This is a genomic window from Kitasatospora sp. NPDC089797, assembly GCF_040684795.1.
Lineage (GTDB): Bacteria > Actinomycetota > Actinomycetes > Streptomycetales > Streptomycetaceae > Kitasatospora.
Genome location: NZ_JBFBGS010000038.1, coordinates 55,343 through 97,021 on the forward strand (window position 1 = coordinate 55,343; position 41,679 = coordinate 97,021).

The window sequence follows — 41,679 nt, forward strand, 5'->3', positions numbered from 1 at the left end:
GGCTGCCCGCACCCACCGCGACCCCGTCCAGCACCACGACCGTGAACGGCTCCTCCCGGCCCGGCTGCACGTCCGGCTCCCACGGCCCGCGCCCCGCGAACTCCGCCCCCAGCACCTGCTCCAGTTCCGCCACCGACCCGGCCACCAGCCGCACCGGCCCCAACGCGTCGCTCTCCACCGGGTGCAGCGCGTGCGGCAGCCACTTCGCCCACTCCCACTGCCCCCGCTGCTCCGCCCCGCACACCACCGCGATCCGCAGCTCGTCCGGCGCGTGGAACAGCGCCAGCTGCGCCAGCATCGCCCGCGCCAGCGCCCGCCCGGCCTCCGGCTCGTCGGGGCGCACCAGCACCTGCGCGTACCCGCGCACGTACACCGCGATCGGCTGGTCCGCCACCGTCCCGTAGGCGTGGATGAACCGGCGCAACGCGTGCGCGCACAACGGCTCCAGATCCTCCACCGGCTTGGTCGACAACGGCGCCAGCCGCACCGCGAGACGCTGGTGCCCCAGCCCGATCCGCACGTCCCCGAAGTCCGGGTGCGCGCTGCGCCGCTCCCACAGCCGCGAGGTGCGCACCAGCGACACCAGCGACCCCGGCGCCGGATGCCGCCACGCCAACGCCTCCTGCTGGCGCACGATGTGCCCGCGCACCTGCCGGCGCATCTGCGCCAGATAGCGCAGGTAGTCCCGCCGCTCGGCCCGCAACTCCCGCTTGCGGTCACTGGATCCGCGGATCAGCGAGGTCACCAGCATGCCCACCGCCGACAGGCCCATCATGCCCATCGCCACGTACGACATCAGCCCGCCCTCACCGGGGCGCAGGAACATGAACACCATCGACAGCGAACTCAACGCCATCGGCGCCATCGTGATCATGCTCGACATGCCGCCCTGCGACTCCGGCAGCACCGGCGGCTCCTGCAACTGGATCTCGCCGTCCGGCATCGCCGGCCCGGGACGCCGCGGCGGACGGTCGACCAGCACCACACTCAACGAACGCGCTCCTCGGACCCGGGGGACGGCCAGCGGCGCCCGGCCGTCCGGGCCACCGTCCTCCAGGACCACGGACGGCGCCCCGCGCCGGGTTCAACCGGCCGACGGAAAAAGCCGCCCGACGGTGAACCCGGCAGCCGCCGCGGCCCGTCGCCCAGGGTGGGGACCGCCCCGCACGGGCCACCGCCCGGGCCGGGCAGCGGCCCCGCGCGGGCGCCGACGGCCCGGGCCGCACGGGATGTTGAGGAGAACCTTGAACGGGAGCGCCACCGCAACCGCCGCCACCGGCACCGCGGGCACCACCACCGGACTGTGCCGGCTCAGGTTCCACGCACCCGGTACGGTCTTCGAACTCGTCATCCCCGCCGACGTCCCGCTCGCCGATCTGCTGCCCGCCGTCCTCGACCACGCCGGCGACGACCTCGACGAACAGGGCGCCGAACACGACGGCTGGACCCTCCAACGCCTCGGCCAGGCCCCCCTCGACGAGGAACTCGGCGCCGACGCCCTCGACCTGCGCGACGGCGAGGACCTCTACCTGCGCCCCCGCCGCGACCCCCTGCCCGAAGTCCACTACGACGACCTCCCCGACGGCCTCGCCACCGGCATGCGCGAACGCCCCGACACCTGGCGCCCCGCCCTCACCCACCACACCGCCCTCGCCCTGGCCGTCACCGCCCTCACCGGCGGCCTCGCCCTCCTCCTGCTGCCCGGCCCGCCCCACCTGCGCGCCGGCGCCGCCGCCGTCACCGGCCTGCTCCTGCTCCTCGGCGCCCTCAGCGCCTCCCGCGCCGTCGGCGACGCCGGCGCCGGCACCGCCCTGGGCGCCACCGCCGTGCCCTACCTCGCCCTGGCCGGCGCCCTGCTCACCACCGCCGCCGGCCCCTCCGCCACCGGAGCCCGCCTGCTCGCCGGCGGCTGCGCCGGCGCCGGAGCCGCCGCCCTCGCCCTGGCCGCCGTCGGCTGCGCCGCCCCCCTCTACCTCGGCCTGCTCCTGCTCGCCCTGCACGCCACCGCCGCCGGCGTCCTGCTGCTCGCCGGCCTCACCGTGCCCGCCACCGCCGCCGCCCTCGCCGTCCTCCCGGTCGCCACCGCCGCCTTCCTGCCCGGCCTGTGCTTCCGCCTGTCCGGACTGCGCCTGCCCGCCCTGCCCCGCAACGCCGAGGAACTCCAGGAAGGCATCGAAGCCGTCCCCGCCACCACCGTGCGCGCCCGCAGCACCGTCGCCGACGGCTTCCTGACGGCCTTCCACCTCGCCCTCGCCCCCGTCATCGCCCTCGCCCTGGCCACCCTCACCGACCGCGACGACTGGGCCCCCACCGCCCTGACCTGCGCCCTGTCCCTGCTCCTGCTGCTGCACGCCCGCGGCATCGGCTCCGTCCCGCAGCGCCTGGCCGTCCTCGTCCCCGGTGTCCTGGGCCCCGTCCTGCTCACCGCCCACCTCGCCGCCGGCCAGAGCCCCGCCGCCCGCCTCGGCCTGCTCGCCGCGCTGCTCGCCACCGCCACCCTGCTGGCCGCCGCCTCCTGGACCGTCCCCGGCCGCCGGCTGCTGCCCTACTGGGGACGCGCCGCCGACCTGCTGCACACCCTGGCCGCCGTCGCCGTCCTGCCGCTGGCCCTCGCCGCGGCCGGCACCTTCCACGCGCTGCGCGCCCTGGGCGGCTGACCACCCGTCACCCGCCGCCCCCGCATCCCGTATCCCGCATCCCGTTCCGACCCCCCTGCCCCGAGCCCCGCCCCCGAGGAGAACCACCGCCATGCAGTCGAAGCGCGACCAGGTGCAGGCCCACCTGTTCGTGATGGGCCGCCTCGCCACCGGCATGCTCCGCGGCGAACCCGACGCCCCCGACGCCCCCACCGGGCGCACCTCCCGCGGCATCGCCACCGGCCTGGTCATCGCCGCCCTCGCCGGCCTGATCGCCGCCGTCTACGGCATCCTCGTCCCCGGCGGCGCCACCGGCTGGAAGAAACCCGGCACCCTCGTCCTGGTCAAGGAGAGCGGCGCCCGCTACCTCTACCTCGACGGCACCCTCCACCCCGTCCTCAACGAGGCCACCGCCCGCCTGCTCGCCGGCGACCAGCTCACCGTCGACCAGGTCAGCACCCGCTCCCTCGACGGCACCCCGCGCGGCACCCCCCTCGGCATCCCCGGCGCCCCCGACGGCCTGCCCGCACCCGAGCGCCTCACCGCCGCCCCCTGGCTCGCCTGCGCCACCCAGCAGCCCGACCCCTCCGGCACCCGCCGCCCCCACCTCGCCCTCGCCCTCGACCCGCCCGACCACGGCACCCCCCTCACCGACGACCAGGCCCTGCTGGTCGCCGCCCCCGACGACACCCAGTACCTGCTGTGGCACGGGCGCCGGCTGCGCCTGGACACCCGCAACGGAGCCCGCCAGGCCCTCGGCCAGGCCGCCACCGCCGCCCGGCCCGTCACCCAGGCCTTCCTCAACGCCCTGCCCGCCGGCCCCGACCTCACCGCCCCCGACCTCGACCAGCGCGGCACCCCCGGCCCCGACCTCGCCACCCGGCCCACCCGGATCGGACAGCTCTTCACCGGCCCCGGCAGCGACCCCTACCTGCTCACCGGCGCCGGACTCACCCCGCTCACCCCGATGGCCCGGCAACTCCTGCTCGCCGACCCCCGCACCCAGCACAGCGCCTACCAGGACGCCGCGGTCACCCCCGCCCCGATCGGCGCCGCCGACCTCGCCGCCCACAGCGCACCCCCCGCCCCCGCCCAGAGCGCCGCCGGCCTGCCCGCCACCGTGCCCGAACTCCTCACCGCCCCCCAGGGCCGCGACGTCTGCGCCGAACTCCACCCCGGCGACCCCGGGCCCACCACCACCCTCGCCCTCGTCGACGACAGCGCCGTCCAGGGCCCCGCCCCCACCGCCCAGCCCGGCATCGGGGCCGCCTGCACCCCCGCCGACACCATCGCGGTGCGCCCCGGCGGCGGCGCCCTGGTGCGCGCCCTGTCCACCGCCGGCACCGGCGCCACCCTCTACCTGGTCACCGACGCCGGGGTGAAGTACCCGCTCGCCGCCCCGGCCGTCGCCAAACAGCTCGGCTACGGCGCCGCCGCCCCGGCGGGCGTGCCGGCCGCCCTGCTGGCCCTGCTGCCCACCGGCCCCAGCCTCGACCCGGCCGCCCTCACCGGCGCCGGCCCCACCGCTCCGGCGGCCGCCGCGGATCCGCCGTGCACCCGGTGAACCCCCGCACCCCGAAGTGACGTTGACCTGAAATGAACCCGGCCGAGCCACGGCCCGGACCCGACGGAGAGGAGCCCTCGCATGGCCCCCAACCTGAAGATCAACGATCCCGACGTCCAGAACCTCCTGGCGACCCTGGAGAGCCACATCGACTCGATGATGCGCGCCGGCGCCCAGGTCGAGGACATCGACGGCGAGATCCAGCAGCACTTCCAGGCCGCCTGCAGCGACGCCTACCGGGGCAAGATCGCCGAATGGCAGGCGAACTACCAGAAGCTCAAGGACGCCTACCGCACCTTCCACACCACCTTCGGCGACGGCCACCGCCAGATCAGCAACGCCCACAACCAGGCCGTGGAGGCCGGCACCCACTGGGGCTCCGGCTCCGACGAGGTCTACAAGGGCCTCAACCCCTGAACACCGCACCGCCCCTGACGAACCGACACCCCGGAGGAGAGCACCCCCGATGGCCGACATCCTGCTCAACCACGCCAACATCGACGACGCCGCCGACGCCCTGACCCAGGCCAGCCAGGCCATGCACAACGCCACGGACGACTGCAGGGCGGCCGTCACCAGCCTCAGCGCCAAACTCGACGGCGACCTCAAGGGCGCCGCCGACGCCTTCTACACGGCGCTCTCCGCCCACAACGACGACATGAACAAGGAGATCAGCCAGGGCGCCGACGTCCTGCGCACCATGCACGGCCTGCTGCGCGACGCCGACAAGCGCGGCGCCGCGGGCATCGGCTGATGGCGGCGCCGGGGGAGCCCGACTACAGCCACACCCTCAGTGTCAACAAGGACGATCTCACGTACTTCGCGGACCAGGAGATCACCGGCTTCATCGCCGACATGACGGGGAACCCGGGCTACCAGGCGATGCAGCGCTACAGCGGAGCGACGGGCGGATCGGGCGACACGCTGCTGGTGGGCAACCAGTACTTCGCGGCGGACTCCATCGTGCTCGAGTTCAAGAGGTGGGCCACGGGCGTGGCCACCGACCTCTCGACCCTCAACGCGCAGATGTCCACCGCCAGGATCAAGCTCAAGCTGGCGCTGGACATCATGGAGACGGCCCACGAGGAGGCCATGACGGCGGCCGAGATGATGGCGGTCCTCACCAAGGTGTCGACCGCGACGGCGCCCAAGAGCAGCTGACCGCACAAGAGTTGACCGTACGAGGCGGAGTGGGGAACTGATGCCCGATCCCAAGCCCGATCCCAAGTCCGATGCCGTGACCTGGGAGCAGGTGCTCGCGTTCTTCGGGGGCGCGGGCCAGAAGCTCGTCGACCGGAAGTCGGTCGCGGAGCTGCCCACGGGGGCGAAGTCCTGGATTCTGCTGGACAAGGTCTCGAAGTGCACGTCGGCACCCGACTTCTACTTCGGCGACAAGGCCGACACCGGGAAGACGGACAGGGCCGCGGAGGGCGAGGACAAGCCCGACGTGTGGTGGGCGTGGAACTACGTGAGCAGCGGCAGCCAGAACCGCCACATCCTGATCGGTGTCCCGGTCAACTACACGGACTGGGGCAACGACGCGGACAAGCCGCTGTCCCAGTTCATCCACCAGCACGAGGCGATCTTCGCCCCGCTGGCGGACGGGGTCGGCAACGCCACGATCGACCCCCAGAGCCTGAGGGACGCCGCGGACCACGTCGAGGAGGTGGGTACCTGGCTGGACACCTGGCTGCCGCGGATGAAGAAGTGGGTCGACCTGATCGACGGCCCGGACAGCAACTGGCAGGGCGACGCGGCCGGCGAATTCAAGTTCCTGCTCAAGCAGTACGCGACGGAGATGACGAGCATCAGGCTCCAGCTCGACACGACGACCTACCCGCGGGACCTCCGGGACGCCGCGAGCAAGATCGCCCCCACGGTCCGGGCCCTCCAGACCGTCCACCGAGGGTGGTGGGACTCCCAGACCCTGTGGCCCTCCTACGCGATCTACCAGGTGCTGTACGACACGCTGCTGAACGTCACCCCGACGGTGGACATCTACACCGACGCCGTGACGTCGATCAGCACCGCCCTCGGCGACCCCAGGGAGAACGCCTTCTACATCGCCCTGGAGGCGGCGGCCAAGCAGAAGTGGCTGGACAACGTCAAAGCGTTCCTCGACGTCCGCAAGGGCCCGGACGGGAGGGACGTGACGACCGACCTGAGCACCGCCTACCACCAGCTGGCCGTGGACTTCGGCGCCATGTACATCAACGCCAGCATGGACCTGCCCACCGCGCCGCCACCCGGCCCGGGGACGGACGACGGCACCGGCGGCAACAAGGACGGCAACAAGGACGGGAACAAGGACGGGAACAAGGACGTCCCCGACCTCGGCGGCGGGGGTGGGGGCGGCGGGGGCAACGGCAAGTTCGACCTGGGCGGCGGCGCCGGAGGAGGCGGCGACGGCAAGGGCGGCGACTCCAAGACCCACCTGCCGCCGCCGCCCCCGGTCATCGGGCCCGGCGGAGGGGGCGGCGGCCTCGGGGGCGGCGGCGAGGGCACGCCGATCCTCGACAAGGACCACAAGCCCGTCCTGGGCGCCGACCACAAGCCGGTGCTGCTGCCGCCCGGCGGCTACATCGGCAAGGACGGCCAGGTGTACGACGCCAACGGCCAGAAGGTGATCGGCAAGGACGGCAAGCCCGTCGTCGTCCCGCCGGGCTCGGACGTGCCGCCCGGCACCGGCGGCGGCATCTACGGGCAGAACGCCAAGGTGCCCCGGGGCTCCAAGGTCCGCGACGACGGGACGGTGATCGGCCCCGACGGCAAGGAGGTGCTGGACCGCGACGGCAACACGGTGGTGCTGCCCAAGGGCGGCTCCATCGCCGACGACGGGACCCTGCTGGACTCCACCGGCCGCCCGATCTCCGACATCTCCCAGCGCTACACCGACCGCCAGCACGCGATCGACGCGATGGTCGGCAGCGGCAGCGGCGGCGGGGGGACGGGCAGCGGAGGCGGCATCCGCCCGCCGTCCACCGGCTCGGACTGGAAGCTGGACCTCGGCTCCTCCCTCGGCGACCACGGCGGCGGCTCCGACTGGCTGTCCGGCTCCGGGTCGGGCTCCGGCATCGGGGTCCTGCCCTCGTACCCGGGCCTGGGCGGCGGCGCGGGCGGCTCGGGCGCCTCCGGCTCCCTGCCCCGGATGGTCAGCTCCGGCGGAGGGATGAGCGCACAGGCCATCGAGAACAGCGGCGGGCTGGGCCCCGGCGGGAAGACGGCCGCCACCGTGGCCGCCGAGAGCGCCGCCGCGGAGAAGGCCGCGGCGCAGAAGGCCGCCTCGCTGGCCGCCGAGGAGGAGGCGGCCGCGATGCGCGGCCGCTCGGTGTCCACCAGCGGCGGGATGCCGATGATGCCGCCGATGGGCGGCGGCATGGGCGCCGGCGGCCAGGGCGAGAAGGCCCGCCAGCGCACCACCTGGCTGGCCGAGGACGAAGAGGTGTGGGGCACCGAGACCGGTGCCGTCAGCGGCGTCATCGGCCGCTGACCCGACGAGGCCCGCAGACCGGAAACAGGAGAGGCATGTCGTACGCGTTCGAGGACCAACTGAACCAGGCCCTGGCCGACTTGGAGGACCAGAAGGCCAAGCTGGCCGAGTCCACCCGCCGGATGCAGGCGATGACCGCCGAGGCCACCAGCAAGGACCGGATGGTCACCGCGAAGGTCGGCCCGCAGGGCGAGCTGCTCGCGCTCAACTTCCACACCACCGCCTACCAGTCCATGGCCCCGGCGGAGTTGAGCAACCTGCTGAAGGACGTCCTCAACGAGGCCAAGGCCCGGATGGGCGAGCGGATCACCGCCGAGATGCGCAGCTTCGAGGGCGTCGGCCAGAGCCTGCGGATGAACTTCACCGGCGAGCGCGGTGACGAGGACCCGTTCGCGGCCGGCGCCGGGCTGGACCTGGACACGCTGCTCGCCCCGCTCACCGCGATGCGCCCCGGCGCCGACCGGAAGGCCAAGTCCCGTAAGCAGGAGGAGTTCAATGGGTGACACGCTGCGGGTGCAGGGCGACCTGACCAAGGCGTTCAGCAACTTCGAGGACGTCTCCGCCCTGGTCAAGAAGGTCGCCGGGGAGATGAACGACATCTACGAGAAGAACGTCAGGGCCGGCGGCGGCGACGACATCGGCAAGCAGTACCACGAGAAGATCGACAAGCCGACCGAGGACCTGCACACGCTGACGACGGACATCAGCGCCAAGATCGACGCGATGGCCGCGCACGGCAAGGCCACCGTCAAGCTCTTCCACGACACCGACCAGCACAACGTGGACCTGACGACGTAGCACCCGCCCCGGTCCGTCGCCCCTTCCGCACCGTCCACCCCCGCCTGCCGCCAGTCCCGCCCCCGGAGGCCCCGCGCCGTGTCCCACTCCTCGATCCACGTCTCCCCGGGCCTGGCGCAGTTCTTCCACATCATCAGCGGCATGCCCTGGCCGGAGTCCGACGAGGGGCTGCTGCGCGACGTCCGGGACGACTACCTCGCCCTGGCCGACGACCTGCCGCAGCTGAACAGCTACATCCAGGACGCGGTGAGGAACTGCGACCAGCGGCTCGACGGCCTGACCGCCCAGGCCTTCCGCAAGGAGTGGGGCAAGTTCGTCGGCACGGACAGCGAGCCGGGCCCCCTCGACCAGTCCCATGAACTCTGCACCCAGCTGGCCGAGTTGGCCAACAAGGTCGCCCTCAGTGTCGAGTACACCAAGTGGATGGCGATCGCCCAGCTCGTCCAGTTGCTCGTGGAGATCGCCTTCGCCATCGCCTGGTCCGTCTTCACCGGCGGCGCCTCGCTCATCGAGCTGGAGTGGCAGAAGATCCTGACCCGGCAGTTCCTCATCCAACTGCTGAAGAAGCTCGGCCAGTTGATCGCTATGCACACCATCGGCGGCGTCATCGGCGGCCTGGTCCTGGACGCGGTCCTGCAGGCCATCCAGTTCGGGCGCGGCGACCGCCACGAGTGGGACACCGACCTCACCAAGCAGGCCGCGATCTTCGGCGCGATCAGCGGCGCCATCGGCGGCCCGCTCAGCATCCTGGGCGAGGGCCTGGGCAAGCTGCTCGGCGCCGGGCTGAGCAAGCTGTTCGTGAAGACCACGCTCGACGACCTCATCAAGGGGCTGGCCGGTGGCGTGGGCAAGGACCTCGCCGGGGATGTGGGCAAGGACCTGGCCGGTGGCGTCGGCAAGGACCTCGCCGGGGGGCTGAGCAAGGAGCTGAGCAAGGACCTGGCCGCAGGCCTCGGCAAGGGCCTGGGGGAGGGGGCCGCGGGCGGCGCGGCCAAGGGGGCGGGCAAGGAGGCGGGCGAGGGCTTCGGCCGGCTGCTCGGGGACGAGGCGGCCGAACGGTTCGCCGGCGGCATCGCCAAGCTCCTGAAGGACAACGCCCAGTACCTGGCCAAGGGGTTCAAGGCCGGACGCAAGGTGGGCGCCGCGACCGGCCGGGAGTTCGTGCACGATTTCGGCAAGCTCTTCGAGCAGGAACTCGGCAAGGAACTGGGCGCCGACCTCGCCCGGGAGATGGGCGAGCACCTCGCCCGGCAGTTCGCCGAGCACTCGCTCAAGACGGTCGCCAAGGAGAGCAGCCGGGAAGCGCTCGTGGAGACCCTGGAGAACCTCGCCAAGGACGGCGGCGCGGTCGCGCTCACCCCCGAGCTCAAGCTGCTCGTCGAGAAGGTGCCCGAACTCGCGGGCGGCATCAACAAGATGAACAAGATGTTCCACCTCGGGACCGTGCTGGGCGGTCAGTTCGAGTCGGGCATCAACCAGTACCTCACCGAGGGCATCTACAACACCATCTACAACGGTGAGTGGCAGGCCAGCGGGATGAGCTTCCTCGGCGGCTTCATGATGGCCGGCATGCGGCACATGATCATGGGCCTGGCCTCGCCGCTGACCATCCGGTACACCGACTGGGTCCGCAGCCAGGAGTGGTCCCGGATCCCCGAGGACGGCGACAAGTACTACGGCCCGCTCCACCCGATCACCATCCTCGCGGTGATCAGCCACATGGGCGGCCAGTCGGCGGCCCCGTTCCCGGTGCCCCGGCCCGGGCACATCGACCAGATCGGCGGGACGCGGCTGTCGGGCGGCGACGGCGCACCGCTCAGGGGCGACGGCGCCTCGCTGTCCGGTTCGAGCCTGCTCGGCTCCGTCACCGGCACCACCGGCCGCCCGCGGGGCGAGGGCGAGGGCGTCCTCGCCGACCCCGAGGGCAGGACCAGCCACGGCTCCTCGATCGACGGGGAACGGGACCCGAAGGCCGACCCGAAGAAGGTCCCGACCGAGTCCCGGAGCAGGAAGCCCGACCCCGAGGAGCCCGGCCCGCAGAAGAGCGGCAAGGACACCGGCAGCACGGGCACCACCGGCAAGCGGGGCACCACCGTCCCCGGCCCCCCGTCCAGGGTCCCCACAGAGGCGGGCAGCGGCGCAGGGAACGCGCCGAAGACCCCGGGACGCGGCGGCACCGAGGAAGCGACCGCCTCCGCCGACAGCCAGGGCGGCACCCCGAAGCCGTCCCGGTCCTCCGCCAGGCCCGACCCGGAGCGCCGCTCCACCGTCCGCGCGGAACAGGACGAACCGCCGCTGCACAGCGCGGAGCACACGACCCAGGGCGGCCCGGCGGGCCCGGCCGACGGGCCGGGGACGGGCCGCACCCCCGCGCACCCGAACCCCGGCGACGGCTCCGCGCCGCTCACACCGACCGGCTCCGGCCACGCGGACCGCAACCAGCCCGACCCGCAGCGGCCGTCGGACCACCCGGACCCGAACCGCCCCGGCCCGAACCAGCCCGACCCGCAGGGGCCGCCCAAGCGCCCCGGCCCGAACCAGCCCGTCGCCGACCACCCCGACCGCCCGGACCCGCGGAACCCGGACCCGCGCAACCCCGAGCCACCCGCCGCCCCGCCGCGCGACCCGAAGCCGGAGGGCCCGGGCCCCGACCCGCAGGCGCCCTTCACCGCCGTCCCCGGCCCCCGCCGCCGGGCGACCACACCCGAACCCGCCGCCCCGCCCGCCGCCGACGCCCGCAGCGCCGCCTGGCACGAGAAGCAGCAGGCCCTCGCCGACCGGCACGACGCCGTGTTCACCGAGGCCGAGACCCGCCAGAGCCTGCACGAGGCCGTCGAGGACCACCTGATCGAGGCCCACGCCGACCTGCCCCGGGACCTGCGCACCCTGACCGCCCCCGGCACGGAAGCATGGCGCCGCACCACCGCCGACCTGCGGCGCGACATCGAGGCCCGCCCGCACGAGCGGGAGGACCTGCTGGCCGGCGCCGCCGACCGCCTGCGCCTGGCCGGCGCCCGCGAACTCGCCCTGCGGATCGCCGTGGACCGCTTCGACCACCTGCTGACCGAACGGGGCCTGGGCCGGGACACGGCCGCCGGCGACCACCTGCGCGCGGAGATCCGCCGCGAGGCCGCCGAGCGCTTCCGCACCGACGCCGCACGCGACCTCGACCAGGTCTACGCCACCCCCGAGGACCTCACCCCCGAACGCAACACCCTGGCCCTCCAGGGCCTGGAACGCCGGCTGCGCCACGCGGCCGGGGACCTGGACGTCCGGCAGGCGCGCGCCGCGCAGACCGGGCGGATCGAGGAGGCGCTGGACCGGGCCCACCGCGACTGGAGGCGCGAGGACCTCTCCGAGGCCGACCGCGCCCTGCTGGACGCGGCCGGGGTGCCGCACGACGCCCGGGTGTCCTCGGAGGCCCGCGACCAGCTCGCCGAGGAGATGCGCCGGCGCCTCGACGACGTCCACGGCCGCTACCAGGAACGCACCGCCCTGCACGCCGACGAGGACGAGGCGGGCGGCGGCCACCGGGAGGAGGACGGGGCCCGCTTCCTGGAGATCACCGACGAGCACGGCGAGGACCTCGCCGCCCTCGACTCCGCCGCCCTGGGCCGGGAGCGGCTCGACGCCGACTTCCAGGAGGCCTTCGAGGACCACCGCGCCGGGCTGGCCCACGAGTTCACCGTCCAGGCGGTCCGCGAGGCCGTGCTCAAGCGCGCCACCGGCGCGGTGGACGACGCGGCCGCGGGCTGGAAGGACGGCGCCGCCGAGCAGTTCGGCGCCGATGTGCTGCGCGAACTCGGCCTGGCCGAGGGCCCGTCCCCGCGCGCGGTCGCCGAGGCCCGCGCCCACCTCGCCCGCCTGGCCGACCGCCTGATCGCCGAGCACACCGCGGCCGGAAGCGACCCGGCCCGGCTCAAGGAGCGCCTGGACGCCCTGATCTCCCCGGCCGGCGCCAACCGCCTGCTCGCCCTGCACGGCGGCCGCGAGGAGGCGGTGCGCGCCGCCGCGGAGAGCGCCCGCACCGCGGTCCCGCACGACCTCGGCGGCCCGGACGACCCCGACCACGGCGGCGACGCCGCCGCCTCGATCGAGACGGCCCTGGGCCGGCCCGTGCGCGGCAGCCGCACCGACGGCTCCGAGCCGCCCGCCTCCAGCGCCGCCCGCCGGGTGCGCGAGGGCTACACCGAGCGCATCCGCACCGCCTTCGACGAGGCCTTCCGCCCCCTGCTGCGCGACCCGGCCGCCGACCACCGGGCCGACCTGCCCGGGCGGTTGGAGCAGTGGCGCCGCGAGCGCGAGCGCCTGACCGAGGGCCTGGCCGAGCACGTCGCCTTCGAGAGCGCCGTGCTGCCCGCCCGCGAACGCGCCGCCGCCGACCACGACCGCCGCGCCCAGGGCAGCGGACTGCGCACCGAGGAGGCCCAGGAGCTCAAGGTCCGCTACGGCGGCGAGTTCTTCGACGCCTACAAGGACCACTGGGGCCCCGAGGACCTGGACCGCGTCCACTGGCTCGGCCACGAGGCCGCCCACGAGAACGTCTTCGGCCCCCGCCCCGAACCCGACCCGAAGCCCGAACCCCGGCCGCAGGAGCACCCCGAGCCCACCCCCGACACCCCGTCCGGCCCGCTCACGACCCCCGCCCCGGACACGGTGCTGCCCGCCTCCGCCTGGGCCGACATCCGCGCCCTCGCCCTGCCCGCCCGGATGGACACCGTGCGCTTCGACCCCCGGGTGCGCGGCCAGTACGGCTCGGGCGCCGTCGCCGGGCCCGGGGTGCGCGAGCAGTTCGAGAACCGGCGCCCGGACCTCGGCGGGCTGCAGGGCACCGACACCACGATCAGCTACGACGTACGGCGCTTCGAGGCCCGACCCGGCCACTGGGTCACCGAGTTCACCCTGAACCTGCACCTGCAGGGGCCGGACGGCCGCCCGCTGCCCGGCCACGAGGCCACCGCCCTGCTCGACCGGGCCCGGGCGGTGGTCGCCGAACGGTTCAACGAGCGCTTCCACCTGCCCGGCGGCGACCAGGACCAGGTCCACCTGCGGGTGGACGGCACCCAGGACCCGGCCCTGGCGCACCACACCGTCACCGTCAGCCCCGGCCTCGAACGCAACGACCAGTCCACCTGGTCCCCCGAGAGCCCGCCCGGCGTGCTGCTGCACGAACTACTGCACTTCCTCGGCCTGCCCGACGAGTACGTCGAACCGGCCAAGGAGCCGGGCGACGCCTTCGCGCTGCGCCGCCGCGACCGCTGGGCGGGCGAGAACGGGGCGATGGGCACCGCCGCCCTGCGGGACGACTTCACGCTGCTGCCCCGCCACCTGCAGCGCATCGAGGACGTCCTGCGCTCGGGCCCGGTCCTGCACGACCTGACCTTCGAGCGCTACCGCTCCGACCCGCCGGCCCCGCCGGCGCGCCCCGCCCCGGGGCCCGGCACCGTCGCCCCGGGACCGCTGCACCCCCCGGCCGCCGCACCGGCGCACCACTCCGAGGACTCCGACAGCGACGGCGGCGGAGGCTACCTCGACACGAGCGAGGACGAGTCGGACGGCGGCGGAGGCTACCTCGACACGAGCGACGACGAGTCGGACGGCGGCGGAGGCTACCTCGACACGAGCGACGACGAGTCGGACGGCGGCGGCGACGTCGGCCAACTGGCCGACCACTTCGACGATCTGACGGTCCAGCAGAACGTCGAGCAGCCCGCCGAACAACCGGTCCCGCAGGGGTACTACATCTCCGGGCAGGCGATCGCGGAGCTGCAGCACCGCAACGTCACGGTCGACGAGAACTCCGTGATGCTCTTCCCCTACCTCCCCCCGCACGACGAGGCCGAGGCGTTCGCCGGGCCCTGGGAGAGCGAGGAGAACCCCGACCTGACCTGGGCGATCACCCTCTACGACCGCGACGCCATCGACGCCGGCGGCGAACGGCTGCTCTGGCGCCACGACTTCGGCCCGCTGTACCGCTGGGAGAACGGCAGCCGGGACCCGGAGGAGGTGTTCCTGAACGGCTTCCGGCCGCAGAACCCGGACCACGCCCCGAACCTGCACGCCTACGTCACCGACAACGAGCCCTCGGTGTACGTCAGTACCACGCGCCTGGCGAGTGCCCAGCACGACGAGTGGGGCACCGCCTACCGCTACCTGATCGACGCCCCTGGTGGCATCGACGTCGACCGCTCGCTCCCGCACGGGGGCCTGGCCGGGTACGAGGGCGAGGTCGCCTTCCCCGGCGGGATCCGCCGGGAGTACATCGTCGGCGTCGAGTACGTCAGCGGCGTCCGGCTGGGCGCGGACGGCCGGTACGTCACGCAGGTGGAGTTCGTCCCCAACCCCTTCTACTGGCCCGCCCACCGCAACCCCGCGCAGATCCTGCACGACCTCTTCCACGCCCCCACCGTGTTCGAGGCCACGCACGGCTCCGGCCTGCCGTTCGTGCCGGGACACGACCAACCGGTCCAGCGCACCCTCCTCGGCCACGACGGCGGCCTCCTCGGCTCCTCCTTCCACACCGAGGCCAACCGCAGGCTGCGCGAGGAGGCCCTCGCCGGGCTGGCCGCCCTCGCCACGGCCGAGCACCAGGTGGCCAACCGGGGCCACGACCGCCAGGCGGCGGTGCGCGCCGACGGCGGCTTCGACTGGGAGGCCTACCACGAGGGCCGCAACCGGCCCGGCCACACCGACGGCGAGGACGCCGAGGTCCCGCTCCCGTGGGACCCGGCGTCGAAGCCGTACTTCACGAGCCTGCACGCCAACGGGGAGACGCTGCAGGTCGCCGTGCCCGACCACGACGGCCGGGAGAGCTACCGGGACATCTCCTACCAGGACTTCGCCGACATCCTGCGGGGGCTGCCCGGCCTGTCGGCCCGGCCCGGGAACGCGCCGCTCGTGCTGCTGGCCTGCAAGGCGGGCCTGTCGATCGAGGGCCTCAAGCGGATCGCGGACGCCACCGGGCGCACCGTGCACGCGGTCACCGGCCTGATGTACGTCGCCCGGGACGGCGAGGGTGGCACCCGGCTGGTCCTGGTCCACGAACCGGACCGCCCCCGGGTGGAGTTCGTCACCGTGCGTCCCACCCCCGGGAACACCCCCGCCCCGCACCAGGAGGCCCCGCCGCAGGCCGCCCCCGCGCACCTGCCGGGCACCCCCATGCCGCTGGTGCGCCACCCGCTCGACCCGCCCGACCGCCCCGCCGGGGACCCGGCGGGCCCCAGGCCCGCCGCCCACCAGGACATGGTGCCCAGCGCGCGGGACCTGGAGATGGTGGAGCACCTGCGCCGCCCCGTCGTCGAGCGCGCCGACCGGCCGCAGGAGTGGACCGAACAGCAGCACGCGCTGTACGACCAGCTCGCCGGGCCCGGCGGCGCCGGCCGCTCCTTCGACTTCTGGCGCAAGCTGGGCGAGGACCAGGCGGCGGCCCTGGTGATGATCGAGCGCAAGGGCCGGGAGTTCGCCGGGCGCGAGCGCGCCCTGCTCAAGGCCAACCTCCGTGCCGCCGAGGGCGAGTGGGCTTGGGCGGCGGGCTACCCCCGCGACAGCGAGGAGGCCCTGGACCGGCTGGTCGACCGGGTCCAGGACCACCTGCACCAGGGCATGTTCGTCGCCACCAACCTCTTCCTCGACAGGCCCCCGGGCGGGATCCACCGCGCCCCCTCGCTGGGGACGCCGGGACCGCAGTCCGCACCGGGCGCCCAGCCGCCCCGCCGGACCCTGCTGGACCTGCTCATCGACGACCCCTCGCAGCTGTTCAAGAACTTCTGGCAGACCGGGGACTCCCAGGGCGACGTCGACAGGTCCGCGCGCGGCGCGAACGAGGAGCACATGGGCTACGCCGCGACCCTGAACCGCGCCCCCGACACCTGGCAGGACTTCCAGCAGACCCACTCCGAGCAGAACGCCTTCGCCCCCGGCAAGGACGGCGCGGCCAGCCTGCCGAAGTACGGCGCACTGGTCTCCGAACTCCAGCCGCGCGGTGTGTCGGTGCGCTACGGCGGCGCGGTCCTGCGCTGGAAGAACGAGGTCCGCGACCGCGTCACCCACACCCCGAAGGACTCCTTTGCCGCGGGCGCGGCGGGCTCCCGCTCCGTCACCTCCGACTCCCACCCGCTGCCGCTGCTCAACTACGGCACCCCCTCCATGGTCCGGCGGGTGTTCGGCGAGGCCACCGGCTTCGAGCACGATGTCGATGAGGGCCGCCGGCTCCTGCGCGAGGGCGGGGAGACCCTCGGCTACTTCGAGTCGCAGATCCACGGCGACCTGCACTGGCGGGACCTGCACAGCGTCACCATCGTGCACCTGCCCGAAGGCCGCGCCGCCGACCGCAGCGCGGGGCCGGTGCCCACCCTGGAGACCGCCCGGGCCCTGCGCGACCGGCTCCTCGCCCACCGCCGCACGTCCGGCGACTACACCTTCACCGTCCACCTGCGTCCGCACGACCAGGCGCCCGTGCTCGACCGGCTCACCCTCCACCCCTCCGTCACCGGGCACCCCGCGCACGACGCGGACGAGGGCACCGGCCCCTCCATCTTCGACATCGGGGACACCGAAGGCCACGGGAACGACGCCGGGCAGGGCGGCGGACAGGTCACCGCCGCGCACCAGCAGCACGACGAGATCACCCCCGCCGACGACCAGCCCCACACCGCCGCCACCATCCCCGCCGACCGCCAGCACGACGCTTCGGCGCCGCCCCCCGGCGCCACGATGAGCCTGGTCGGCCACCCCCTGGACGCACCGCTGGCCCTGCCCGGCCGCAGGACCGAGGACCCGTTCCCGGCCGAGGAGGAGTGGAGCGCCATCGCCGCGCTCCGGGAGGAAGCGGCCGCCCTGCCGTCCGGCGACCCCGGGCGCGTGCAGTTGGGGAAGGACATCCGGCGCGCCGAGGACAATCTCCGGAGGAGCTTCAACAGCCACCTCGGCCACGTGGACAGCGACCTCGCCCACGCGCTCCGGCAGCGCGAGGACGCCCTCGCCCGGATCCGGACGGAGCAGCCCGGCCCCCTGGCGGACTGGGCGGTCGAGCACCGCCAACGACGCCTGGACGTGCTGGAGTTCGAAACCCGGGAGCTGCAGGCCGAGCTCCACCGCTCCGCACAGGCGGCCGAGGCCAGGCAGGAGATGGTCCCCAGCGCGCGCGACCTCGAACTGGTCGCCCACCTCCGCAGCGACCGGAACCCCGACGCCCACGCGCCGTGGACGCACCAGGAGCAGGACCTCCTGAACCGGCTCACCCGCCCCGGCCTGGACTGGAAGACGCTCGACCCGGTCCAGGCGGCCGCCCTGGTCATGGTCGAACGCAAGGCGATGCTCTTCGAGGAGCGCGACCGCGACCTGCTCACCGAGAAGTTCACCGCCGCCACCGGCGACTGGGACTGGGCGCAGCACTACCCGCGCGGGCCCGAGCAGGTCCGGCAGCTCATCGACGACGTCGAACGGCACATGAACACGACCATGTTCATCGCCACCAACTTCCACTTCGACAAGCCGCTCAACGCCAACCGCCAGACCGCCTTCGGTGCCTCCGGCGGGTTCCTGGGCAAGCTGGCGTCGAAGCCGAAGACCCTGCTGGACAGGGTGGTGGCCGACAAGCAGGGGCAGTTCCGCAACGTCTGGGAGACCGGCGCCTCCCAGGCCGCCGTCCAGCCCTCGCGCCGCGGCGGCGTCGAGGAGCACTTCGGCTACGCGCCGGCCCTGGGCCGTACGCACGAGAGCCGCGCGCTCTTCCAGGACACCGTCACCGACGACAGCGGCTTCGCCCCGAAGAAGAAGGACCGGGGCCTGATGCCGAAGTACGGCGCGCTGGTCTCGGAGCTCCAGCCCTTCGGCGTGGCCCCCCGCTACGGCGCGTTCGCCCTGCACTGGTCCGACGACGTCCGGGCCCGCGCCACCCACACCCCGCGCGACTCGTGGTCCCTGCGGGAGAAGGGCGCCAGCGCCGTCACCTCCGACACCCACCTGCTGCCGCTGCTCCTGTGGGGCGACCCGCACATGGTCCGGCGGGTCTTCGGCGAGGCGACCGGGTTCCGGCACGACGCGGATTTCGGCGAGGGCATGCTGGCCCGCGGCATGATCACCGACGGCTACTTCGAGACCCAGATCCACGGACCGCTGACCTGGTCCGACCTGCAGCACATCGTCATCAGCCACGAATCCCCGCAGGCCCAGGCCCAGGCCCAGGCGCCCGCCGCCGGCAGCCGCTCCGCCAAGAAGGACGACACCCTGCCGACCCGGGAGCGGGCCGAGGAGATCCGCACCCGGCTGGAGGAGTTCCGGGACAAGAAGGGCTACACCTTCACGGTGCAACTGCGCGGCGCCGACGACCCGCCGGTGCTCAACCGCCTGTCCGACCTCCTGGCCCCCGTCGCCACCACTCCCGCCACCGTCCCGGCGCCCCAGCCGCACCCGCAGCCGCACGACGACGGCGCGGGCGTCGGCACCGGCACGGACACCACCCCGCACCCCGACGCCACCACCCAGGAGCCGCCCGCCCCGGACATCGTCGAGGGCGGCCACGACCGCTTCCTCGCGGACGGCGGCGACGTCGTCCACCGCGTCCTCCGCGACGACGACCGGGCGATCTGCTCCTCCTTCCACACCGCGGCGGACCACGCGCTGCGCCAGGAAGCCCTCCTCAAGCTGGCCGCCCTCGCCACCGCCGAGCACCAGGTCGTCAACCCGCACTACGAGCCCCACAAGGCCGTTCGCCCCGACGGCGGCTACGACTGGGAGGCCTACCACCGGGGCGAGAACCGGCCCGGCCACACCGACGGCGAGGACGCCGAGGTCCCGCTCCCGTGGGACCCGGCCTCGAAGCCGCACTTCGTGAACCTGCACGCCACCGACGAGGGCTTCCAGGTCGCGGTGCACACCCCGGAGGGCGAACGCCACCGGCTCCTCACCCACGCGGAGTTCGGCGAACTGCTGAAGCGCATGGCCGAGCTGCCCGAGGACGCGCCGATCGTGCTGCTGGCCTGCAAGGCGGGCCAGTCGCTCGAGGGCCTCAAGCAGATCGCCGACGCCACCGGGCGCACCGTGCACGCGGTCACCGGCCGGGCGCACATCGCCGAGGACGGCGCGGGCGGCACCAAGCTGGTCCTGCTGCACGAACCCGGCGCCCCCCGCGTGGAGTTCGTCACCGCCCACCCCACCCCCAAGCAGCCGACCGCCGCCCCCACCGCCGGGCCCCCGGCCCCCACCACGGGGCACCACGCGGCCCCCACCATCGTGGAGGGCACCAAGCACTCCAAGCCCGCCACCGCCCCGGAACCCCTCCCCGGGCAGCCGATGCGGCTGGTGGACCACCCGCTGGACCGTCCGCTGCGCGCGCCCGGCCCGACGGCCGAGGACCCGTACCCGAGCGCGAAGAAGACCTGGTCCGAGCTGGCCGGGCTGCGCGAGAGGGCGGCGGCCCTGCCGCGGGGCGGCCCCCAGCGCGCCGACCTCGAACGGCAGATCACCAAGGGCGAGGAGAGGATCAAGCGGGAGTTCGGCTACTTCCTCGGCGGCCAGGACGCGAAACTCGCCGCCGGCCGTGACACGAGGAACAAGGAGATCCGGCGCCTCGGGACCGCCCTCGGCAAGCTCCCCCGGACGCCGGCCGCACAGTGGCGGGTCGAGCAGCACCAGGCGCACCTGGAGCGGCTGCGCAGCGAGGTCTCGGACCTGACGACCGAGATCGACAGGCGCGCCGCGGCGGACGAGTCCAAGCAGCTGATGGTCGCCAGTGCGCGCGACCTCCAGTTGGTCGCCCACCTCCAGGGCACGGACGCGCCCCCGCTCACCGAGGAGGAGCGGCAGCTCCTCGACGTGCTCCGGGGCGTCGAGCCCGGGCAGCAGACCGCCCGGGAAGGGGCCGGGCCGCGGCTGGACTGGAACTCCCTGGACCCGGGACAGGCCGCCGTCCTGGTCATGGTCGAGCGCAAGGCGATGCTCTTCGCCGAGCGCGACCGCACCCTGCTCGCCGAGAAGTTCGCCGCCGCCACCGGCGACTGGGACTGGGCGCAGCACTACCCGCGCGACGCCGGGCAGATCCAGGACCTGCTCACCGTCGTCGAGCGGCACATGCGCCGGAACATGGGCGTCGCCACCAACTTCCACCTCGACAAGCCGCTCAACGCCAACCGCCAGACCCTCGCCGACCCCTCCGCCGGCGGGGACCGCGAACCGGTGCGCACCCTCCTGGACGTGCTGCTCGCGGACGCGGCCCGGCGGTTCCGCAACGCCTGGGAGACCGGCGCCTCCCAGGCCGCCGTCGTGCCCTCACGGCGCGGCGGCGTGGAGGAGCTCTTCGGCTACGCCTTCGCCCTGGGACGCCTGTTCGGCACCCGCGAGTACTACCAGAACACCGAGACCGACCGCAGCGCGTTCGATCCCACGGACGGGAACCGCGCCCTGCTCCCCAAGTACGGCGCGCTGGTCTCGAACCTGCAGCCCTACGGCGTGGCCCGGCGCTACGGCGCGTTCGCCCTGCACTGGTCCGACGCCGTCCGCGCCCGCGTCACCCACACCCCGCGCGACTCCTGGACCGCCGGGCCCGCCGGCGCCCTGTCCGTGACCTCCGACCGGCACCCGCTGCCGCTGCTCCTGTGGGGCGACCAGGACCTGGTCCGGCTGGCCTTCGGCGAGGCGACCGACTTCCGGTACGACCCGGAGTTCGGCGCGCAGATGCGCTCCGAGGGCATGACCACGCAGAGCTACTTCGAGACGCAGATCCACGGCCCGCTGACCTGGTCCGACCTCGACCACGTCGTCATCAGCCACGAGCCCGACTCCGTGACGACGCCCCAGGGCGACGACCCGCTGCCCACCCGGCAGCAGGCCGAGGAGTTCCGCGACCGGCTGCAGGCCTTCGGGCAGGAGCACGGCCTCACCTTCCGGGTGGAGCTGCGGCAGGCGGACACGCCGCTGGCACCGGCCGGCGCCGCCGACCACCCCGTCCCCGTCCGCACGCCGTCGCCGCCCCCGCACGAGGACGACGGCGCGGGCGTCGGCACCGGCACGTCCACGGGCCTGCACGTCCCGAGCATCATCGACAGCGGCGACCCGGACGCCGGCTGGCACCAGCACCTCGACGAGGAGCAGCACGTCGTCCAGCAGGTCCTGCTGGACGACTGGCTGGTCGCGGACCTGTGGGAACACAACATCGTGGTCGACTACTTCCACGGCGCGGCCGGCCAGTCGTTCATCCCGCCCCGGGAGCAGCCCCGGCAGCTGGCCGCGCCCGGAGGCGACGCGTCCTTCGAGGGGTTCGACCGCGACCGGATCTTCGCCGACGTCGAATCGGCCGTGGCCGCGGAGGCCGCCGGCTACGACAGCGACTCCGACAGCGACGCCGGCAACGGGCAGGCCCCGATCAGCTGGCGCGGTGACCACAGCCTGCTCTACCGCTGGGAGAATGACCACCGCCACCCGGACGAGGTGTTCGCGAACGGCTTCGCCCCGCGGGACGCGGGAAGCTACCCGCCGCTGGAGACCTACCTCGACAGCAACCCCGCCTCCGCGTACGTGAGCACCACCCGCTCGGCGACCCACCAGAGTGTCGGCTGGGGCACCGCCTACCGCTACCTGATCGACGCCCCCGGCGGCATCGACATCCGCGCGACGTTCCCGAACCGCCAACTGGCCGACGCCGAGCAGGAAGTGGCCTTCCCCGGCGGCATCCACCCCCGGTACATCGTCGGCGTCGAGTACGTCAACGACGTCGCCCTGCTGCACGGCGGGCAGCACCCGGACGACTGGCGCTACGAGCAGCAGATCGCCTTCGTCCCCAACCCCGGCTACTACCCGGACCACCGCGCCGTCGAACAACCCGGCCACGACTTCGACGACTGGCAGGACGGGAACCCGGGCGGGGCGGGCGGCGGCCTCATGGTGACCAACGACGCCGACAGCGACGCCGACGGCGGGGTCGGCATCTACGACAGCGGCCACACCCGGTTCCTCCCGGACGGCGGCGAACTCATCCGCCACGCCATCCTCGGCGAGGACGACACCACGGTCGTCGGGCACTCCTTCCACACCACGGCGGACTTCGCCCTGCGCAAGGAGACCCACGACCGCTTCTCGGCCAACGCCCCGACGGCCGAGCACCAGGTGGCCAACCCGGGCCACGACCGCGCGGCGGCGGTGCGCGCCGACGGCGGCTTCAACTGGGAGGCCTACCACCAGGGCGGGAACCGGCCCGGCCACACCGACGGCGAGGACGCCGAGGTCCAGGTCCCGTGGAACCCGGCCGTCACGCCGTACTTCGCGAACCTGCACGGCACCGAGGCGGGACTGCACCTCGCGGTGCGCGCCCGGGACGGCCGGGAGGGCCACCGGCCCGTCACCCACGAGGAGTTCGGCCGCCTGCTGGCCCGCACCGACACCGTGGCCGCGCTGCCGGAGAACGCGCCGATCGTGCTGCTGGCCTGCAAGGCGGGCCTGTCGCTCGAGGGCCTCAAGCAGATCGCCGACGCCACCGGGCGCACCGTGCACGCGGTCACCGGCCGGGCGTACGTCGCCCAGGACGGCGCGGGCGGCACCAGACTGGTCCTGCTGCACGAACCCGGCGCCCCCCGCGCGGAGTTCGTCACCGCCCACCCCACCCCCCGGGAGATCGCCACCACCACCACCGGCGGGACCGTCGAACAGCCGCCGCCCGGCGGGCCGACCCGACTGGTGGACCACCCGCTGGACTTCCCGCTGCGCATCCCCGGCGAGAAGGTCAAGGACCCGTTCAAGGCCGCGGGCAAGGCCTGGGGCAGGCTGGCCGAACTGCGCAAGAAGGCGGCGGATCCGACAGCCGACGACGCGCAGCGCGCGCAGACGAACAGGCAGATCGGCAGGGAAGAGGGCCAGATCAGGACGCGCTTCACCACCTTCCTCGACCGCGAGGGCAGCGACCTGGCCACCGCCCTGCGCAGGAGGAACGAGAAGATCGCCCGGCTGCAGGCCAAAACACCCGCCCCCGAGGGGAGTTGGAAGGCCGAGCAGCAGCAGAGCCGCCTGGCGGCGCTGCAGTCCGAGGCCAGGGACCTGGAGGCCTCGATCCATCTCGGCGCCCTCCACGACGAGTTCAAGCAGCGCATGATCCCCGGCCCGCGCGACCTCGAACTGGTCGCGCACCTGATGGACCTGGACACGGCCCCCGCGGCCCGCGCGCCGTGGTCGGAGCAGGAGGAGGAACTCCTGGACCGACTCACCGGCACCGGCCTGGACTGGAAGACGCTCGACCCGGTCCAGGTGACCGCCCTGCTCCTGATCGAACGCAAGTCGATGCTCTTCGAGGACCGCGACCGCGCCCTGCTCGTGGAGAAGCTGACCACCGCCGGCAAGGACTGGGAGTGGGCCGCGGCGTACCAGCGCGCCCCCGAACGGATGCAGGAGCTGATCACCGACGTCGAGCGGCACATGCGCACCAAGCTGTCCGTCGTCACCAACTTCCAACTCGACCGGGCGCCCAACGCGACCCGCCGGACCGTCCTCGGCACGTCCGACGGGACCCCGGAGGCGCCGGAGTCGAAGACCCTGCTGGACATGCTGCGGGCCGACCCGCTGGAGCTGATCCGCAACGCCTGGGAGACCGGCTCCTCGCAGGCCGCCGTCCTGCCCTCACGCCGGGGCGGCGTGGAGGAGAACCTCGGCTACGCGTGGGCCCTGCGCCGCCTGTTCCGGACCCGCAGGCTCTTCCAGGACACCGCCACCGGCGACAGCGAGTTCGACCCCAGGGACGAGCACCTCGGCCTGATGCCGAAGTACGGCGCGCTGGTCTCGGAGTTCCAGCCCTTCGGCGTGGCCCGCCGCTACGGCGCGTTCGCCCTGCACTGGTCCGACGACATCCGGGCCCGCGTCACCCACACCCCGCGCGACTCCTGGACACAGGGGGAGCAGGGCGCCCGCGCCGTGACCTCCGACCGGCACCTGGTGCCGCTGCTCCTGTGGGGGGACGTGCACCAGGTGCGCCTCGCCTTCGCGGAGGCGACCGGGTTCCGGCACGACCCGGACTGGGCCGAGGAGATGCGCTCCCGGGGCATGGACACGGAGAGCTACTTCGAGACGCAGATCCACGGCCCGCTGGCCCTGTCCGATCTGCGGCACGTCGTCATCAGCCACGCCCCCGCCCCGCCGGAGCCGGGGCCCGCGACGCCGCCGCCGGGGGGCCTCAAGCCCAAGGACCCCCTGCCCACCCCCGAGCGGGCCCGGGAGATCCGGGACATCCTGGAGGCCCTCGCCGCGGAGCGCGGCTACGGGTTCACGGTGGAACTGCGCGAGGCCGCCCCCGCGGTGGAACAGCAGCGCCTGGCAGGCCTGTTCACCCCCGCCGACCCCGCCCCCGACCCCGGCCACCAGCCCGACCCGCCGAGCATCATCGACAGCGCCCCCGGCGGCCGGCCCGCCGGCCCGGGCGGCTCCGCCCACGGCCTCACGGACGACGGCGGCGACCTGGCCCAGCAGATCATGCAGCAGCTCAACGTGACCGTGCCGGCCCCGCCCACGCACGTCGGCGAGGAGGTCGTCGGGGCCGTGCGCGAGCGCTACGACCGGGCGCGGCTCGACGGGGACACGGAGGCCGCCGAGGTGATCGGCGGGCGGATGGCCGACGCCCCGGGAGGGCAGGCGCTGCTCGACGCCTGGCAGCACACCGGCCCCGGCGCCCCGGCGCTCAGGGAGGTGCCCAGGACGATCCACTTCATCTGGATCGGCGCCCACATCAACGACGCCGCCAGGAACAACATCCAGGACTGGATCACACGGACCCAGGGCACCGACTGGGAGGTCGCCGTCTGGACGGACCAGCTCAACGCATGGGGCGCCGACGAGTTCCCGGGCGCGACGCAGCACGACATCGCCGGCGTGCTGCACCCGGACCTGAGGCGCTACTACAACATCGCCGTCGACCGCAGCGGGGCCGGCGCCGCCGCCGGACTCCGCCCGGCCTACGCGGCGGCCTCCGACCTGGCCCGCTACAGCATCCTGAGCAGCCACGGCGGCGTCTACGCCGACGTCGACCTGGGCCCCGGCGAGCACCTGGACCTCGGGCAGGCCGCCCTCGCCCTGCCGGCCGGCGGCCTGCCGGTCCTCGGCCCCCTGATCCGCAACCAGACACACTTCAACGGGCTCCTGCAGAGCGACGGCGCTCCCGCCGGGGCGGGACTCCCGTGGGCGGTGGACCACCTGCTCGGCGAGGGCCAGTACGGCAACCACTTCATCGCCGTCCATCAGGACTCCACGTTCATGACCCGAGTGCTGGACCAGGTCGTGGCGAGGCTGCGGCGCCTGGACACCCCGGGGCTGACAGGGGCGTTGAACGAGCTGCAAGCCGTGAACGAGCTCCTTGCGGGGTTCCAGAACCAGGAGAACGTCCCGGAGGAGGCGATGGCGATGTTCCTCGCGCAGAAGCTGGAGCTGACGGAGCAGATCGCGGAACTGGAAGAGGACGACGACAGTTTCACGCTGGACTACCTGGCCGGGGACCTCTCCGCCTCCGGGATCACCGGGCCCGGCGTCTTCGCCCAGGTGGTCGAGGAGCGCGTGCGCGAACTCCTGGGCCAGTGGAACCTGACCGCGGCCGAGCGCAGGCTCCTCCAGCGCCGGGGCGGCCACTGGCACCACCACGTGGCCTGGCTGACCGAGGAGAGCCAGGCGGGACAGCCGGATTGAACCCCCGCCGCGCGCCGACCCGTTCTGGTATCTGCCGCACCACCACACCGCATTGGAGCCGACGATGACCACTGCCGACGCCGGGCCCGCCGCCGCGGCGCAGATCCCCGTGCCCGAGCACGTCCGGGAGGCGGCCCGGCTGGCGCCCGACCACTGGATCGGCGTGGTCGATCCCGCTTGGGGGGACAAGGCGGCGCCGCCGGAGTGGGCGGTGCTCGGCCACTGGCGCTCGGACGAGGCGGGGGAGACGGAGGAGTTCCTGCCCAACCCCGAGTACCGGCCCTCCCCGCAGGCCCTCGGCTGGGCCGCGCCGACCGACGCCGTCGACGCCGCCGTCCAACTGGCCGCCACCGGCTACGGCCCGGGCGAGGACGTGGTCCGGTGCCTGACCCGGACGCGGGTCGCCGTGCCGCTCGCCCCCGACGGGCAGCTCCTGGCCGCCGTGGACCCGGCCGGCACGCCCGTCGTCCTGGCCTTCACCGCGGGCGGCCACTGGGCGGCGGGCGGACGCCTGGGCCACGCCCTCCTCGACCTGCCGGGCCTGCTGGAGCGCCTCCCGGAGGGCCACGGCGTCCTGCTCAACCCGACGGCCGACGCGATGCTGACCGTCAACCCGGACGCCCTGCGCGCGGCCGTCCCGGCGGCGGCACCGGGCGGGGGCGCCGGGCCCGAGGGCACCCCCGCCGCCGAGGCGCCGGACGTCGAGGAGCCCGCCGCCGAGGGGCCCACCGTTGAGGTCCCGGACGTCGAGGAGCCCACCGTCGAGGAGCCCACTGCTGAGGTCCCGGACGCCGAGGGCACCCCGGCCGAGGCGGCGCCGCCGCCGGTGGCCGGGGCGGCGACGGCCGCCGCCCTCGGGATCCCCACCGCCTCCGGCCCGCGGGCCGGGTGACCCGCGGCCCGCGCCCGCGCGGGGCCGGGCCGACGCACAACGCCCGAACCGGGCCCCCGGCGCGGCGCGGGCCGGAGCCCGGCCGTCGCCGCCCGGAAATCGGCTGAACCCGGTGCGCCGTGCCGCCCGTCGCTACGGGTAGGGCCCATGTCCTGTGCCGGGCCCGGTCGTCACCGACCGGGCCCGGCAGAGGTGTTGGGCATCGGGTGTCGTCCAAGGCCAGGGAGTGCGGGTGGGCAGGGAACGGAGCGCGCGGGGGAGCCGGTCGTCGGGCGGGGGCATCCAACTGCCCGCCGTGGCCTGGGCCTTGCCCGAGCCGGCGGCGGCGGAGGCGGAACAGTCCGGGAGCCCCGCGGCGCCGCCCGGGGCCCCCGCGGCGGTGGGCGCCGCCGGGGCGGTGCCCCCGGTACGGGAGGCCGCCGCGACGGCGGCGGGCACCGGGACGGCCCGGCCCGGCATCAGTGCCGTGCCCGCGCCGGACGGTGCGGCGGAGGGGGAGGGCGCCCAGCGGCGCATCCCCAAGCCGATGGTGGCCGCCGCGGTGCTGGCCGGCCTGGTGCTGGTCGGGGTGCCGCTGGGGGTGGCCGGCCTCGGCGGGGACAGCCCCGGCCCGCACGGCGCCGACGGCCCGCCGCCCGCCGGGTTCTCCCAGCCGGACGGCGGCGGCAACGGCTACGTCCCCGGCGCCGACAACCCCGGCAACCCGCCCGGTGACCAGCCGCTGCAGCCGGGCCAGCCCGGCCAGCCCGCGGAACCCGGCCAGCCGGGCGCCCCCCAGCCCGGGGACGGCGTGGTGCCCGCCGCCGCGGCCCTCGGCGCCGTCCTGCCCGGCGCCGCCGCCGACCAGGGCGGCCACGGGACCACGGCCGCCGGCCGCACCGCCGCCGGCGCCCCGGGCACCGCCGGAGCGCCCGCCGCCACCCAGGACGGCGGCCAGAACACCGGCCAGAGCACCGGTCAGGGCAGCGGCCAGGGCGCCGGCGCCCCGCAGACCAAGCCCCAGCAGCCCGCCCCCCAGCAACCCGCCCCGCCCCCGGCCAAGCCCACCCAGCCCGCCCCGCCGCCCGCGCCCACCTACCACGGCGTCGCCGGCCCCGGCTGCGGCGGCTCCACCTCCATGCAGCAGAGCGGCTGGTACGACGACGGGCAGAAGGGCTGGCGCAAGAACTCCGGCGGCTACACCGGCGACGGCTGCGGCGGCGGCTTCACCTCGATGCCGATGTCCGGCGCCGCCAACAAGGACGACAACAGCAACACCGTGGTGTGGACCTTCACCACCGGCCCGCTCACCACCGGCAGCTGCCGGCTGTCCGTCTACGTGCCCAACGGCGACCTCAAGTCCGTCGGCGGCGCCCCCACCTACTACACCGTGCAGGGCCGCTCCTTCGAGGTGAACCAGGTCTCCTACCGCGGCCAGTGGGTCTCCGCGGGCACCTTCCCGCTCAGCGGCGGCCGCATCGCCGTCACGATGCACAGCCGCGGCCAGGACTGGGTCGGCGACAGCGTCAAGACCTTCGCCCACCACGCGGCCTCCGCCGTCAAGGCCGACTGCACCGGCTGACCCCGGCCGGCGAGAAGCACCGGCAGCACCACCAGCACCACCAGCACCACCAGCACCACCCGCAGCACCAGCACCACCCGCACCACAGCCACGAACGACGGAGGAGAACGCCCCTATGACCCGCCATGTGCTGACGGTCGGTGCGCAGCCGCGCGAGGGCGGCTACCGCACGATCGGCGCCGCCCTGGAGGCGGCCCGCAGCGGAGCGGTGATCAGCGTCCGCCCGGGCCGCTACGACGAGAACCTGGTGATCACCAAGATGGTGACCATCACCGCCGAGGAGGCCCCCGGCAGCGTGCGCATCTCCCCGCGCCGGGGCGCCGTCGTCCAGGTCGTCGCCGAGGCCGTCCAGCTCACCGGCCTGGTCCTCCAGGGCCAGGACGAGGAACTGCCCACCGTCGACGTGCCGCGCGGCCAGGCCGCCCTCCAGGACTGCGAGGTCGCCGGGAACTCCTGGACGGCCGTCCTCACCCGCCAGCAGGGCTCCCTGGCCATGCGCGGCTGCCGCGTCGTCAACCCCGCCGGCGCCGGCATCGTCGAGACCTCCACCGGCACCAGCGTCATCGAGGACACCGTCATCGAACACCTCGGCAGCTCCGCCGTGGTGATCGGCGAACAGGCCAACCCCGTCATCCGCCGCTGCGTGCTGCGCGACGCCCGCGGCAACGGCGTCTGCGCCAACGGCGAGGGCCGCGGCTCCGTCGAGGACTGCGAGATCTCCGCCACCGACAAGCCCGCCATCGCCCTGGAGGAGCACAGCACCACCCGGGTGCTGCGCACCACCGTGCGCGACGTCGCGCTCGGCGTCTACGTCAGCTCCGCCGCGCAGGTCCTGCTGGAGGACTGCACCCTCGAGAGCACCCGCGGCCACGCACTGGTCCTGGCCGGCGGCACCGACCCGCTGGTGCGCCGCTGCCGCACCGCCCGCGCCAAGGGCCACGGCATCCACGTCACCGGCCGCTCCCGGGGCCGCTTCGAGGAGTGCGCGGTCGCCGACGCCCAGGGCACCGGCATCCTGGTCGACGAGTCCGCCAGCCCGGTCCTGACCCGCACCACCGTCACCGGCGGCGCCGGCGACGCGGTCGACCACACCGGCGAGAGCGCCGCCGAGTTCGACCGCCTGGAGGTGCGGGGCGCCGCCGGCGCCGGGGTCGTGGTGCGCGACGGCGCCAACCCGCTGCTGCGCCGCCTGGACGTCGCCGAGGTCGGCGGCCACGGCGTCGAGGTGCTGCGCGAGGGCCGCGGCCGGCTGGAGTCCTGCCTGCTGGGGGCGGGCGGGCGCGCCGCCCTGCGGGTCTCCGACGGCGGCAACACCCAGGTCGGCGCCACCACCGTGCGCGGCAGCAGCAGCGGCAGCACCGGCACCGCCGCGGCGGCGGTCAACGGCGTCGAGATCGGCCCCGGCGGCCTGGTCTCGCTGCGCGACTGCGACATCGCCGACTGGAGCGGCGACGGCCTGCTCGTCGAGGACGACGGCGAACTCACCGCCGCCCGCACCCGGATCCACGGCAACCGCCGCCACGGCGCCCTGCTCGCCCCCGGCGCCCGCGCCGCCCTGACCGGCTGCGAACTGACCGACAACGGCCGCGACGGACTGCGGGTGGACTCCGAGGAACCGGTGCGCGTCACCGGCTGCACCGCCACTGGCAACCGCGGCTCGGGACTGCGCCAGAGCCGGCCCAGCACCCGCCTCGCCGTCCAGGACCTGACCAGCCGCGACAACGCCCACGCCGACAGCCACGGCAGCGCCGAGGCCCGCCCCGGCGCCCCCGTCCCCGCCGCCCGCCCGGCCCCCGCGGAAGGGGACCACAGGGACCACGGGGAGGACGACGGCGGGTACGCGGACGCCCCCCGGCCGGACGGCGCCGAGCAGCCGCCGCCGCCCGACCCCGAGGGCCCGCAGGCCGCCCTCCAGGCCCTGGTCGGCCTGGAGGGCGTCAAGGAGCAGGTCGCCACCCTGGTCAACCTCAACAAGCTGGCCCGGCGCCGCGAACAGGCCGGCATGCCCGCCCTGCCGATGGGCCGGCACCTGATCTTCGCCGGGCCGCCCGGCACCGGGAAGACCACCGTCGCCCGCCTCTACGGCGCGATCCTGGCCGAACTCGGCGTCCTGCGCAGCGGCCACCTCACCGAGGTCGCCCGGGCCGACCTGGTCGCCTCCATCGTCGGCGGCACCGCCATCAAGACCACCGAGGTCTTCCAGTCCGCGCTCGGCGGCGTGCTGTTCATCGACGAGGCCTACACCCTGTCCGCCGGATCCGGCGGCACCGGCCCGGACTTCGGCCGCGAGGCGATCGACACCCTGGTCAAGCTGATGGAGGACCACCGCGACGACGTGGTGGTGATCGTGGCCGGCTACTCCGAGGAGATGACCGACTTCCTGGCCTCCAACCCCGGCCTGGCCTCCCGCTTCAGCCGCACCGTCGAGTTCCGCAACTACTCGGCCGAGGAACTGGTCACCATCGTCCAACGCGCCGCCGCCGCCCACGGGTTCGACCTCGCCGACGCCACCACGCAGGCCCTGGGCGCCCACTTCACCCGGATGCCCAAGGGCGCCGACTTCGGCAACGGCCGCGCCGCCCGCAAGGTCTTCGAGGAGATGGTCGACCGCCAGGCCTCCCGGCTGGCCGCCCTGCCCGAGGTCACCGACGCCGACCTGCCGCTGCTGCTGCCCGAGGACCTCGGCGCCGACGCCGTGCGCGCCGCCGGCCCCGGCGCCGGCCCGGACGGACGCAGCGAACTCCTCGCCCGGCTGCGGGCGATGGTGGGCCTGGCCGCGGCCAAGGAACAGGTGGAGAACCTGGTCAACCTGATCACCCAGGCCCGCCGCCGCGAGGAGGCCGGCCTGCCCGCCGCCCGGATCAGCCACCACCTGGTCTTCGCCGGCCCGCCCGGCACCGGCAAGACCACCGTCGCCCGCCTCTACGGCGCCCTGCTCGCCGAACTCGGCGTGCTGCCCACCGGCCAGCTGATCGAGACCGCCCGCGCCGACCTGGTAGGCCGCTACATCGGCCACACCGCCCAGCTCACCAAGGAGGCCTTCGAACGCGCCCGCGGCGGCGTCCTGTTCATCGACGAGGCCTACACCCTCACCCCGCGCGGCGCCGCCGCCTCCGGCGACTTCGGCCAGGAGGCCGTGGACACCCTGATGAAGCTGATGGAGGACCACCGCGACGAGGTGGTGGTCATCGTGGCCGGCTACCAGGACGAGATGCAGGGCTTCCTGGCCTCCAACCCCGGCCTGGCCTCGCGCTTCCCCCAGCAGATCACCTTCGAGCACTACAGCGCCGACGAACTCGTCACCATCATCGCCGGCCAGGCCGAGGACGCCGGCTACCTCTGCGCCCCCGAGACCCTCACCGCGCTGAGCACCCTGTGCACGGCCGTCCCCCGCGACCGCACCTTCGGCAACGGCCGCTTCGCCCGCCAGACCCTGGAGGCGATGGTCACCCGCCAGGCCGGGCGCCTGGCCCGCCTGGAGATCGGCGACGTGTCCGAACTGAGCCTGCTGCTGCCCCAGGACGTCCCCGCGCTGGTCCGCGGGAGCGCGGCGTGACGGCCCGTCTCCTCACCCCGCTCGCCCTGCTGACCGCCCTCGCCCTGCTCGCCGCCCTCACCCTCCTGTCCACCGCGGCGGCCGCCGCCTCCGGCGACGCCTCCGCCCTGCCCGTGATCGCCCAGAACCGCTCCGCCGCCCGCCCCGGCGAGTGCCTCAAACCCTCCGACAAGGGCACCGACCGCACCCCCTGGGCCCAGACCTACCTGCACCCCGAGGTCGCCTGGCCGCTCAGCCGCGGCACCGGGGTGACCGTCGCCGTGGTCGGCTCCGGCGTCGACGGCGCCTCCGGCGTCCTGGGCGAACGCCTGGTCACCGGCCCGCGCGAGTACGGCACCGGCGACTCCACCCGCGACTGCGTCGGCCACGGCACCTTCCTCGCCGGCCTGATCGCCGCCCGCCACCAGGACGGCACCGGCTTCGCCGGCATCGCCCCCGAGGCCCGCATCCTCGCCGTGGCCGTCACCGACGACACCGGCGCCACCACCCCGGCCCTGCTCGCCAAGGGCATCCGCGACGCGGCCGACGCCGGCGCCCGGGTGATCGCCTCCGCCCTGCCCCTGCCCGCCGGCGACCCCGCCCTCGACGACGCGCTGCGCCACGCCGACGGCAAGGGCGCCCTGGTCGTCGCCCCGGCCGCCTTCGACCAGGGCAACGCCGCCGTGGCCTCCGCCCCGTCCCAGGTCCTCACCGTCGCCGCCCTCGCCCCGGGCGGCACCGCCCCGGGCGGGGGTACGGGCAGCGGCGGGGGCGGGGGCACGGGCAGCGGTACCAGCGGCAGCGGCGCCGCCGTCACCGCCGTCACCGCCGTCACCGCCCAGGACACCCCCGCCCCGGCGGGCACCCCGGCCGGCCCCCGGGTCGACCTGACGGCCCCGGGCGAGGCGATGATGAGCACCGGACCGGCCGGCCGGGGCTACTTCACCGGCAGCGGCCCCAGCTTCGCCACCGCCGTGGTGGCCGGCACCGCCGCCCTGCTGCTCGGCTACCACCCCGACCTCGACCCCGCCCACCTGCGCGACCGCCTCGAATCCACCGCCTACCACCCCGGCACCGCCCTGCCCGACCCCCGCCTGGGCTACGGCACCGTCGACCCCCTGGCCGCCCTCACCACCACCGCGCCCGCCACCCCGGCCGCCGCCCTACCGCCCGCCACGGCCCCCGCCCTCCAACCCCCGCCCCCCGACCCCGCCCCCCACCAGGCCGCGACCGTCGCCGCCGCCGTCCTCGCCACCGTCGTCCTCACCCTCGGCCTGGCCCTCCTGGTCACCACCGCCCGCCGCCACGCCTGGCGCCCCCGCGCCTGGAAGCCCTGACGGCCGAGGGCGGAGCCCGTTGCGGCCCGCCGGGTGTATCGACCACGAGCGTTGTCGACGGTGGTCGACACAGCCGGGGCCCGTCCGACGATTCCCGCCGGGTGCGAGCCGGGCGCGCGGCGTCGGGGCACGCACCCCGCCGCGTCGTCGGTCGCCGACGCCCCCGGCCTTCGGCCGGAAGACGCCCGACCGCAGTGGCCCACGCCGCGCGCTGAATCCGACGCGAATCGTCGGACACCCTCTGGGCCCGTCCGCCGCCGTCCGGGCCGGCGGCCCGTCAGGAGGCGGACGGGTGGATGCCCTCGGCGACGAGGGCGGCCAGGGTGAGGTGGGCGCGGCGGGTGCGGGGGTGCAGGCGCGCGGGCTCGAAGACGCCGCCGAGGGCGAGGTGTTCGTCGAAGGGCAGCACGACGGCGCCCCGGCAGCGGCGGCCGAAATGGTCCAGCAGGTCGTCGGCGCCGACGGTGCGGCCCTTGGCCCGGACGCCGGAGACGGCGGTGACGCTGCGCCGGGCGAGGTCCTGGTAGCCGTTGGCACACAGCCAGTCCAGGGTGGTGTCGGCCCCGGCGGCGCCGTCGATGCTGGTGGTGGCGGTGATGACCAGCTGGTCGGCGAGGTCGAGCACGGCACGCATGGAGCCGTGCAGCAGCCCGGTGCCGCAGTCGGCCAGGACGATCGGGTACTGGCGGCTGAGCAGTTCGACCAGGCGCCGGTAGTCCTCGCCGCCGAAGGCGTCGGCGACGGTGGGGTCGGCGTCGTTGGCCAGCACCTCCAGGCCGCTGGGGGTCAGCGAGGTGAAGCGCCGGATGTCCATGTAGCCGGTGATCGAGGGCGCGGCGGCCAGCAGGCCCTGGACGGTGGCCGCACCCTCGCGGCGGATGCGCCGGCTCAGGGTGCCGGTGTCCGGGTTGGCGTCGACGGCGACGACCTTGTCGGCCCGGGTCTCGGCGAGGACGGACCCCAGGCCCAGCGTCGCGGAGGTCTTGCCGACGCCGCCCTTGAGGCCGATGACCGCGATCCGGAAGGAACGGTGCAGCGGGGTGCGGATGAGGGCGGTCAGCCGTTCCCGCTCGCGCTGCTCGCCCCGGCCGAGCAGCCGGCCGAGCCGGGCCGGGGCCGGGGTCGGGGCGGGGGTTGGGGCCGGGGCGAGGGGTGCCGGGGCGGTGTACGGGAGGGCGGCGGGGGCCGGGAGCGGGGCCGGAGCGGCCGGAACCGGTACGGGAGCCGGAACCGGCAGCGGCGTCGGCACCGTCAGCGGCGCCGGCGCCGGTACGGCCGGGGCGGGCCGGGCCTGCGGGGGGATGAGGACCGTCCCCAGGGCGTCCAGCGGCCGCTGCCAGTCCGGCCCGGCCGGCCGGGCCGGACTGGCCGGGGGCAGGAGCGCGTAGTCGGGGGAGAGGTCCCGCTCCGGGCCCGGGCCCAGCCGCCGTACCTGCTCGATGACCGCGTGCTCCGCCGCCACGTTCCGCCTCCTGTCGCCGCGCCGGCCCCGGGCCGGTGCCGTCCACTTCCCCCTCCGGCACAACGGCCCGGACCCGCCGCGCCGTTCACCCCGCCCGGTCACGTCACGTCACGGCAGCGGCAGTGCGGCGGCGCCGGTGACCAGGGCGGGCAGCTCGCGCATGGAGTCGAAGGTGCGGGTGCCCGGCCCGGCCAGCCAGGCGGCCGGGGTGAGGCCGCCGTGGAAGCCGAGCGAGCGCATGCCGGCCGCGCGGGCGGCGGCCACCCCGTACTTGCTGTCCTCCACCACCAGGCAGGTGGCCGGCTCGACCCCCGCCGCGGCCGCGGCGTGCAGGAACAGGTCGGGCGCGGGCTTGCCGGCCGCGACGTCCTCGGCGCTGAAGATCCGGCCCTCGAAGCGGGCCAGCAGCCCGGTCCGCCCCAGGGTCGCGCGCAGCCGGGCGTGGCCGCTGGAGGAGGCGACGCAGTCGCGCACCCCGGCCCGCTCCAGCTCCGCCAGCGCCTCCACCACCCCGTCCACGGGGGCGAGTTCGGCGGCGAACGCCTCGTCGTACAGGTGCTGGTAGGCCTGCTCCCAGCCCGGTTCCAGCGGCACGCTCGCATGGGCGGCGAGCTCGGCGGTCATGTCGGCGTGGGTGCGGCCGACGAAGCGCTCCACGATCTCCGCCTCGGACAGCGGCCAGCCGATCGCGGCCGCCACCTGCGCGTCCACCTTCACCGCCACGCGCTCGCTGTCCAGCAGTACGCCGTCGCAGTCGAAGATCACCAGTTCGATGGGTATGGGCATGATCCACACCCTAGAACTCCCGGCACGGCCCCCCGCCGCCCGGTCACTCCCGGGTGAGCAGCACCGGCAGCGAGCGGTGCCCGTTGGAGATCAGCGAGTCCACCGGCTCCAGCTCCGCCCCCGGCAGCAGCACCAGGAGCGGGAAGCGTTCGAACAGCGCGCGCAGCGCCGTGCGCGCCTCCAGCCGGGCCAGCGGCGCGCCGAGGCAGAAATGCGGGCCGTGCCCGAAGGCCAGGTGGTCCTTCGCCGGCCGCAGCACGTCGAAGACGGCGCCCGCCGCCCCGTAGCGCACCGGGTGGCGCCCGGCCGCCGCGTAGGAGGGCAGGATCGCCTCGCCCCGGCGGATCACCGCCCCGCCCGGCAGGGCGATGTCCTCCACCGCGTAGCGCAGCGGCAGGTGCGCCACCGGCGCCTCGCAGCGCAGCGCCTCCTCGACCACGTCCGCCCAGCCGGCCTTGCCCGCCCGCACCAGGTCCAGCTGCTCGGGGTGGGTGAGCAGCAGGGTGATCGCGTTGTCGATGAGGTTGACGGTGGTCTCGTACCCGGCCGAGACGATCAGCAGCAGGGTGTCGCGCAGCTCCTCCTCGCTCAGCGCGCCGCCGTCGCCCTCGGTGTCGCGCACCCCGATCAGCAGCGAGGTCAGGTCCTCGCCCGGCTGCGCCCGTTTGGCCGCGATCAGCTCCTCCAGCATGCCGAGGAAGGCGGCGGCGTTGGCCGCGGCCTCCTCGGGGGTGAGGGTGGTGGAGAAGACCCGGTCGACGTGGTGGCGGAAGCGGTCGCGCAACTCGACCGGCAGGCCCAGCAGTTCGCCGATCACCTGGATCGGCAGCGGGTAGGCCAGGCGTTCGCGCAGGTCCACCGCCGTCCCGGGCGGGGTCAGGGCGATGGTGTCCAGCAGGGCGGCGGTCAGCTCCTCGACCCGTTCGGCCATCGAGCCGACCTGACGGGCGGTGAACGCGGCGCCCACCAGGCGGCGCAGCCGGCGGTGGTCGGCGCCGTGCGCGTTGAACATGTTGCGCGCGCTCACCCACAGGGCCAACGGCCAGTCCGGCACCAGCCGTTCGAAGTCCGGCCAGTGCTGCTGGCCGTCCTTGGACACCCGCGGGTCCCGCAGCAGCTCCTCCAGCAGCAGCGGGTCGGCCACCGCCCAGGCCGGCACCCCGAGCAGGTCCACGGGGGTGGCGGGCCCGCGCGCGAACAGCTCGGCGCTCTCGGCGTCGCGGGCCCGCCCGGTGGGGTCCAGGACCAGACGCGGCCCCATCGGGCACCGGGCGTCGGGCGGGTTCGACTGGTCGTCCACGGGAGCTCCTTCGGGCGAGGGTCGGGGTCGTACGGCGCGCCCCGGGACGAGGATGGGCCCGCCCACCCGCCCCCGTCGAGACCGCCGCCCCCGCCGCCAGGCCGTCGACGCCCCGCCGCCGCCCCGGCCGACGGCCCCGCCTGTCGGTGCCGCCGCCTACCCTTGCCACCCGTGACCGGGTCTTCCGGCGCAAGGCCCGTCCTTCAGGGCGGGGTTGGACGGAACGGTCCGTCAGTGCGGATCTTCACACCGGGCGCTGCTGTTGTTCGATGTACTGCCGGATGATCGTAAGCGGTGCGCCGCCGCAGGACGCGGCGAAGTAGGACGGAGACCAGAAGTGGCCGTGCATGATGGCGCGGTTCGCACGGCCGGTGAAGTCCCGGCGGAGGATGCGCGCGGATACGCCCTTGAGGCTGTTCACCAGGCTGGAGACGGCGACCTTCGGCGGGTAGTTCACCAGCAGGTGGACGTGATCGGTTCCACCGTTGAACTCGATCAGCTGGGCTTCGAAGTCGGTACAGACCTTCCGCATCGCCTCCTCGCAGACGGTCAGCATCTCGTCGTTGAAGACACCGCGCCGGTACTTGGTCACGAAGACCAAGTGGACATGCATCGCGGAAACCACGTGCCGGCCGCGTCTGTAGTCGGTTTCGACAGCCATGGACCAAACGATACGATCAGGGTCGTGCAGCTCCGATACAACTACCGCGTGCATCCCACGCCCGGTCAGCGTCGATCGCTGGCTCAGGCGTTCGGGTGCGCGAGGGTGGTCTTCAACGACGGCCTCCGGGCACGTCGGGAAGCCCATGCGGCGGGGCTGCCGTACGTCAAGGACACCGACTTGCAGAAGCAGGTCATCACCACCGCGAAGCACACCGAGGAACGTGCGTGGCTGGCGGATGTGTCGTCGGTGGTGCTGGTGCAGTCCCTTCGGGATCTGCACACCGCCTACCGGAACTTCTTCTCCTCGGTCACCGGCAGGCGCAAGGGTCCGAAGATCGCACCCCCTCGCTTCAAGTCGAAGCGGGACAATCGGCAGTCGGTCCGGCTCACCGCCAACGGGTTCTCCCTGCGGGACAACGGCCGTCTGTACGTGGCGAAGATCGGCGACCTTCAGGTGCGCTGGTCGCGTCCTCTCCCGGCCGCCCCGACCTCGGTCACGGTCACCAAGGACGCCGCCGACCGGTACTGGGCATCCTTCGTCGTGGACACCGAACCGCAGATCATCGAAGACCTGGACTTCGGCGGCGACCTGGACGGCGAGACCGGGATCGACCTCGGTCTCACCCACTTCGCCGTCCTGTCGGACGGGAAGAAGATCGACGCCCCGAAGTTCCTCCGCCGGGCAGAGCGCAGGCTCAAGCGGATGCACAAGGCCCTGAGTCGCTGCGCGAAGGGCAGCAACAACCGGGCCAAGGCCCGCAGGAAGGTCGCGCGTCAGCACGCCCGCGTGGCCGACCGCCGCCGGGACTGGCACCACAAGGAATCCACGCGACTCGTGCGCGACAACCAAGCGCTGTACGTGGAAGACCTCGCGGTGAAGGGCCTCGCGCGGACCGACCTCGCCAAGTCCGTGCACGACGCCGGATGGTCGCAGTTCCTTGCGATGCTGGAGTACAAGACCATCAAGCACGGCCGGTACTTCGGCCGCATCGCCCGCTTCGAGCCCACCTCTCAGGTCTGCTCCGCCTGCGGGATCAAGGACGGCCCCAAGCCGCTGTCGGTCCGTGAGTGGGCCTGCGGGGACTGCGGGACTGTCCACGACCGCGATATCAACGCCGCACGCAACATCCTGGCCGCCGGACGGACGGACAGGCTAAACGCCTCGCAGAGCGTAGGTAAGACCGGGGCTTCGGTCCCGGCACCGCGCGTTGAAGCAGGAACCCACCCAGACCGGCACGTTCCGGTGGTAGGAATCCAGGTCCTCTAGGGCCTGGAGGACGTCAACGATCCCGCGCCCACCCCGCCGCAGCACCTCGACCGCGTCGACGAACTGCTCGCCGACCCCGACCCCTACGCCCCGGCCGACAGCGCCCACGCCACCGGGTACGCCGGCCCGGGCTACCGGGTCGAGGAACTGCACGTCAGCCGGGACTTCTGGGACGACGAGGACGGGTAGGCCTGCGAGCGCGCACACGACCTGGCCGCCGCCCGACTCGCCGCCCTCGCCGAGGTCCTCACCGCGCGCTGGGGCCGCCCGTACGCCGTCGACCTGTTCCCCCACCTGACGACGGACCACGACGCGGAGCACCCCGGCCGCCCCGCCCCCGAACCGCTGGCCCTGCTCAGCGGCAAGGCCGTCACCCTGCACGTCTGGCCGCTGCCCGACGGCGCAGCGGGCCCGCGCTGGCTCGGCCTGAGCGTCGGACAGGAGGACCGCGAACTGCCCGTCGTCCTGTTCGCCGCCCTCGCCGACGGCCCCGCCCCGGCGTCCGAGGCACTGTCACAGCCGGACGCTACCGTGGGCCGATGACCGCCCCCGCCACCGTCCCCACCTGGAAGATCGACGAGACCGACGGCCTGGAGACCGCCTGGATCACCCGCACCCCCACCACCCTGGCCGCCCGCGGCCGGGTCGCCGCCACCCGCCCGGCCCCCTACTGGCTCACCTACGCACTCGAGACCGCCCCGGACTTCACCACCCGCCGCCTCCAGCTGACCGCCCACACCCCCGAGGCCACCCGCACCCTCGACCTGCGCCGCGACGACACCGGCCGCTGGAGCGTCGACGGCACCGCGCGCCCCGACCTCGACGGCGCCCTCGACTGCGACCTCGGCCTCTCCCCGCTCACCAACACCCCGCCGGTGCTGCGCCACGGCCTCCACCAGGGCCCCGGCGAGCGGCACTTCCTGATGGCCTGGATCCGGGTGCCCGACCTGACCGTCCACCCCTCCCGCCAGACCTACACCCACCTGCGCCGCGCCGCCGACGGCACCGCCACCGTCCGCTACGCCTCCGGCGACTACCACGCCGACCTGCTCATCGACCCGGACGGCCTGGTGCGCGACTACCCCGGCCTGGCCCACCGCCTGGGCTGAGCACCCGCGCGCGGGCCGGGAGCCGGGAGCCGGGCCGGAAACCGGGGCCCCGGAAACCGGATGACCGCGGCCGCGACCGTCACCGACAATGACGCATGCTGACCGATCACTGGCCGCTGCTGGCCCTGCGACTGACCACGCCCCGGCTGGAGCTGCGGCTGCCCGCCGACGACGAACTCGCCGACCTGGCCGCGCTCGCGGCCGAGGGCATCCACGCCCCGGACCGGATGCCGTTCCTCGTGCCGTGGACCGACCTGCCCCCGGCCGAGCGGGCCCGCTCGGTGGTGCAGCACCACTGGCTGTGCCGGGGCGCCTGGTCGCCGCAGGACTGGTCCCTGAACCTGGCCGTGCTCGAGGACGGCCGGGTGGTCGGCCTGCAGACCGTCACCGCCCGCGACTTCGCCGTGCTGCGCGAGGTCGGCACCGCCTCCTGGCTCGGCGCGCGGCACCAGGGGAAGGGGATCGGCACCGAGATGCGGGCCGCCGTCCTGCACCTGGCCTTCGCCGGGCTGGGCGCGCTGGAGGCGACGTCGGGCGCTTTCGAGGACAACGACACCTCGTACCGGGTCTCCCGCAAGCTCGGCTACGAACCCGACGGCACCGAGCGCCGCGTGGTCCGCGGCCGGCCCGCGACCAAGCGCCGCCTGAGGCTGACCCGCACCCGCTGGCAGGAGCAGCAGACACCGGCAGGGATCCCCGTCTCGATCGACGGCCTGACCCCCTGCCTGCCGATGTTCGGCCTCCCCGCCGACGACAGCGCCGACCACCGGCACCCGGATGCCTAGCCGGGAGCCGCCCGGCCGCTCGCCGCCGGGCCCCCTCGGCGTGCGGGGGAAGCGCCGGGCCCGCCGCCGTCCGTGGCTACACCGTGAGTGCCAGGCGCCAGTTGTGGGAGCGGAGGCGGCGGCCCGGCGGGTACTCGAAGTCGACCTCGCCGAGCAGCTCGAACCCCGCCCTGCGGCACACCGCGTTGGAGGCGTCGTGCCGCACCGAGGGGAAGGCGTGCAGCCACGCCGGCCCGCCCGGGTGCCCGGCCCGGCGGGCGCACAGCAGCAGGGCCCGCACCGCCAGGCCCCGGCCCTGGTACTCGGGCAGCACGGCGTACCCGGTCTCGTACACCTCCTGCCCCTGCCAGGTGTGCGGCCAGTACCCGACCGACCCGGCCGCCTCGCCGTCGAGCATCAGCAGGAACATCCGCCCGTCCGTCATCGCGAGGTAGCGCTCGTGCCGCAGCCGTATCCGCTCGGTGCTCTCCACCCCGCCCAGGTGCTCGGTCAGTTCGGGGGTGTTCTGGCGGTGCAGCACGTCCAGGCCCCGCGCGGACCAGGGCGCGAGGGTCAGGGAGCCGGAGGCCGCGGGGGAGTGGGTCGTCATGCCGCGCACGCTAGCGCGCGGGTCCGACACCGCCCCGCCGACGGGGAGCGGGAACGGGCAGCCGGATGGAGCGGGAAGTCGGCGGGGACGACTTCCCGCTCCGGGCGGGGGCGGCGGGCGCCCGGGCACCCCCCGTGCCTGCCGAGCGGGGCCGCGCGGCCCGGGACGGGGGCGGCGCACCCCGGGTGGTTGTCGGCGAGATCCGAAGAGCGTAGTGTTGGGAAAGACTGTTACAAAAGATGTGTATTTAATGGTG

The 41,679-nt window shown here is 74.7% G+C and carries 22 protein-coding genes (1 of these 22 running past the window's edge); 16 read left to right on the top strand and 6 right to left on the bottom strand.

Features of this window, described 5'->3' with window-relative positions:
* Positions 1–943, bottom strand: partial view of a type VII secretion protein EccCa gene (gene eccCa / locus AB0O91_RS27890; protein WP_363438504.1) — the start only. It extends 3,032 nt beyond the left edge of the window; the window shows 943 of its 3,975 coding nt (coding positions 1–943); its start codon is at positions 941–943; the stop codon falls past the left edge of the window.
* 301 nt (positions 944–1,244) lie between these two features.
* On the opposite strand from eccCa, the gene eccD reads away from it, so the two are divergent.
* From eccD to AB0O91_RS27955, 13 genes are all read left to right on the top strand, one after another.
* Positions 1,245–2,657 carry a type VII secretion integral membrane protein EccD gene (eccD, locus tag AB0O91_RS27895; RefSeq protein ID WP_363438443.1) on the top strand — a complete coding sequence of 471 codons (1,413 nt, stop codon included), beginning with the start codon at positions 1,245–1,247 and terminating at the stop codon, positions 2,655–2,657.
* A 91-nt stretch (positions 2,658–2,748) separates the two neighbouring features.
* Entirely contained in the window at positions 2,749–4,200 is a 1,452-nt protein-coding gene (eccB, locus tag AB0O91_RS27900) for a type VII secretion protein EccB (protein WP_363438446.1), read from the top strand.
* An 81-nt stretch (positions 4,201–4,281) separates the two neighbouring features.
* Complete coding sequence (locus AB0O91_RS27905; RefSeq protein WP_363438449.1) at positions 4,282–4,617, top strand: hypothetical protein; 336 nt, start codon at positions 4,282–4,284, stop codon at positions 4,615–4,617.
* A gap of 49 nt (positions 4,618–4,666) precedes the next feature.
* A complete protein-coding gene (locus AB0O91_RS27910) occupies positions 4,667–4,954 on the top strand; it encodes a WXG100 family type VII secretion target (RefSeq protein ID WP_363438452.1) in 288 nt (95 codons plus the stop codon).
* The gene (locus AB0O91_RS27915; RefSeq protein WP_363438454.1) at positions 4,954–5,361 is read left to right on the top strand and encodes a hypothetical protein; all 408 of its coding nucleotides are present in this window, start codon (positions 4,954–4,956) and stop codon (positions 5,359–5,361) included. Before AB0O91_RS27910 ends, AB0O91_RS27915 begins: the two co-directional genes overlap by 1 nt.
* A gap of 40 nt (positions 5,362–5,401) precedes the next feature.
* The gene (locus AB0O91_RS27920) at positions 5,402–7,690 is read left to right on the top strand and encodes a WXG100 family type VII secretion target (RefSeq protein ID WP_363438457.1); all 2,289 of its coding nucleotides are present in this window, start codon (positions 5,402–5,404) and stop codon (positions 7,688–7,690) included.
* A gap of 35 nt (positions 7,691–7,725) precedes the next feature.
* Positions 7,726–8,193, top strand: coding sequence for a YbaB/EbfC family nucleoid-associated protein (locus tag AB0O91_RS27925; protein ID WP_363438460.1), 468 nt, complete (start codon positions 7,726–7,728; stop codon positions 8,191–8,193).
* Positions 8,186–8,488: a hypothetical protein gene (locus AB0O91_RS27930; protein WP_363438463.1), complete on the top strand. Its 303-nt coding sequence runs from the start codon at positions 8,186–8,188 to the stop codon at positions 8,486–8,488. Before AB0O91_RS27925 ends, AB0O91_RS27930 begins: the two co-directional genes overlap by 8 nt.
* A gap of 78 nt (positions 8,489–8,566) precedes the next feature.
* Positions 8,567–26,137: a TcdA/TcdB catalytic glycosyltransferase domain-containing protein gene (locus tag AB0O91_RS27935; protein WP_363438466.1), complete on the top strand. Its 17,571-nt coding sequence runs from the start codon at positions 8,567–8,569 to the stop codon at positions 26,135–26,137.
* A gap of 64 nt (positions 26,138–26,201) precedes the next feature.
* A complete protein-coding gene (locus AB0O91_RS27940) occupies positions 26,202–27,029 on the top strand; it encodes a type VII secretion system-associated protein (RefSeq protein WP_363438469.1) in 828 nt (275 codons plus the stop codon).
* 295 nt (positions 27,030–27,324) lie between these two features.
* Entirely contained in the window at positions 27,325–28,590 is a 1,266-nt protein-coding gene (locus tag AB0O91_RS27945; protein ID WP_363438472.1) for a hypothetical protein, read from the top strand.
* Between the two features lie 115 nt (positions 28,591–28,705).
* Positions 28,706–32,146 (top strand): right-handed parallel beta-helix repeat-containing protein, encoded by a 3,441-nt coding sequence (locus tag AB0O91_RS27950; protein ID WP_363438475.1) that lies wholly within the window; start codon positions 28,706–28,708, stop codon positions 32,144–32,146.
* The gene (locus tag AB0O91_RS27955) at positions 32,143–33,462 is read left to right on the top strand and encodes a S8 family serine peptidase (RefSeq protein ID WP_363438478.1); all 1,320 of its coding nucleotides are present in this window, start codon (positions 32,143–32,145) and stop codon (positions 33,460–33,462) included. The genes AB0O91_RS27950 and AB0O91_RS27955 overlap by 4 nt, the downstream gene beginning before the upstream one ends.
* A 277-nt stretch (positions 33,463–33,739) precedes the next feature.
* Here AB0O91_RS27955 and AB0O91_RS27960 read toward each other — a convergent pair whose 3' ends face one another.
* From AB0O91_RS27960 to tnpA, 4 genes are all read right to left on the bottom strand, one after another.
* Positions 33,740–34,924, bottom strand: a complete 1,185-nt coding sequence (locus AB0O91_RS27960) for a MinD/ParA family protein (RefSeq protein WP_363438481.1) — start codon at positions 34,922–34,924, stop codon at positions 33,740–33,742.
* Between the two features lie 108 nt (positions 34,925–35,032).
* Positions 35,033–35,710: an HAD-IA family hydrolase gene (locus AB0O91_RS27965; RefSeq protein WP_363438484.1), complete on the bottom strand. Its 678-nt coding sequence runs from the start codon at positions 35,708–35,710 to the stop codon at positions 35,033–35,035.
* Positions 35,711–35,753: 43 nt separating this feature from the next.
* Positions 35,754–36,971, bottom strand: a complete 1,218-nt coding sequence (locus AB0O91_RS27970) for a cytochrome P450 (RefSeq protein WP_363438507.1) — start codon at positions 36,969–36,971, stop codon at positions 35,754–35,756.
* A gap of 283 nt (positions 36,972–37,254) precedes the next feature.
* Complete coding sequence (gene tnpA, locus AB0O91_RS27975) at positions 37,255–37,671, bottom strand: IS200/IS605 family transposase (RefSeq protein WP_363438487.1); 417 nt, start codon at positions 37,669–37,671, stop codon at positions 37,255–37,257.
* Between the two features lie 24 nt (positions 37,672–37,695).
* On the opposite strand from tnpA, the gene AB0O91_RS27980 reads away from it, so the two are divergent.
* The 3 genes from AB0O91_RS27980 to AB0O91_RS27990 all read left to right on the top strand — a co-directional run bounded on the left by AB0O91_RS27980 (position 37,696) and on the right by AB0O91_RS27990 (position 40,834).
* Positions 37,696–38,940, top strand: coding sequence for an RNA-guided endonuclease TnpB family protein (locus AB0O91_RS27980; RefSeq protein ID WP_363438490.1), 1,245 nt, complete (start codon positions 37,696–37,698; stop codon positions 38,938–38,940).
* Between the two features lie 539 nt (positions 38,941–39,479).
* On the top strand, positions 39,480–40,049 hold the full coding sequence (locus AB0O91_RS27985; RefSeq protein ID WP_363438493.1) for a putative glycolipid-binding domain-containing protein: 570 nt from the start codon (positions 39,480–39,482) through the stop codon (positions 40,047–40,049).
* Between the two features lie 95 nt (positions 40,050–40,144).
* A complete protein-coding gene (locus AB0O91_RS27990; protein WP_363438495.1) occupies positions 40,145–40,834 on the top strand; it encodes a GNAT family protein in 690 nt (229 codons plus the stop codon).
* A gap of 76 nt (positions 40,835–40,910) precedes the next feature.
* On the opposite strand, the gene AB0O91_RS27995 is transcribed toward AB0O91_RS27990, so the two are convergent.
* Positions 40,911–41,423, bottom strand: a complete 513-nt coding sequence (locus tag AB0O91_RS27995) for a GNAT family N-acetyltransferase (protein WP_363438498.1) — start codon at positions 41,421–41,423, stop codon at positions 40,911–40,913.
* Between the last annotated feature and the right edge of the window lie 256 nt (positions 41,424–41,679).

What these genes read in the sequence shown, in the direction of transcription:
- AB0O91_RS27950 (WP_363438475.1), top strand. Translation starts at nt 28,706, where the DNA reads ATGACCCGCCATGTGCTGACGGTCGGTGCGCAGCCGCGCGAGGGCGGC.
- tnpA (WP_363438487.1), bottom strand. Translation starts at nt 37,671, where the DNA reads ATGGCTGTCGAAACCGACTACAGACGCGGCCGGCACGTGGTTTCCGCG.
- AB0O91_RS27905 (WP_363438449.1), top strand. Translation starts at nt 4,282, where the DNA reads ATGGCCCCCAACCTGAAGATCAACGATCCCGACGTCCAGAACCTCCTG.
- AB0O91_RS27995 (WP_363438498.1), bottom strand. Translation starts at nt 41,423, where the DNA reads ATGACGACCCACTCCCCCGCGGCCTCCGGCTCCCTGACCCTCGCGCCC.
- AB0O91_RS27925 (WP_363438460.1), top strand. Translation starts at nt 7,726, where the DNA reads ATGTCGTACGCGTTCGAGGACCAACTGAACCAGGCCCTGGCCGACTTG.
- AB0O91_RS27970 (WP_363438507.1), bottom strand. Translation starts at nt 36,971, where the DNA reads ATGGGGCCGCGTCTGGTCCTGGACCCCACCGGGCGGGCCCGCGACGCC.
- AB0O91_RS27990 (WP_363438495.1), top strand. Translation starts at nt 40,145, where the DNA reads ATGCTGACCGATCACTGGCCGCTGCTGGCCCTGCGACTGACCACGCCC.
- AB0O91_RS27940 (WP_363438469.1), top strand. Translation starts at nt 26,202, where the DNA reads ATGACCACTGCCGACGCCGGGCCCGCCGCCGCGGCGCAGATCCCCGTG.
- AB0O91_RS27930 (WP_363438463.1), top strand. Translation starts at nt 8,186, where the DNA reads ATGGGTGACACGCTGCGGGTGCAGGGCGACCTGACCAAGGCGTTCAGC.
- AB0O91_RS27915 (WP_363438454.1), top strand. Translation starts at nt 4,954, where the DNA reads ATGGCGGCGCCGGGGGAGCCCGACTACAGCCACACCCTCAGTGTCAAC.
- AB0O91_RS27910 (WP_363438452.1), top strand. Translation starts at nt 4,667, where the DNA reads ATGGCCGACATCCTGCTCAACCACGCCAACATCGACGACGCCGCCGAC.
- eccB (WP_363438446.1), top strand. Translation starts at nt 2,749, where the DNA reads ATGCAGTCGAAGCGCGACCAGGTGCAGGCCCACCTGTTCGTGATGGGC.
- AB0O91_RS27985 (WP_363438493.1), top strand. Translation starts at nt 39,480, where the DNA reads ATGACCGCCCCCGCCACCGTCCCCACCTGGAAGATCGACGAGACCGAC.
- AB0O91_RS27965 (WP_363438484.1), bottom strand. Translation starts at nt 35,710, where the DNA reads ATGCCCATACCCATCGAACTGGTGATCTTCGACTGCGACGGCGTACTG.
- AB0O91_RS27920 (WP_363438457.1), top strand. Translation starts at nt 5,402, where the DNA reads ATGCCCGATCCCAAGCCCGATCCCAAGTCCGATGCCGTGACCTGGGAG.